General features: G+C 34.8%; 51 protein-coding genes, 1 tRNA gene, 1 riboswitch and 1 other annotated feature. Of the genes, 17 read left to right on the top strand and 35 right to left on the bottom strand.

Annotated elements, in window-relative coordinates; genetic code table 11:
* The first annotated feature begins 139 nt into the window (after positions 1-139).
* Together cysK and NCCP28_RS20930 are read left to right on the top strand one after the other, a co-directional pair.
* Positions 140-1,066 (top strand): cysteine synthase A, encoded by a 927-nt coding sequence (cysK, locus tag NCCP28_RS20935; RefSeq protein WP_248563161.1) that lies wholly within the window; start codon positions 140-142, stop codon positions 1,064-1,066.
* Positions 1,067-1,222: 156 nt separating this feature from the next.
* Positions 1,223-1,894 (top strand): vWA domain-containing protein, encoded by a 672-nt coding sequence (locus tag NCCP28_RS20930; protein WP_248563160.1) that lies wholly within the window; start codon positions 1,223-1,225, stop codon positions 1,892-1,894.
* An 87-nt stretch (positions 1,895-1,981) separates the two neighbouring features.
* Here the strand turns inward: NCCP28_RS20930 and dat are convergent, their stop codons facing one another.
* Positions 1,982-2,839, bottom strand: coding sequence for a D-amino-acid transaminase (gene dat / locus NCCP28_RS20925; RefSeq protein ID WP_248563159.1), 858 nt, complete (start codon positions 2,837-2,839; stop codon positions 1,982-1,984).
* 104 nt (positions 2,840-2,943) lie between these two features.
* A complete protein-coding gene (gene pepV, locus NCCP28_RS20920) occupies positions 2,944-4,359 on the bottom strand; it encodes a dipeptidase PepV (RefSeq protein ID WP_248563177.1) in 1,416 nt (471 codons plus the stop codon).
* Between the two features lie 183 nt (positions 4,360-4,542).
* On the opposite strand from pepV, the gene NCCP28_RS20915 reads away from it, so the two are divergent.
* Together NCCP28_RS20915 and NCCP28_RS20910 are read left to right on the top strand one after the other, a co-directional pair.
* A complete protein-coding gene (locus tag NCCP28_RS20915; protein WP_248563158.1) occupies positions 4,543-4,998 on the top strand; it encodes an NUDIX hydrolase in 456 nt (151 codons plus the stop codon).
* Between the two features lie 555 nt (positions 4,999-5,553).
* Positions 5,554-5,775, top strand: coding sequence for a DeoR family transcriptional regulator (locus tag NCCP28_RS20910; protein WP_016202849.1), 222 nt, complete (start codon positions 5,554-5,556; stop codon positions 5,773-5,775).
* Between the two features lie 238 nt (positions 5,776-6,013).
* On the opposite strand, the gene NCCP28_RS20905 is transcribed toward NCCP28_RS20910, so the two are convergent.
* The 3 genes from NCCP28_RS20905 to NCCP28_RS20895 all read right to left on the bottom strand — a co-directional run bounded on the left by NCCP28_RS20905 (position 6,014) and on the right by NCCP28_RS20895 (position 9,438).
* Positions 6,014-6,760 (bottom strand): polysaccharide deacetylase family protein, encoded by a 747-nt coding sequence (locus NCCP28_RS20905; protein ID WP_248563157.1) that lies wholly within the window; start codon positions 6,758-6,760, stop codon positions 6,014-6,016.
* 296 nt (positions 6,761-7,056) lie between these two features.
* Positions 7,057-7,782 (bottom strand): pseudouridine synthase, encoded by a 726-nt coding sequence (locus NCCP28_RS20900; RefSeq protein ID WP_248563156.1) that lies wholly within the window; start codon positions 7,780-7,782, stop codon positions 7,057-7,059.
* A gap of 27 nt (positions 7,783-7,809) precedes the next feature.
* Positions 7,810-9,438 (bottom strand): putative polysaccharide biosynthesis protein, encoded by a 1,629-nt coding sequence (locus NCCP28_RS20895; RefSeq protein WP_248563155.1) that lies wholly within the window; start codon positions 9,436-9,438, stop codon positions 7,810-7,812.
* A gap of 402 nt (positions 9,439-9,840) precedes the next feature.
* Here NCCP28_RS20895 and NCCP28_RS20890 point away from each other — a divergent pair, with 402 nt between their 5' ends.
* A complete protein-coding gene (locus tag NCCP28_RS20890; protein WP_248563154.1) occupies positions 9,841-11,112 on the top strand; it encodes a BaiN/RdsA family NAD(P)/FAD-dependent oxidoreductase in 1,272 nt (423 codons plus the stop codon).
* A gap of 13 nt (positions 11,113-11,125) precedes the next feature.
* On the opposite strand, the gene NCCP28_RS20885 is transcribed toward NCCP28_RS20890, so the two are convergent.
* The 5 genes from NCCP28_RS20885 to NCCP28_RS20865 form a co-directional block, all read right to left on the bottom strand.
* Positions 11,126-11,308, bottom strand: coding sequence for a sporulation protein Cse60 (locus tag NCCP28_RS20885; protein WP_101178656.1), 183 nt, complete (start codon positions 11,306-11,308; stop codon positions 11,126-11,128).
* 160 nt (positions 11,309-11,468) lie between these two features.
* Positions 11,469-11,774 carry a rhodanese-like domain-containing protein gene (locus NCCP28_RS20880; RefSeq protein WP_248563153.1) on the bottom strand — a complete coding sequence of 102 codons (306 nt, stop codon included), beginning with the start codon at positions 11,772-11,774 and terminating at the stop codon, positions 11,469-11,471.
* A gap of 152 nt (positions 11,775-11,926) precedes the next feature.
* Positions 11,927-14,347 (bottom strand): leucine--tRNA ligase, encoded by a 2,421-nt coding sequence (leuS, locus tag NCCP28_RS20875; protein ID WP_248563152.1) that lies wholly within the window; start codon positions 14,345-14,347, stop codon positions 11,927-11,929.
* 70 nt (positions 14,348-14,417) lie between these two features.
* Positions 14,418-14,640 (bottom strand) — a binding site (T-box leader).
* A 229-nt stretch (positions 14,641-14,869) separates the two neighbouring features.
* Positions 14,870-16,036, bottom strand: coding sequence for an amidase (locus tag NCCP28_RS20870; RefSeq protein ID WP_248563151.1), 1,167 nt, complete (start codon positions 16,034-16,036; stop codon positions 14,870-14,872).
* 26 nt (positions 16,037-16,062) lie between these two features.
* Complete coding sequence (locus tag NCCP28_RS20865; RefSeq protein WP_248563150.1) at positions 16,063-16,635, bottom strand: histidine phosphatase family protein; 573 nt, start codon at positions 16,633-16,635, stop codon at positions 16,063-16,065.
* Positions 16,636-17,050: 415 nt separating this feature from the next.
* Here NCCP28_RS20865 and NCCP28_RS20860 point away from each other — a divergent pair, with 415 nt between their 5' ends.
* The gene (locus NCCP28_RS20860) at positions 17,051-18,247 is read left to right on the top strand and encodes an MDR family MFS transporter (protein WP_248563149.1); all 1,197 of its coding nucleotides are present in this window, start codon (positions 17,051-17,053) and stop codon (positions 18,245-18,247) included.
* A 248-nt stretch (positions 18,248-18,495) separates the two neighbouring features.
* Here the strand turns inward: NCCP28_RS20860 and NCCP28_RS20855 are convergent, their stop codons facing one another.
* A complete protein-coding gene (locus NCCP28_RS20855; RefSeq protein ID WP_248563148.1) occupies positions 18,496-18,663 on the bottom strand; it encodes a glycogen biosynthesis protein GlgD in 168 nt (55 codons plus the stop codon).
* Positions 18,664-18,674: 11 nt separating this feature from the next.
* Positions 18,675-18,938 carry a YtzC family protein gene (locus NCCP28_RS20850; RefSeq protein ID WP_248563147.1) on the bottom strand — a complete coding sequence of 88 codons (264 nt, stop codon included), beginning with the start codon at positions 18,936-18,938 and terminating at the stop codon, positions 18,675-18,677.
* A gap of 192 nt (positions 18,939-19,130) precedes the next feature.
* Here NCCP28_RS20850 and mnmL point away from each other — a divergent pair, with 192 nt between their 5' ends.
* Both mnmL and mnmM read left to right on the top strand, forming a co-directional pair.
* Complete coding sequence (gene mnmL, locus NCCP28_RS20845) at positions 19,131-20,096, top strand: tRNA modification radical SAM protein MnmL/YtqA (RefSeq protein WP_248563146.1); 966 nt, start codon at positions 19,131-19,133, stop codon at positions 20,094-20,096.
* Positions 20,093-20,665 (top strand): tRNA 5-(aminomethyl)-2-thiouridylate-methyltransferase MnmM, encoded by a 573-nt coding sequence (gene mnmM, locus NCCP28_RS20840; protein WP_248563145.1) that lies wholly within the window; start codon positions 20,093-20,095, stop codon positions 20,663-20,665. The genes mnmL and mnmM overlap by 4 nt, the downstream gene beginning before the upstream one ends.
* Positions 20,666-20,802: 137 nt before the next feature.
* Here the strand turns inward: mnmM and NCCP28_RS20835 are convergent, their stop codons facing one another.
* Both NCCP28_RS20835 and NCCP28_RS20830 read right to left on the bottom strand, forming a co-directional pair.
* Entirely contained in the window at positions 20,803-21,897 is a 1,095-nt protein-coding gene (locus NCCP28_RS20835) for a tetraprenyl-beta-curcumene synthase family protein (RefSeq protein WP_248563144.1), read from the bottom strand.
* 14 nt (positions 21,898-21,911) lie between these two features.
* Positions 21,912-22,715: an alpha/beta hydrolase gene (locus NCCP28_RS20830; RefSeq protein ID WP_248563143.1), complete on the bottom strand. Its 804-nt coding sequence runs from the start codon at positions 22,713-22,715 to the stop codon at positions 21,912-21,914.
* 440 nt (positions 22,716-23,155) lie between these two features.
* On the opposite strand from NCCP28_RS20830, the gene NCCP28_RS20825 reads away from it, so the two are divergent.
* A complete protein-coding gene (locus tag NCCP28_RS20825; protein ID WP_248563142.1) occupies positions 23,156-24,010 on the top strand; it encodes a C39 family peptidase in 855 nt (284 codons plus the stop codon).
* Here NCCP28_RS20825 and asnB read toward each other — a convergent pair.
* The 5 genes from asnB to ytkD form a co-directional block, all read right to left on the bottom strand.
* Positions 24,000-25,904 (bottom strand): asparagine synthase (glutamine-hydrolyzing), encoded by a 1,905-nt coding sequence (gene asnB / locus NCCP28_RS20820; RefSeq protein WP_248563141.1) that lies wholly within the window; start codon positions 25,902-25,904, stop codon positions 24,000-24,002. The two genes, NCCP28_RS20825 and asnB, sit on opposite strands and share 11 nt — an antisense overlap.
* Positions 25,905-26,414: 510 nt before the next feature.
* Complete coding sequence (metK, locus tag NCCP28_RS20815; protein WP_248563140.1) at positions 26,415-27,617, bottom strand: methionine adenosyltransferase; 1,203 nt, start codon at positions 27,615-27,617, stop codon at positions 26,415-26,417.
* A 279-nt stretch (positions 27,618-27,896) separates the two neighbouring features.
* Positions 27,897-28,063: riboswitch (SAM riboswitch) on the bottom strand.
* Positions 28,064-28,131: 68 nt separating this feature from the next.
* Entirely contained in the window at positions 28,132-28,374 is a 243-nt protein-coding gene (locus NCCP28_RS20810; protein WP_248563139.1) for a DUF2584 domain-containing protein, read from the bottom strand.
* A gap of 250 nt (positions 28,375-28,624) precedes the next feature.
* A complete protein-coding gene (locus NCCP28_RS20805) occupies positions 28,625-29,419 on the bottom strand; it encodes an alpha/beta hydrolase family protein (RefSeq protein ID WP_248563138.1) in 795 nt (264 codons plus the stop codon).
* Between the two features lie 82 nt (positions 29,420-29,501).
* Positions 29,502-29,984, bottom strand: coding sequence for an RNA deprotection pyrophosphohydrolase (gene ytkD / locus NCCP28_RS20800; protein ID WP_248563137.1), 483 nt, complete (start codon positions 29,982-29,984; stop codon positions 29,502-29,504).
* A gap of 313 nt (positions 29,985-30,297) precedes the next feature.
* Between ytkD and NCCP28_RS20795 the strand changes: the two genes are divergently transcribed.
* The gene (locus NCCP28_RS20795) at positions 30,298-30,555 is read left to right on the top strand and encodes a DUF6154 family protein (protein ID WP_248563136.1); all 258 of its coding nucleotides are present in this window, start codon (positions 30,298-30,300) and stop codon (positions 30,553-30,555) included.
* A gap of 128 nt (positions 30,556-30,683) precedes the next feature.
* On the opposite strand, the gene NCCP28_RS20790 is transcribed toward NCCP28_RS20795, so the two are convergent.
* Positions 30,684-31,454, bottom strand: coding sequence for a sulfite exporter TauE/SafE family protein (locus tag NCCP28_RS20790; RefSeq protein WP_248563135.1), 771 nt, complete (start codon positions 31,452-31,454; stop codon positions 30,684-30,686).
* A 272-nt stretch (positions 31,455-31,726) separates the two neighbouring features.
* Between NCCP28_RS20790 and cls the strand changes: the two genes are divergently transcribed.
* Positions 31,727-33,181, top strand: coding sequence for a cardiolipin synthase (cls, locus tag NCCP28_RS20785; protein ID WP_248563134.1), 1,455 nt, complete (start codon positions 31,727-31,729; stop codon positions 33,179-33,181).
* Positions 33,182-33,400: 219 nt separating this feature from the next.
* On the opposite strand, the gene NCCP28_RS20780 is transcribed toward cls, so the two are convergent.
* Complete coding sequence (locus NCCP28_RS20780; protein WP_248563133.1) at positions 33,401-33,874, bottom strand: S-ribosylhomocysteine lyase; 474 nt, start codon at positions 33,872-33,874, stop codon at positions 33,401-33,403.
* Positions 33,875-34,271: 397 nt separating this feature from the next.
* Here NCCP28_RS20780 and yidD point away from each other — a divergent pair, with 397 nt between their 5' ends.
* Complete coding sequence (gene yidD, locus NCCP28_RS20775) at positions 34,272-34,514, top strand: membrane protein insertion efficiency factor YidD (protein WP_248563132.1); 243 nt, start codon at positions 34,272-34,274, stop codon at positions 34,512-34,514.
* Between the two features lie 2 nt (positions 34,515-34,516).
* On the opposite strand, the gene NCCP28_RS20770 is transcribed toward yidD, so the two are convergent.
* Positions 34,517-35,086, bottom strand: coding sequence for a beta-class carbonic anhydrase (locus NCCP28_RS20770; protein WP_248563131.1), 570 nt, complete (start codon positions 35,084-35,086; stop codon positions 34,517-34,519).
* A 282-nt stretch (positions 35,087-35,368) separates the two neighbouring features.
* Here NCCP28_RS20770 and NCCP28_RS20765 point away from each other — a divergent pair, with 282 nt between their 5' ends.
* The 3 genes from NCCP28_RS20765 to NCCP28_RS20755 all read left to right on the top strand — a co-directional run bounded on the left by NCCP28_RS20765 (position 35,369) and on the right by NCCP28_RS20755 (position 38,152).
* Positions 35,369-36,730, top strand: a complete 1,362-nt coding sequence (locus NCCP28_RS20765) for a cytochrome ubiquinol oxidase subunit I (RefSeq protein WP_248563130.1) — start codon at positions 35,369-35,371, stop codon at positions 36,728-36,730.
* A 12-nt stretch (positions 36,731-36,742) separates the two neighbouring features.
* Positions 36,743-37,786: a cytochrome d ubiquinol oxidase subunit II gene (locus tag NCCP28_RS20760; RefSeq protein ID WP_248563129.1), complete on the top strand. Its 1,044-nt coding sequence runs from the start codon at positions 36,743-36,745 to the stop codon at positions 37,784-37,786.
* A 207-nt stretch (positions 37,787-37,993) separates the two neighbouring features.
* Entirely contained in the window at positions 37,994-38,152 is a 159-nt protein-coding gene (locus NCCP28_RS20755) for a DUF1540 domain-containing protein (RefSeq protein WP_248563128.1), read from the top strand.
* A 93-nt stretch (positions 38,153-38,245) separates the two neighbouring features.
* Here the strand turns inward: NCCP28_RS20755 and NCCP28_RS20750 are convergent, their stop codons facing one another.
* The 6 genes from NCCP28_RS20750 to NCCP28_RS20725 form a co-directional block, all read right to left on the bottom strand.
* The gene (locus NCCP28_RS20750) at positions 38,246-39,451 is read right to left on the bottom strand and encodes an NAD(P)/FAD-dependent oxidoreductase (protein ID WP_248563127.1); all 1,206 of its coding nucleotides are present in this window, start codon (positions 39,449-39,451) and stop codon (positions 38,246-38,248) included.
* A gap of 49 nt (positions 39,452-39,500) precedes the next feature.
* On the bottom strand, positions 39,501-40,952 hold the full coding sequence (locus NCCP28_RS20745) for an o-succinylbenzoate--CoA ligase (protein ID WP_248563126.1): 1,452 nt from the start codon (positions 40,950-40,952) through the stop codon (positions 39,501-39,503).
* 133 nt (positions 40,953-41,085) lie between these two features.
* Positions 41,086-41,904 (bottom strand): 1,4-dihydroxy-2-naphthoyl-CoA synthase, encoded by an 819-nt coding sequence (menB, locus tag NCCP28_RS20740; protein ID WP_248563125.1) that lies wholly within the window; start codon positions 41,902-41,904, stop codon positions 41,086-41,088.
* 48 nt (positions 41,905-41,952) lie between these two features.
* Positions 41,953-42,759: a 2-succinyl-6-hydroxy-2,4-cyclohexadiene-1-carboxylate synthase gene (gene menH, locus NCCP28_RS20735; protein ID WP_248563124.1), complete on the bottom strand. Its 807-nt coding sequence runs from the start codon at positions 42,757-42,759 to the stop codon at positions 41,953-41,955.
* A complete protein-coding gene (menD, locus tag NCCP28_RS20730; RefSeq protein ID WP_248563123.1) occupies positions 42,759-44,516 on the bottom strand; it encodes a 2-succinyl-5-enolpyruvyl-6-hydroxy-3-cyclohexene-1-carboxylic-acid synthase in 1,758 nt (585 codons plus the stop codon). The genes menH and menD overlap by 1 nt, the downstream gene beginning before the upstream one ends.
* Positions 44,513-45,892, bottom strand: coding sequence for an isochorismate synthase (locus NCCP28_RS20725; protein WP_248563122.1), 1,380 nt, complete (start codon positions 45,890-45,892; stop codon positions 44,513-44,515). Before NCCP28_RS20725 ends, menD begins: the two co-directional genes overlap by 4 nt.
* Positions 45,893-46,532: 640 nt before the next feature.
* On the opposite strand from NCCP28_RS20725, the gene NCCP28_RS20720 reads away from it, so the two are divergent.
* Positions 46,533-47,282 (top strand): TraR/DksA C4-type zinc finger protein, encoded by a 750-nt coding sequence (locus NCCP28_RS20720; RefSeq protein WP_309296644.1) that lies wholly within the window; start codon positions 46,533-46,535, stop codon positions 47,280-47,282.
* 132 nt (positions 47,283-47,414) lie between these two features.
* Here NCCP28_RS20720 and NCCP28_RS20715 read toward each other — a convergent pair whose 3' ends face one another.
* Genes NCCP28_RS20715 through glgB form a run of 5 tightly spaced genes read right to left on the bottom strand, consistent with a single transcriptional unit; the run spans position 47,415 to position 55,343 of the window.
* Positions 47,415-49,817, bottom strand: a complete 2,403-nt coding sequence (locus NCCP28_RS20715; RefSeq protein WP_248563120.1) for a glycogen/starch/alpha-glucan phosphorylase — start codon at positions 49,815-49,817, stop codon at positions 47,415-47,417.
* Positions 49,804-51,261, bottom strand: coding sequence for a glycogen synthase GlgA (gene glgA, locus NCCP28_RS20710; RefSeq protein WP_248563119.1), 1,458 nt, complete (start codon positions 51,259-51,261; stop codon positions 49,804-49,806). The genes NCCP28_RS20715 and glgA overlap by 14 nt, the downstream gene beginning before the upstream one ends.
* Positions 51,258-52,286, bottom strand: a complete 1,029-nt coding sequence (locus NCCP28_RS20705; protein ID WP_248563176.1) for a GlgC family sugar phosphate nucleotidyltransferase — start codon at positions 52,284-52,286, stop codon at positions 51,258-51,260. The genes glgA and NCCP28_RS20705 overlap by 4 nt, the downstream gene beginning before the upstream one ends.
* Positions 52,287-52,309: 23 nt before the next feature.
* The gene (locus NCCP28_RS20700) at positions 52,310-53,455 is read right to left on the bottom strand and encodes a glucose-1-phosphate adenylyltransferase (protein ID WP_248563118.1); all 1,146 of its coding nucleotides are present in this window, start codon (positions 53,453-53,455) and stop codon (positions 52,310-52,312) included.
* The gene (glgB, locus tag NCCP28_RS20695; protein WP_248563117.1) at positions 53,403-55,343 is read right to left on the bottom strand and encodes a 1,4-alpha-glucan branching protein GlgB; all 1,941 of its coding nucleotides are present in this window, start codon (positions 55,341-55,343) and stop codon (positions 53,403-53,405) included. Before glgB ends, NCCP28_RS20700 begins: the two co-directional genes overlap by 53 nt.
* 315 nt (positions 55,344-55,658) lie before the next feature.
* On the opposite strand from glgB, the gene NCCP28_RS20690 reads away from it, so the two are divergent.
* Positions 55,659-55,874 carry a hypothetical protein gene (locus tag NCCP28_RS20690; protein WP_248563116.1) on the top strand — a complete coding sequence of 72 codons (216 nt, stop codon included), beginning with the start codon at positions 55,659-55,661 and terminating at the stop codon, positions 55,872-55,874.
* Positions 55,875-56,298: 424 nt separating this feature from the next.
* Here NCCP28_RS20690 and NCCP28_RS20685 read toward each other — a convergent pair whose 3' ends face one another.
* Together NCCP28_RS20685 and NCCP28_RS20680 are read right to left on the bottom strand one after the other, a co-directional pair.
* Positions 56,299-56,460 carry an FbpB family small basic protein gene (locus tag NCCP28_RS20685; RefSeq protein ID WP_248563115.1) on the bottom strand — a complete coding sequence of 54 codons (162 nt, stop codon included), beginning with the start codon at positions 56,458-56,460 and terminating at the stop codon, positions 56,299-56,301.
* Positions 56,461-57,598: 1,138 nt separating this feature from the next.
* A tRNA-Glu gene (locus NCCP28_RS20680) sits at positions 57,599-57,670 on the bottom strand.
* Position 57,671 lies beyond the last annotated feature (1 nt).

Raw genomic sequence — 57,671 nt, 5'->3', positions numbered from 1 at the left:
CATCCTCTCATTTGCAATCATGCTATATAATAAAGACACGCCAGCAAAAAGGGCAAAATTTATTCTCTCCGTTTATTAGCTGAAATGAAATATACATCTTTTTAGCTTCATGACTGACCAAAAGAAAGGAAATCATTTTATGAAAATCTATAATAATGCAGCCGAATTAATCGGCAATACGCCATTAGTTAAACTCCATTCAATCAGCCCTAAAGATGGCGCAGCTGTTTATGCGAAACTTGAATATTTTAATCCATCAAGAAGTGTAAAAGATAGAGCTGCTTATCAAATGATTGCAGCAGCTGAAAAAGAAGGAAAATTAAAGGCGGGTTCTACAATTATTGAGCCGACAAGCGGAAATACAGGCATTGGCCTTGCAATGATTGCAGCAGCAAAAGGCTATCGAGCTATTCTTGTTATGCCAGATACAATGACAAAAGAAAGAATAAATATATTAAAAGCATATGGAGCAGAAGTTGTTTTAACAAAAGGAGAAGATAAAATGCCTGGCTCCATAAAAAAAGCGCTGGAACTAGCCTCTGAAATCCCTGATAGTTATGTTCCTATGCAATTTGATAATGCACATAACCCAGAAGCGCATCGTTTAACTACTGCTCCAGAAATTATCGAAGCAATGGATAAGTTAAACAAACCGCTAAAAGCATTTGTTGCAACCGCAGGAACTGGTGGCACAATTACAGGAACCGGAGAAAAACTAAAAGAAAAATATCCTGAATTAACCGTTCATGTTGCAGAACCTGCTGGCTCTCCTGTATTATCTGGAGGAACACCGGGAGCGCATAAACTTGTTGGCACAAGCCCTGGTTTTATACCGGAAATTCTCAACCAGCATGTTTACAATGAAATTCATTTAATTAAAGATGAAGAAGCATATGACTACACAAGAAGATTAGCAAAAGAAGAAGGCATCCTTGCTGGGCCTTCTTCAGGTGCAGCTTGTTTTGCAGCTGTCCAAGTAGCAAAAACACTATCTCCAGAGGATGTTGTCGTATTTATCGTTTGTGACACAGGAGAAAGATATTTATCCAGCGATGTTTTTAACTAAGGATCAAAACCTATCTTCCAAAGGCAAATAGGGGAGAGGGTTTGACTTTTTACCAAAACTTACTTTTCTTTAAAAATTAGTAAAAAACTAGTAAAATAATAGACAACAAACTAGACTGCTGCCTGCTAATATTATTTAAGGAAGAGGGTTTAAAAAATGAGCATTCAATTATTGAAAAAATCGGCAAATATTGTATTAGAAAAAAAGAAGCTGCAAAATGTAACAGCTAGAGTTGGCCTGGTGCTAGATATTTCTGGTTCGATGCGTTCCTTATATAAAAATGGCACAGTTCAAAAAGTAGTGGAAAGAGTATTAGCGGTTGCCAGTCAATTTGATGATGATGGCTCTCTTGATATTTGGGTATATGACAATGAATTTTCGCGCCTTAAATCAGTAACAGAGTATGACTTTGAAAACTATGTAAACACTTATGTATTGGAAAATCCACTAATCCATAAATTTGGACGAAATGATGAACCGCCAGTAATGGAAGATATAATCCAAAAATATACAGAAGAAGATAAAAGCGAAGATCCTGCCTTTATTGTTTTTATTAATGATGGGGGATGCAAAAGAACAATAAAAAAACCAATTATCTCTTCTTCTGACAAACCAATTTTTTGGCAATTCATCGGCATTGGAAACAGTAATTTTGAAGTATTAGAAAAGCTCGATACAATGGAAGGTCGTTTTATAGACAACGCCAACTTCTTTCATATTGAAGATGCAGAAAAAATTACGGACAATGAATTGTATGATCAATTATTAAATGAATTTCCCCAGTGGCTTAAAGAAGCCAAAGCAAAAAATATACTAACTAATCAATAAAATGAAGCTTCCATCAGCGGGAGTCAAAAGCCCGTTAACTAAGGATTAAAAAGACAAGCTGTGTTTATTTGCAGCTTGCCTTTTTTATTATTCTATTTTTCCACATTCAACAAAAATTTCTTCTTTAAAGTAATTTTGCAGTTTTTGTGTGATGATTCCCACTTCTCCAGAACCGACTGGAACATTATTAATAGCAACAATTGGCATTACTTCGGCTGTTGTACTTGAAAGAAAAACTTCATCTGCGTCGATTAGCTCTTCAATAGAAAAAGCTTTTTCCTTCACAGCAATTTCCCGTCTTTGGCATACATCCACAATTTTTTGTCTCGTAATTCCATTTAAAATAAATGAATTTGCTTCATGTGTCTGTACCACTTCATCTTTTACAATCCAAATATTTGAAGAGCTTCCTTCTGTCACTGTTAATTCACGATATTGAATACTTTCATAGCAACCTGCTTCTACTGCTTTTTGTTTGGCCATCACATTTCCAAGCAGGTTTAAACTTTTAATATCGCACCGGGACCAGCGAATATCTTCTACTGTTATAGCAGAAACTCCAGTTGCCAACGATGCAACAGGACGCTCTAGTTCCTTCGTATATGCAACAAATGTTGGATTTACTGTTTCAGTTGGGTATGCATGATTTCTAGGACTTGCACCTCTTGTAAATTGCATATAAATAATTCCTGTATGCATAGAATTGCGATGAATTAATTCTTCTAATAATACAGTTAAATCCTGGATAGTATAGGTTATGTTTATGTTAATTTTTTCACTGCTTGTTTGCAAACGTTCTAGATGCTGAAAAGCCGTAAACATTTTCCCGTTATACACACGAATTACTTCGTATATTCCATCACCAAACTGATATCCTCTATCCTCAATATCCACTTTTGCTTCTTCTCTTGGGATAAACTCTCCATTCATTAACACGATGCTCATTCTCTTTCCCCCTACACAAGCTTTTTCTCTCTATTTATTTCATTAATTTTAGATTACAAACATGCTATTCCCTATTTTACATCATAATAATTGCTGTATATAGCTTATTTCGCTAGTTCATAAATTGCCTGTGCGTAAATGGCTGTTGCCTTTACTAAATCATCGATTATCATATACTCATCTTTTTGATGGGCAATATCTTCTCTTCCAGGAAAAAGCGGGCCAAAAGCAACACCTTTTTCTAATGAGCGTGCATATGTGCCGCCGCCAATCGATATTAATTCTGCCTTTTCTCCTGTTTGTTCTTCATATACTTTTCGTAATGTTTGAATAAGCTCAGAATCTTTTTCTACATAATGTGGTTTGGAATTTGAGAAATTCTCCATAGAAAAACCGAAACTTTCTAATAATTCATCCAGCTTACTTTTCGTTTTTTCCATATCTGTTGTCACAGGATGACGCATAGTCAAACCTAATCTTCCGCCATCATCTTTTGTATAATGCAATTTCCCAACATTGATCGTTAAGTCTCCCGTAATTTCGTCCTGATAGGCTACTCCCAATTTTCCCCCTCTTGATTCCTCGGTAAAATAATCGGATAAAAGGGTGAAAAAAGGTGCTGCTTTCTCATCTAATTTCAGCTCTGCAAGAAACGCAGCAAGCTTCAGTCCAGCATTTACTCCATTATCTGGTTCTAAACCGTGTGCTGAGACCCCGTCTAGTTCTAAAATCAACTCTCCCTTATCCATTATGTAGCGACCTGTTAAACTGCCTTTATTTAAATACTCATTAAAGCGCTGCATAACTTCTTGCTCATTTTGTGCATAAAGACGTGCTGTTGCAAAGTCGGGAACCATATTATATCTTCTGCCAGATGAAAAGGAGATTACAGACAGCATAGCCTCATTCTCTGGCTTTAGCTTGTCGCGAATTTGCACAATATCAAAATCAGCTATTCCTTTTTCTGCATAAATAATGGGAAAGTCTGCATCCGGTGCAAATCCCATTGTCGGCATACTTTCGTTTTTAAAATATGTATCAACACAGCGCCACTGGCTTTCTTCATCTGTTCCAATAATCATTCTTATTTCTTTTGATAAAGGAAGCCTTAGTTCCTTCACTATTTTCATAGCATAATATGCAGCCATTGTAGGCCCCTTGTCATCAAGTGCACCTCTAGCGTATATTTTCCCATCCCTTATTTCTGCACTATAAGGATCGCTTGTCCACCCATCTCCTTCCGGCACAACATCAACATGACAGAGAATCCCGACACATTCCGCTCCTGTACCAAATTGAAGGTGCCCTGCGATATTTTCAATATTTTTTGCTTCAAATCCGTCTTTTTCACCTAAATCAAGCATATACATTAACGCTTCTTTGACCCCTTTGCCTAAAGGAGCATCTTTTGTTGCATTCTCTTCATCTAAAACACTTTTTATTTGTAATAATCCTTTTAAATCAGCAATAAACTCCTCTTTTCGCTGATTTACTTCTTTTAGCCAATCTATCGTTCCCATCATTGCCTCCTTACTTGTACGAATACAAATACAAATACTATAGAAAACATACCACAAAACACCTTCAATGAAAAATAAAACCATCATTTTTTTACATAATTAGCCAATTGTTTTTTTATTTTATCCTACATAAATTTTTATGTAGAATAATAATAGAAAGAAAAGAAAGAAGGGAATATAACAATGGATTATATAAAAGAATTACGAAAATTAGTAGGAAAAATGCCTGTTATTCTTGTCGGCTCTGTTGTCATTATATTAGATAAAAACAAACAAATTTTACTGCAGCAAAGAACTCATCCTTATGGTGTATGGGGCCTTCCTGGTGGCTTAATGGAACTCGGAGAATCGTCAGAAGAAACAGCAATCAGAGAAGTAAAAGAAGAAACTGGTTTAACCGTTTCAGAATTGAAGCTTCATCATCTATACTCTGGTGATCGCTTTTTTACAGTTGCTGCAAATGGAGATCCTTTTTATTCTGTTACTGCCGTGTTTTATTCCTCAACATATCAAGGCTCCTTAGTTTTAAATAAAGAAGAAGCGATCCAGTTAGCATTTTTTCCTTATCATGAAATGCCAGATGCTATGGTCGGCAGCCATAGGGAATTTATTGATGATTATTTCAAAATGATAAAATGAAATTTACATATATGGGGCCAAAAGCCTGTTATATAAAAAGACAGCCTAGGCTAAATGGCTAAGCCATTCGTTATAGCCTATGTTCTATCGGTTGCATTCACACCAAACTAAATGCTTCGTTCTTCTGCAAAAGCATTTAATCGGAATATGTCTTTCCGAATAGCTAATACCAAATTCCTTTCTAATTCTGCAAAATTATCGTAAAGATTAAATTTACCTAAAAAATTTAAAAATTTTTCCGACTATTTGCATAAATATTGCTTACACCCCATAGTATTTATCATACTAATGTTAGAATTTCAAACAGGAGGTGATAGAAAGAGACATTATAAAGCAAATATTTTGTAAATTTAAGCAAATGTTGTAGAATTAATCATAAAATAGGGGTACAATAAGGGTAAGAGGTTTGACATCTTTATTGTTCACTATTAGTCAGTTGAAAAGGAGTTGTCTGTAAAAAAGAAAATTACATACGCTTGGAGAATTAAGTCTTCAAATAAGCTGTCGGTCGCTGGAATTTGCCAAAGGTTTGAAAAATGGATAGGGAGTGGTTTATTGAAACCTTCAACTAACCGGATGTTAAACCGTATCAAATCCGTCTACATGTTTATTAGTAAGCGTGGAACTGTAACAACACAAGAGCTAGTGGAGGAATTTGGTATTACTCCGCGAACGATTCAAAGAGATTTGAATGTTTTGGCTTATAACGATTTAGTGCAAAGCCCTAGTCGTGGTAAATGGACAACAACAAGGAAAAAAGTCAAAATGACATCCTAAATAGTGATGAATATGTTATTACTGCAAATGATTGCTTACACAGCAAAAAAATGGATTGACAATAATTGATAAATAAAGAAGCTGTCCTATAAATATTGAAATATTTATAGGACAGCTTCTTTTTGCCTAAATGAATAAACGGGCATTTATTCGTCTATTATCTTTTTTCTCTCTCCCCAAATGCCCTTGATATGAGATGATGCTATTAAATGGTTTCTGATCGATTATCCATTTCTTTTTAAAAATGTACCGGCTCCATATATTCATTAATTGCTTTAAACTCATACCCTTGTTTATCTAAATAGTCCAATAACTGGCTTAATTGTTTTGCTGTCGCCTGACGTTCATGCATAAGAATAACAGGTGTTCTATCTTTTAAACTATTTAATTGCTTAATCGTGTCTTTTACATATCGTTTATCTTGATAATACCAATCTCGGCTGTCTATATCCCAATCCCATATAATATAGCCTGCTTTTTCCACATTTTTTATCGACTTTTCATTCATATATGGTTTGCTTCCATAAGGAGTTCTAATTAACATGCTTTTTTGATCAATAATTTTTTCTAACTCTTCATTTGTTCGATCCATTTCTTCAACAACAGAGGTAGTAGTAGCATATACTTTCTTTACATTGTGCGTTACGCCATGAAGTCCAATAGAATGCCCTTCTTTATGTGCTTGAATCACCATATTTGAATATGTCTCCATATTAGGCTCTAAATAAAAAAAAGTTGCTTTTGCATTGTATTTTTTCAATTGTGCTAGTATGGAAGATGATGCAGCAGATGGACCATCATCAAATGTTAAGTAAACTACTTTTTTATGCTTTTCTTCTGCTTGCAGCTTTTTTGCTGCTGTTTTTTTCTGTTCATTAATCAATGCATTATCTTGCGGCAATGGCTTATGGTATAATTTTTTTTCTTGCAGTGTACCTACTTGCTTCCTCATGCTTCCTTCTGTTTTTTCAGCCAGAATATTCAATATGAATATTCCTGTTAAAAAAACACAAAAAATACTAGTTCCATAGATTAAAACTCTTGACTTTGTTGATTTTTTCTCTTGCTTTTCTTCCATCTTGCTTCCACACTTTCTTTTTACTATTCTCTCTTTAGTATAAAGGAAAATAAGGAAAAAAGGTTACAAAATCATTACAATTATTAAATAAATATTTCGCAAAAGTATTACTAACTAGTTACAAGATAATTTTCCGCTGATATAATAAAAAAGAAGCCTTCAAAATAATTTTGAAAGACTTCTTTAAAACTAAGTACTCCCACTTAGCCTTCTTTTGCTTCATAATTTTGCAAAAGTAATATTTCTTCTTCTGTCAGTTCCCGGTATTCCCCAAGCTCCAATGTTTCATCAAGCGCTAGCGGCCCCATTGAAATGCGTTTTAAATAAAGCACCTTTTTCCCAACACTTTCAAACATTCTTTTTACTTGATGAAACTTCCCTTCAGAAATAGTTAATTCAATATCAGATGTTTCCCCAGCTTTTAAAATCTTTAATTCTCCTGGTTTTGTTTCATATCCATCATCTAATATAACCCCATTTCGAAATGCTTCTATATCCTCTTCTGTCACTTTTCCGCTAATAACAGCAAAATAAGTTTTTGGCACATGCTTTTTTGGAGATAAAAGGCGATGAGAAAGTTTTCCATCGTTTGTTATAATTAGCAGCCCTTCTGTATCTTTATCTAGTCTGCCGACAGGAAAAGGATTAAACACAGCATCTTCTATTTGCAATATATCAATCACTGTTTCCTCTCTTGTATCTTCTGTGGCTGAAATGACACCTGGAGGTTTATTCATCATTAAATAGATAAATTCTTTGTATTCTACAATATCTCCATATAGGGTTACAACATCACGTTTTGGATCCACTTGCTCTTTAGCATCTTTAATAATCTCATTATTCACTTTAACAGCCTTGCTTTTTAACAACATTTTTACTTCTTTTCTACTTCCATAGCCAAGATTAGCTAACATTTTATCAATTCTCATGTTTTCACACACCCTAAATAATTAAGATTAAAAAGGCAGGTGCAGCTTTCGTTTAATACGCTCCGCTCTATCGCCAAATAAAATATAAATCAGTTTTGTTCGATATGCTAAAAAAGCATAAATAACGGTCCCGATTAGCGCTGTTACAATCAGTAATAAAAAGGAAGAAACAACAGAATTTGTCGATAAAAATAACCTTAGCAATTTATAGACAAGCTCTGTTCCAATCATCATCACAACTGTAAATCCCGCAATAAGCACCCCTCGCCTAAAGATAAGCTTAAATGAATAATTAGCATATATTTTAATTACTACTAAATTAATAAGAATAGCCACCGCATACCCTAAAGCAGTTGCCATAATTGCTCCTGTCGCTTCCCATCTTTCAATAAAGGGAATATTCAGTGTTAGCTTTACTAATATTCCTACTAATAAACTTAATATAGTAAAACGTTGTTCATTAATTCCTTGCAAGATTGCAGCTGTAACCGAATAAAGGGAAAATAGAATAGCCACAGGGGAATACATTTTTAATACTTCTGTTCCTAGCATCAGCTCTTCTGTTCCATAAAACAAACGGTATACAGGCTCCGCTAATACAGATAAACCAACGCTTGCAGGAAGTGTTATAAAAAGCAAAATCTGAAATGTCTGGTCCAAGTTATGATTAACGCTATTTTGATCATTACTTACAAATGCTCGTGTAATTAGCGGCACAAGAGCAAGTGAAAAGGCAGTCGCCAATGAAACTGGAATAATCACAATTTTATGTGTTTGATAGTTAAAAATCGTTAAAGCAGTTTCTGATACAGCCCCTAGCCCAATCTTCACCATCGCTAGATTAAATGTCACTGTATCTACAAGCTGAAAAAGGGGATTGGCTATACCAACAAACACAAAAGGTGCTGCCGATATTAAAATTTCTTTATACATCGTCGGCAGTGAAATATCGGCCAGCTGGCCTTTATCATCCAACAAAAGATTGTCCAAATTTGCTTTTCTTTTTCGGAAATACCATAAAAGGACGGCAAGCCCCCCAATAGCACCAATAAATGCCGCAAATGTCGCAATGCTGACAGCTGTTAAAATGGAGCCTTTTAACATATAAATAACAATCGCTGCCCCACCAAGCAAAAAGACAATACGTACAATTTGCTCTACTACCTGAGAAATTGCGGAAGGTCCCATCGATTCATGCCCTTGAAAGAACCCACGAATTAAACTCATAAGCGGCACAATAATTAAGGCAAAGCTGACAGCTCGGACAACCGTTGTGACCTCTGCAACAGTTGAATGCAAATCATCATCTGTTATAATAATTTCTGCTAGATAGGGAGCTGTTAAATACACCGCAAGAAACGCAATAAATCCAGTACATGTCATAACAAGCAGCCCTGATTTAAACAAACGCCTTCCTAGTGCATATTCTCCCATCGCATTATATTTGGAGATGAATTTACTGATGGCAAGGGGAATACCTGCTGTTGCAATACTAATTACAATCGAATAAACTACATAAGAATACTGGTAAAGTACAGTACCTTGTGTTCCAACAATCATATTAAATGGGATTACATAGAATAATCCTAATGCTTTTGATATAATCGTTCCTAATGTTAGAATAAATGTTCCTCGCAAAAGTTTTGATGATGACATAAAATCCCTTCCTTAAATGGATCTCTATAAAGCGAAACTTCAATCAGTGGTTTTTTCCTCCCCGCTGATTGCCAGTTACACCAAGCGGGCTTTTATAGGCAAGTTTGTTTCTACCCGCTTAAATCCCCCTGCCCTCTAATCATTTCTCAGGAGGGGAAAAACCCTTTAATGCCGGATAAACTGAAGCTTTCTCTCCGCCTCTTGCGGAGTTGATTTTTTCCTAAAATAAAGGTGAATGATGAACAGGACAAAGTATTTTAACATGAAAATATCCAGATACAAACACTATTTTAAGAAGATTTTATGAATACTTTAAAACACACTATTAGTAGTGTACCCTTTCTTGATTAGAAACGCTACTTTGTATCAAAGAAATTGATGAAAAAGAGAGTTGAGTGCCAAATGAATTATGATGTAATTGTTGTTGGCGGAGGGCCATCTGGCTTAATGGCCGCAATTGGAGCAGCAGAAAACAACGCAAAAGTTTTGCTGGTAGATAAAGGAGATAAACTTGGCAGAAAACTAGCCATATCAGGGGGAGGAAGATGCAATGTCACAAACCGCCTGCCTGTTGAGGAAATCATCAAACATATTCCTGGCAATGGAAGATTTCTTTATAGCGCTTTTTCCATTTTTAATAATGAAGATATTATTGCTTTTTTTGAAAATCTAGGAATTACTTTAAAGGAAGAAGATCATGGAAGAATGTTCCCTGTTTCTGATAAAGCTCAATCCGTTGTTGATGCTCTTTTGCAGGAGCTGAATCGTTTAGGTGTTAAAAGATTGACAAATAGCCCTGTAAAAACCATTCAATATAATGAAGATTTTAGCAAAACAGTCATCCTTGCAAATGGAGCTACAGAAACAGCCAACTCATTGGTTATCGCAGTTGGCGGAAAATCGGTTCCTCATACCGGCTCTACTGGGGATGGATATGCTTGGGCAAAAAAAGCGGGACATACCATTACCGAACTATTTCCAACTGAAGTGCCAGTTACGTCAAAAGAAGCATTTATTAAAGAAAAAGTATTACAAGGAGTATCACTCAGAGATGTTGCTGTAAGTGTATTAAATCCAAAAGGAAAACCAATTATTACCCATCAAATGGACATGCTTTTCACTCATTTTGGCATTAGTGGACCAGCAGTATTGCGCTGCAGCCAATTTGTTGTCAAAGCGATGAAAAAATGGAATCTACCAGAGGTAACTATTGCAATCGACTCTTTTCCAAACATAAAAGAAGACAAATTATTGGCAGATATTAAAGAAATGGTGAAAACCGATTCAAAAAAGGCGATTAAAAATACTTTAAAAGGTTTGCTTGTAGAAAGATATTTATTATTTTTATTAGAACAATCGCAAATCGATCCTGCTAGTCAAGGTGCAACTATTTCTCAGGAAAAATTAAAATTATTTGTGCAGTTATGCAAGGGATTTTCTTTTCATGTCAATGGCACACTTGCAATTGAAAAGGCCTTTGTTACAGGCGGCGGGGTATCCATTAAAGAAATATCTCCGAAAACAATGGAATCAAAATTACTGAATGGTTTGTTTTTCTGTGGAGAAATATTGGACATTCATGGCTATACAGGTGGATATAATATTACGTCTGCATTTGTTACAGGCAGACTCGCTGGTGTAAATGCCGCACTGTCTGCTGCAAAAAAAAGCTGAACGCACATTGCGTTCAGCTTTTATAAATAATCATGGAAGAAAAACAATAAATTTGTTCATCCTCCTCCTCTGTTATTGCGGCAACATTATACTTAATATCAATTAATTTTTTCTCTTCGATTTTTGCTAAAAATTTATTCATTTCCAGCTCTAAATCTTTTTCATGTTCCTGATCAAATAGCTTTACTTTTATCATCCTATCCTTCTCCCCTAAAAAAGAATAAATTTCCCTTAATAGGATAGACAAAAAAATGCTACTTAATCAATTTCAAAGAGGTTTGCTGCAGTTTTTGCGTATATAGCTATTTTTCTACAAAAATCGACAAATCCTGCCTATCTCCCCTCTTATAAAAAACTTAAACCGTTTGACCTTTCCAATCAAGCATGCCGCCAACCATATTGACTACTTTAAAACCTTGGTCCTGCAAATAATGGCATACATTCTCGCTTCTCATTCCAGAACGGCAAATAAAGATATACTCCTTGTCTTTTGAAAAATAATTTAAATTTTCTGGAATATCATTCATACGAATATGTTTTGCACCTGGAATCATGCCTTGTACTACTTCTTCATTTTCACGAACATCTACTAATTCAATATTTTCCCCTTTACTTAACCTTTCTTCTAATTCTGCTGTTGTTATTTCTTTAATTTCTTCCATTTTTATTCCTCCATCTATTCATTCATTTGATTTTCACTGTGAAAATAGAGATTGCTCCTTGTACTATAAAATAAACAAAATAAAGATGCAAATGGTATGTTTTTAATAAAAAAGGTTCAACAAAGTGTGTACAATGTTGAACCTTTTTTCTATTAATTTGCAACGATATTCACTAATTTACCTGGTACTGCTATTACTTTGCGGACTGTTTTCCCATCAATTTGCTCTTTTACTTGGCTATCTTCCATAGCAATTTGCTCTAATGCATCTTTATTTGCATCCGCTGGCACCATTAATTTTGTTTTCACTTTTCCATTGATCTGTACAACAATCTCTACTTCATCATCCACAAGTTTTGCTTCATCATATGCAGGCCAAGCTTCATATGCAATGCTTGTATTTTCAGCTGTTAATTTTGTCCATAGCTCTTCTGCGATATGTGGACAAATCGGAGACAATAGCTTTACAAATCCTTCCACATACGTTTTTGGAAGTTTATCTGCTTTATAGCATTCATTAATAAATACCATTAATTGTGAAATAGCGGTATTAAAGCGTAGTCCTTCAATATCATCTGTCACTTTTTTCACTGTTTGATGGTATAGTTTATCTAGCCCATTTGCTTCTTCTGCTGGAACGATCTTCGCAGAAAGATCACCACTATCCTCTACAATTAAACGCCATATGCGGTCAAGGAAACGTCTTGCCCCATCAAGGCCTTTTGTTGACCAAGCAATGGAAGCGTCAAGAGGTCCCATAAACATTTCATAAAGTCGCAACGTATCAGCACCATGTGTTTCTACAATTTCATCAGGATTTACTACATTTCCTTTTGATTTGCTCATTTTTTCATTATTTTCCCCTAGAATCATTCCTTGGTTAAATAATTTTTGGAACGGCTCTTTTGTTGGCACAATTCCTAAATCATAAAGAACTTTGTGCCAGAAGCGAGCATAAAGCAAATGTAATACAGCATGTTCTGCTCCACCAATATAAATATCAACCGGAAGCCATTCTTTAATTTTTTCTGGATCTGCTAACTGTTCACTATTTTTCGGATCAATATAGCGCAAGTAATACCAACAGCTTCCAGCCCATTGGGGCATCGTATTTGTTTCTCTTCTTCCTTTTTTACCAGTTTTAGGATCAACTACATTTACCCAGTCCGCAATATTTGCAAGAGGAGACTCCCCAGTGCCAGATGGTCTAATTTCCGTCGTTTTTGGCAATGTTAATGGTAATTCTTCCACTGGAATGCCTTCTATTGTACCATCTTCCCAATGAATAATTGGAATCGGCTCACCCCAATAACGTTGGCGGCTAAATAACCAATCACGAAGTCTGTACGTAACCTTTTTCGTTCCAATTTCTTTTTCTTCAAGCCATGCAATCATTTTCACAATAGCTTCAGCTTTTTTTAGACCATCTAAAAATTCTGAATTAACATGCGCTCCATCACCTGTATAGGCTTCTTTTTCCAGATTGCCGCCTGCCACTACTTCTTTAATTGGCAGATCAAATGTTTTGGCAAACTCATAATCTCTTTCGTCATGTCCTGGAACAGCCATAATGCTTCCTGTGCCATAGCTTACAAGCACATAGTCTGCAATCCAAATTGGCATTTTTTCTCCATTTGCCGGGTTAATTGCATAAGCACCTGTGAATACACCTGTTTTTTCTTTGGCAAGATCTGTTCTTTCTAAATCGCTTTTGCTTTTAATTTTATCTAAATAATCGCTGACTGCCTGTTTTTGTGCTGCTGTTGTAATTTTGTCAACAAGTGCATGCTCTGGCGCTAATACTGCGTATGTTGCACCAAATAATGTATCTGGTCTTGTTGTAAATACAGTAAAAGTCTCTTCTCTTCCGTCTATAGAAAAGGTTACTTCCGCACCTTCTGAACGCCCAATCCAGTTTCTTTGCATTTCTTTAATACTTTCTGGCCAGTCAACTTCTTGTAAATCTTCAATCAAACGATCTGCATATGCTGTAATTTTCAGCATCCATTGTTTCATTGGACGTCTTTCAACAGGATGTCCTCCTCGTTCACTTTTGCCATCAATAATCTCTTCATTGGCAAGAACCGTGCCAAGTGCAGGACACCAGTTAACCGCTACTTCATCTACATATGCCAAACCTTTGTCAAACAATTGCAAGAAAATCCATTGTGTCCATTTATAATATTCTGGATCTGTTGTATTAATTTCTCGATCCCAATCATAAGAAAATCCTAATGACTTAATTTGGCGTTTGAATGTATTAATATTTTTTTGAGTAAAAACTGCAGGATCATTTCCAGTATCTAGAGCATATTGCTCTGCAGGCAAACCAAATGCATCCCATCCCATTGGATGCAGAACATTAAAGTCTTGCATTCTTTTCATACGAGAAAGAATATCTGTTGCTGTATATCCTTCAGGATGGCCAACATGAAGACCCGCACCTGATGGATATGGAAACATATCCAGTGCATAAAATTTCTTTTTCCCTTTTTCTTCACCTGTTTTAAATGTTTTATTTTCTTCCCAATGTTTTTGCCATTTTTTCTCTATCTCTTGATGATTAAAACTCATCTTATTTCCTCCTATAATAAACTGATTCTAAATTTTGCTATTTAAGCAAATAAAAAACCTCTCATCCCAAAATAGGGACGAGAGGTTCTATGTATATCTCCCGCGGCACCACCCACATTAGTGAATAATTCACTCGCTTCATTAGCCCTTAACGCGGAGTACGGCAAGCATTACTATTCCTTCACACTTGCAGCTCAAAGGTGAGTTCAAAATGTTTTTTGGCGTGACTTGCACCAAACGTCAGCTCTCTATTTCAAAAAATCATCTTTACTATTCCTTATCTATGCTGATCCCTATATCTTTTATTTATTGTATTGTATTTCTTTCTAGGATGCAAGTAGGCTTTCAAAGCATTTAACTCCCTGTATCAGGCTCATTTGCCTCATCTATATAGATTGCTTATTTAGAAAAGGGATTTCCAATGACAGCACTTGCCCCAAAAAGTACATTTCATTCGAAAACGGTCATTACTTTTTTGTACTGGCAACTATATTATATGGTGATAACTTCTAATCGTGAACGTTATTTATTGGCACCAAACATATCAGCAACCCACTGCAATAGTCGAATATCCTGATTTTCCCCAGCAATAAAAGATAATCCAATTGGTGCTCCGCCTATGTTAGCAACAGGAACATTAACCTGCGGCAAACCAGATAAACCTGCGATACAGCATAATTGTAAAGTTTGGCTTCTTTTCTCCTCTAAATCCGCTGTCGGCAAATTCAATAATGGAGCAACATCTGGGGATGTAGGAATGATAAGGATTGTATCTTCTTTTAATAGTTCCTTCATTTTTCTCACAATTTCTTTTCTTTTTTTTGTTGCGGACTCTACTTCTTCTTCTGTAATTTTGCTTGCCATTTCAAATCTTTCTTTAATGCCAGGTCCAAATGTTGGGTTTTCTTTTTTAATCCAATCCCCATGCTCCTGCCATATTTCTTTGCCTTGAAGAACACGGAATACTTCTTTCCATTCTTCTAATCCTTCTTCAGCAAGTATAGTGGAGGAATTTATTGACACCTTTGTTTCTAAAATACGTTTTAATACCGGAATCACTTTTTCATCTGCTAATTTCCATGCATCTTCTGCAAGGACAAATTGAGTAAATGGAGCTGCCACTGTTTTTTTATTTATTAGCACATTGCCAACTTTTAATAATATATCTGCATTTTTTGCCATCCAACCTACTGTATCAAAACTTTTAGCAAGTGGAATAACTCCATCAATTGCAATAAGCCCATGTGTCGGGCGCATTCCAAAGATGCCGCAATAAGATGAAGGTATTCGCACAGAACCTCCTGTATCTGTTCCGATTGAAAAATCAGTTAATCCTGCTGCAACTGTAACTGCTGAACCGCATGATGATCCCCCTGGAATTCTTTTTTCATCTGCCGGGTTAACTGGCGTTCCATAATGAAAGTTTTCTCCATTTAAACTGTACATTAACTCATCTGTAATAGTCGTCCCTTTTAAAACCGCTCCGCTATTTAACAATTTTTGTAAAGATGAAGCTGTTGTTTTTGCTGGTCCATGTGTCTGAAGCCAGTCTGGATTTCCTGCAGAAGAATTATGGCCTTTTATGTCAAAAACATCCTTTACTGCAAAGCTCATGCCTCTTAATTCTCCATTATTTGTTGGATTTACCGTTAATTTTTTGTCCATATATGCGCCGTATTTATTTTCCATTTCTCTCAGCTCCCTATTATGTATCTCTATATAGATAAATGATCAATTATATTATAGTTTTTTACACTCCATCTATTTTCTTGATAAAAAATATTGCTAATGCAAGCATTCTTTAAATAAGTGCTCTTTAATTCACTTTGATCTTCTAACAATGTATGCAAAAGGGTATGTATGACAGCGCCGTGTGCAACTAATAAAACCTTTTGATTAGGAAACTCGGAAAGTATTTTCTCCAAACCGGCCATAATTCGATCAATTAAATCACTTCTAGATTCCTGATTTGGATACTCTAAATTTGGATATAGTTTCTCTCTTTCCTCCCTTGTTTTCCCTTCGGCATCCCCAAAGCTTTTTTCCTTAAATTCTTCCATCTCAATTATTTTTAGCTGCAGTGATTCATTTATAATCTCAGCCGTTTTTTTTGCCCTAATTAAAGGACTTGTTACAACTACATCCCAATCAAATGCTTTTAAGTACTCTCTGCACATACTTGCTTGCTGCATTCCATTTGCATTTAAAGGAATATCTGTTTTTCCTTGTATTTTGCCAAGTACATTCCAATCTGTTTCTCCATGTCTTATTAAGCATATATTAGTCATACATTCTTTCCTTCCTAAAAAAGATATCCCGCATCCCAAACCAGGCTACTGAAAAACTTAATTTTTTTATATTTGCATATGATGGAAAGGGCAATTAAAAGAAACCATCTATTGTTCAAAAGCCGATTTCAAAATAATTCCATCCACCAATTCAACTTTTTTAGTGGACTCATCTCAAACGGTAGTCTCTTTTTATAATGTAGTCTAAAAAGTCTTATTTTTCAATTAAATCAGCATATTTGCTTTAAAAAGATAAAATTTTATTCACAAAAAAATATATACATTTTTCATAGGCTATTTGTATTCTGAAAACATTAAATCTTTTGCGTTTAATTGATTGTATTGCAGGAAGGGAAAAAAGCACTTACACTTATCCTGCATGTTTAAAAAACAAAATAGTGTAAAGGGGATTTTTATGCCACGGGCTCTTTGGCTTTTAATTATCGGTATGGCAGTAAATGTCACGGGATCTTCCCTCTTATGGCCGCTAAATACTATATATATTCATGATCACTTAGGAAAAACATTAACAATTGCTGGGTTTATCTTAATGCTCAATTCTGCAGCAAGTGTAGTCGGCAATTTAGTTGGCGGAAGTTTATATGATAAAATAGGCGGCTATTTTTCTATTCTCCTCGGAATCTTTATCACCGCTTTGGCTTTGCTAGGATTAACGATATGGAATAACTGGATGCCATATTGTTTATTTTTTATTATATCAGGTTTTGGTTCGGGAATTATTTATCCAAGCATGTATGCAATGGCAGGCAATGTGTGGCCAGAAGGTGGAAGAAAAGCCTTTAACAGCATTTATGTTGCACAAAATGCAGGTGTTGCCATTGGTTCAGCCATTGGCGGCATTCTTGCAAGCGTATCTTTTCAGCTTATTTTTGCAGTTAATATGTTTATGTATGTCCTATTCTTTTTTATTGCCTTTTTTATGTATAAAAATATTCAGATACATACAGACAATAAACAAACATCTGTTCTTAATGACCACGGAATGGCGAGCAAAAAAAATACAAAACTTGCTGCACTTATGATTTTATGTTTTGGCTATTTTTTATGTTGGATTTGCTATGTGCAATGGCAAGCGACTATATCTACACATACACAGGAATTGAATATTCCTTTATCCAAGTATAGCTTGCTTTGGGCAGTTAATGGCGGTCTTATTGTATTTGGGCAGCCCTTGATTACTTTTTTCACCAAAAGATTTTGCCCACAATTAAAACGCCAGATGGTGATTGGTGTTATTATCTTTATCATTTCCTTTGCCTTTGTCGGACAGGCAACTGCTTTTGCAGGATTTTTAACTGCCATGATTATTTTAACAATTGGAGAAATGCTGGTATGGCCGGCCGTTCCAACTCTTGCAGACCAGCTTGCAATAAAAGGAAAAGAAGGTTTTTATCAAGGAATTATCAATAGTACCGCCACCGCCGGGAGAATGATTGGCCCCCTTTTAGGCGGATTTATCGTGGATCATTTTGGAATGGCAAGCCTTATTCCTATTTTGCTCTTTTTATTAGTTTTAAGCATTTTAACAAGTTTATTTTTTGATCATCAATTGAAACATGCTCATCAGCATATTTCTAACATTAATCATTAACTAGAAAAAGCGCATCCAGCAGCCAGAAATCCAACCTCTTTCTTAATACAAGAAAGGGGTTGTTTGTCATTATTACTGCTCCCCCCATCGCTCTAGTTCCCATTAATTATAGAGATAATTAAGCATTTAGCAAAAAAGCTAGCTTATAAAATTTTAAATTGCAAATATAGATAAAATAGCATTATCCAACCAAAAAAGATCTATCCAATAGAAGAAAATTGACTGATTGGATAGACCTTTGGATGCTTTTATTGCTCTACACGTGTTTTTGATTTCTGTGGCTGTCCGCCTGAGTTTTCATATTTCTTTTTGGATAATTTTACAACATCATAATCTGCTCCAAGTTCTAGATCTTGGTTATTTATCCCGTTGCGGTTTTTTTGCTCTGGATTATTTTGTTTGGACCGTTTTTTCATCCTTCTCCCCCTTAGTGCGACTGAAGCGTCATTTTATTTTGCATTTGCTCTATTTGCAGTCTCATTCGATGAAGCTGTTCTCTTTGCTGCTGATTGGCGCTATGGTCCATTGTATGCAAATCATTGTATGCTTGCTCTAAATTCGTTTGCGCCTCTATATATTGTTCATTATTATAATGTTCCTGGAGACTTGCTTCCTTGCATTGCTCTTGAGCATAGTTAAGGGCATCTGTACATTGTTCTATTAGCTCATTAACTGATTGTCTAGTTGCCATTTCTAACAAACCTCCTCCTAAATGCTGCCTAAGAAGCAAATTGCTTCTACCTTATTATTTGTTAATTCATAAAAGTTATTACTTCCTTTTCTTGACTCTTATCATTTGTCAAAAAAAATCTATTTGGAGAAGCAAGCAGCTCATGTTAAAATTTTGTTTATGGAAAAAATCAAAACAAGGAGGTTCATGCTTGTGAATCAGCATAACCCATTCCCATATGCAACAGACAATAAAAGGTACCACACATGGAATTATCATTTAAGAAATGAATTTGGCCATAAAGTTTTCAAAATTGCTTTAGATGGAGGTTTTGATTGCCCTAATCGAGACGGCACGGTTGCTCACGGCGGATGTACATTTTGCAGCGCTGCCGGTTCTGGAGATTTCGCCGGAAATAAAACAGATAGCTTAGAAAAACAATTTCACGATATAAAAAATAAAATGCATACGAAATGGAAAGATGGGAAATATATGGCTTATTTCCAAGCTTTCACCAATACCCATGCACCTGTTGATGTACTGAGGAAGAAATACGAAACAGTGTTAAAACAAGAAAATGTCGTCGGCCTCTCTATCGCTACTAGACCAGACTGTCTGCCAGATGATGTTGTTGAATATTTAGCAGAACTAAATAAACGCACTTATTTATGGGTAGAATTAGGATTGCAAACAGTCCATGATAAAACAGGTGAACTGATTAATAGAGCCCATGATTTCGCCTGCTATGTAGAAGGAGTCAATAAACTGAGAAAACATAATATTCGTGTATGTTCCCACATTATTAATGGTTTGCCTCAAGAGACAAATGAAATGGTGATGGAGTCTGCCCGCGCTGTCAGCCAATTAGATGTACAGGGAATTAAAATACATTTACTGCACTTATTAAAAGGAACCCCAATGGTGAAACAATATGAAAAAGGACTGCTTGAATTTTTATCAATGGATGATTATGTCTCCTTAGTATGTGATCAATTGGAGATTTTACCGCCAGAAATGATTATTCATCGCATTACAGGGGATGGACCAATTGAATTAATGGTTGGACCTATGTGGAGTGTAAACAAATGGGAAGTTCTAAACAGCATCGATAGGGAATTAAAAAGAAGAAACAGCTGGCAAGGAAAATATTATCAAACACAAAAGCAGGTAATGGCATGAAATTAGAGCGCATTCTTCCCTTTGCAAGAAGTTTACTCGCCAATTGCATCCAAAGCGGGGATATCGCTGTGGATGCAACAATGGGAAATGGCCATGATACCTTATTTTTGGCAAAGCTTGTTGGCGATTCAGGAAAAGTATTTAGTTTTGACATTCAACAAGATGCTCTTATTGCTACAGAGAAAAAAGTCGCAGAAAACAATCTTAAAGATAGTGTTTTCCTTTCTTTATGTGGACATGAACAAATCAAGTCTGTTATTCCTCCTAGTTTCCATGGCAAAGTTACAGGTGCAGTATTTAATTTAGGATACTTGCCTGGCGGCGATAAATCGATTGTTACTACATCAGCAACCACGATTGAAGCCATCAAGCAATTACTAGAAATATTAGCACCTGAAGGTATAATTGTACTCGTGATTTATCATGGGCATCCTGAAGGGCAACAAGAACGAGATGCATTATTACAGTATGTAGAATCTATTGACCAGCAAACAGCTCATGTACTCGAATATCGATTTATTAATCAAATGAATAATCCACCATTTATTATTGCTATTGAAAAAAGATAAAATGAAACTTTAATAAGCAGGGCCAATCAGGCTTTTATGGGGAATAAAATAAAAGAACACTCAATGGGATATCAGGTATCCTATTTCCATTGAGTGTTCTTTTACATGCATAAGCAAACATAGGAAAATCAGTCAGCTTATTTTATCATCGCTCTCATAATGCTTGCGGGCACCATTTTTTGAAATCGGCGATATGCCCGTCCATTCAAATAAAAGAAATAACCAATTGGTCCCGATGTTTTAATCATATTTTTAGCTAGTTTGCGGATATTTTGCTGTTTATTGACCTTTTCATCCGATAAATACACACCTAATAACCCTCGATTGATTAATTTATGAAATCTTTGATGGGGAAGTTTATTTGTATGCTTATCTGCCTCTTGAACAAAATGTTTTAAACGATTAAAAAGCTGCTTTTCGTCCTTATAGTAAAAACAAAAGTTCAGGTCTCCGCCTATACGATCTTCTTCTTGATCGATAAAATAATCCAATAAAATATGCAGCCCTTGAATATATGGAAAATACCCGTCTCGAATAGTTAACGCATAAGAGGGATCAAAATCTTTTCTTAACCCATAAGAAACTAGACAAAAAATTCCTAATGTAGAACCAGAACATGCGGAAAATTCATACCATTCCATTTCTGGTATTAAATGTTTATTTTCATCAAACCAGTTTTGCAATCGGGGAATTCTTTCTTCCACTATCACATGCTTATGAATTTGCAAATCGCAATAATACCGGCATAGCTCCAATAAATAATCTTTAATATGTATATAATTATCCATCTTCTGAAGCATCTCACGGCAAGTTTTTGCCAAATCCTGCAAGTAGCCGCCATCATTTTGATCTTCGCGGAAACGATAATAATTAGACGGCTCGGCATCAACCGTTAATGCATGTTCCATTGATTCATGCAGTGCTGCAAAATCATTTGGATCAAGGGAAGTGCTTCGATCACATAAATTATCCAAATAATCGCTGATGGTTTGATATGCCACAATAAACTTAATTGCATCTTGATAATTTTCTTGGGCAATTAAAGCCATTATCGAACCGCCTTCACAATGAAAAGTCTTTTGCTCTATGCTTGCTAGGGCTTGTTTTCTTAATTCTGGATTTGGAATAGCCCTTGCTCTATCTGTCCAATAGTGCAATTCCTTATGCACTGCAGGAAAAACTTTTATATATACTTTTGACATTAACGATAGTGGCATAACTGGTACTGACATATTTAAAACCTCACTTATACAATATAGCCAACAGATTTTAACTGACTTATAATAAAATCCTTTGCGTATTCAAAAATCTCTTCTCTTTCCGGTTCATTAAAAATCTCATGATAGCATTCTGGCCATTCTTTATATCTCTTTTCGGATAATGGTACCATATTAAACCAAGTTTTCACCATTTTTTTATCCACCACCAGATCTCCACCACCTTGCATTAACAATAATGGAATATCTTGTGTTTTTGCTACATCAGTGAATGCTTGTTTTATTGCAATAATTAACTCCCTGTACCATCTAACAGAAACCTTTGTTACATATAATGTATCATTGCAATCCATTTCTCGTATTGCTTCATTTCTTGTAGCTAGATCTATTGTTAATCCTGAATTCATTCGTAATTTTGGTGCAATTTTATTTAATAAAATTGATAATGCCCCTAAAAATTTAGAAGGATAGTTGATCAAACCTAAACATGGAGAAGATAAAATCAACCCAGCAATTTTTAATTTTTCTTGCTGCAAGAGTCGTATAGATGCTAAACCGCCTAGACTATGTCCAAGCAAAAAAACTGGCAACTCAAATTGATAGGCTGCTTGAATCCAATCCTTAATTTCTATTGTATACTCATCAAAAGAATCAACATGTCCTCTTTTTGATCTTGTTGTCATTCCTTGACCTGGAAGATCTCCCATTACCACATGAAAACCGGATAAACGAAACGTTTCAATCAGCCAACCATATCTTCGATGATGCTCCATAGCACCATGAACTATTACAATGACTGCCTTCGCTTCACCTTCTGCTTCCCATTTCCACATCAAAGTCCCCCCTAATCCACAACCTATGCTTTTATTATGTAGCAGGTTTATTACTTTATCAAATATTTATGTATAATCAATTAATCCTTGTATAATCTAATTTGCATTGCTGCTTCTAAATATCTCATTATAATTCATTCACTATAACGCCTTTATTCTCCCTGCTCACCTTAATTTTTAAGGAAAATTAAAGGATAGTCCTTTATATTTATAGAAAATTCTTAAGTAGTGTGTCCATCAAGCTTATAAATTATAGCAAAATTAATAAGAAGATATCATCCTGCTTACGGTTTAATTTTAGTGCACTTAAAAGAATTTTTGTTAAAAGGGAGACTACATGTTTAAATAAACGAGATATGGAAATAGAAAACTATCTATTGACTCTTAAATTTTAAAAAAATGTACCGATATAAAACTATACTTACTAATTAGGTGAAATTATGGAGACAAACGGAATTATCTTATATTCAATTATAGGCATATTATTCCTGCTATTTTTAATGATTCGCAAAAAAATATCATTGCTAATAAAAACCTTTTTGTTTACTTCTCTTATTGTAATGACAGCACTGGGAGTTTATCTTCTTCATTTTAAAAATAAGGAAGGAATAGCCTTTGCCAAAGAAATTACAGAACAGGCGACAAAAACTATCTCATCATTAGCCAAAGAAAAAATAGAAACAGTAAAAACAAGTGTAAAGCTAGATGCTCCTATTGTCAGCCAATTGCCTGAGCTTCCACGAGGCTGTGAAGTAACAAGTCTTGCCATGCTGCTTCAGTATGCAGGAATTGATGCAGATAAAATGACGCTTGCCAAAGAAGTCACAAAAGATACAACTCCTTATCAGAAAAAAAACGGCAAAATATATTATGGAAATCCGAATGATGGCTTTATCGGGGATATGTATTCATTAAAAGGACCTGGTCTTGGAGTTTATCACAAGCCAATAGCAAAATTAGCAAACAAATATCTGCCAGATAGGGTGGTAGATTTAACTGGATCTGATTTTGAAGATCTAAAAACAGTGCTTTCGGATGACCGTCCTGTTTGGATAATTACCACTTCTACATTCCGAAAGTTATCCGATGATAATTTTAGAACATGGGTTACACCAAGCGGTACTATTAAAATCACTTATTCCGAACATTCTGTTTTAGTAACAGGTTATGATAAAGACTATGTTTATTTTAATGACCCGCTGACTAATGAAAAAAATAAAAAAGCACCCATACAAGATTTTATAGATGCATGGGTGCAAATGGGAAGTCAAGCCATTACGTATACTAATTCCTAACAGCTTGTACTTTTCTTCCTCTTAAATATTCCTCTTCAAAGGAATATTTTTTTTCTATATAAATGCTATGCCATACCATAAACATAAGAACAGTCCAGATTTTACGGCTGTTATCCGCTTTTCCTTGACAATGATCCTCTAATAGCTGCAAAATAACCTGTTTATTAAATAAATGACCTGTATTACTTTCTTTAATGATGTTTTTCGCCCATTCATTCATCTCATCTTTTAGCCAATGGCGAATCGGCACTGGGAATCCTAATTTCTTGCGGTTTAGAACATGCTCCGGAACAAATGATTCTGCTGCTTTGCGAAGAATATATTTAGTTGTGCCATTTGCTGTTTTTAAGCTTGTCGGAATTTTTGAAGCCACATCAAAAACAGCCTTATCCAAAAACGGTACACGCAATTCCAATGAATGCGCCATTGTCATTTTATCTGCTTTTAATAATATATCGCCTCTCATCCATGTATGAATATCAATAAATTGCATTCTATCTACTGGATCATACCCTTTGCTTTCTTCATAAAGAGGTTTTGTAATATTTGTATAATGCAGACCGTTATTATAGCTTGCCAATAAATGGCGCTTTTCTTCTTCTGTAAACATTTTCGCATTTCCAATATAGCGTTCTTCCATCGGAGTTACACCACGCTCGATAAAGCTTTTTCCTTTGACTCCATCAGGAAGCATTCTAGCAATGGACCGCAATAATGATTGTCCCGCTTTTGGTATTTTGTTGAATACTTCTAATGATTGAGGCTCACGATAAATATTATATCCGCCGAATAATTCATCTGCCCCTTCACCAGAAAGAACAACCGTTACATGTTTCCGTGCTTCTCTTGCCACAAAATAAAGCGGCACACAAGCAGGATCTGCTAATGGATCATCCATATGCCACATGATTTTTGGTATTTCTTTCATATATTCTTCTGGAGAAATAACATAGCTGATATTTTCTAATCCTAATTTTTCCGCTGTTTCTTTTGCCACATCTATTTCGCTGAAGCCATTATGCTCAAAGCCAACAGAGAATGTTTTGATGCTTGGATGAAATTCTTTTGCGATACTCGCAATAACAGAAGAGTCTATTCCTCCTGACAGGAACGAACCTACAGGAACATCGCTTCGCATATGCATCTTTACACTATCAAATAAAACATCTTTGATTTCTTTGACAAATTCATCTTCAGATTTATTGACAGGCTGAAATGATGCTCTCCAATAGCGTTTAATTTCCATGGCAGAACCAAGTTTTTTGGTAAAATAATGCCCAGGCTCTAACTTTTTAATGCCTTTTGACATCGTTTCCGGTTCAGGCACAAATTGATAAGTTAAATAGTGTTGGAGAGATTCATAGTTTAATACATCATTTTCAAGTGCCATTAAGATACTTTTCTTTTCTGAAGCAAATAAAGTTTTTTCTTCATCCTCTAAATAAAAGAATGGTTTGATTCCAAATGGATCACGCGCTCCATATAAAGTTTGTTCCTGTTTATCCCAAATGACAAAACCGAACATTCCTCTTAATTTTTCCACTGCCTTTTCCTTTTTATGGCTGTATAATGCAATAATTACTTCTGTATCTGAATTTGTTTGAAAAGTTAACCCTTCTTTTTCCAATTCTGCTCTTAGCTCTAAATAATTGTAAACTTCTCCATTAAAAATAATCCAATAACGCTCATTCTCGTATGTTAAAGGCTGATGCCCGCTCTCAATATCAATAATGCTTAATCTTCTAAATCCAAACTGTATATGATCATCAAAATAATACCCTTCATCATCAGGACCTCGATGGGTAATAATTCGATTCATTTTCGCAAATTGTTCTTTTTGTGCTTCTTGAAAGTTTTGTGCCTTATCATGAACGCAGCCTACAAAACCACACATACTGCTCACCTTCTCCATTCTTTTCTTATAACTTTTAAATTAAGGATTTCTCCTGTTTTTTTGCTCTGTCGATTAAATCATTCTGTTGATCTTTTTGTTCATTCATGCAAAAAAACACCATTTTCTTATCAACAAAATCACTAACAGCCTAAAAAACTGTTTAGTTATTTCCATATGCTGTGGCAGCGCTAGTATATGTTTGTCTTATGCTGCCCTAGTTTACTATTGTATCATAAATTAATCAGCATACCTATTAGACGAAAAAGAAAATAAGGCGTTACATGATTTTTTTATTGTTTTACATTTTTTATTTCCATCCAATTTTTTTGGAAAGTCCGCTAAAATAGTTCTATTTTCCCAAGGCAAATCCAACTTATAAATCTTGTTCAACAAATTATATTAGGATAAATAGATCAAAAGAAAAAAGAGCATCTAAAAAATCAAAATTAGATTCTTCAGAATAGCTCTTTTCTATTAGTGCAAAGTTTTTTTCAAGAACCTTTGCACTTTTTATTTGCCTGCTACAGCATTTCTAATTGTTTCTGCTTTATCTGTGCGTTCCCAAGGCAAATCAAGATCACTGCGCCCAAAATGGCCATATGCAGCCGTTTGCTTATAGATTGGACGGCGCAAATCTAACATATTAATAATCCCTGCTGGACGAAGATCAAAGTTTTCACGAACAGCTTCCACTAATACCTCTTCTGAAACAGTTCCTGTGCCAAACGTATCAATAGCAATGGATACAGGCTGCGCTACACCGATCGCATATGCAAGCTGAACCTCCACTTTATCTGCTAATTTTGCAGCAACAATATTTTTTGCTACATAACGAGCAGCATATGCAGCAGAACGGTCTACCTTTGTAGGATCTTTCCCGGAAAAAGCTCCTCCTCCATGACGAGCATAACCACCGTATGTATCAACAATGATTTTGCGTCCTGTTAAACCAGCATCTCCTTGTGGTCCGCCAATAACAAAACGTCCTGTCGGATTAATAAAATATTTTGTATTTTCATCTATTAATTCTTTTGGAACAACTTTATTAATAACGTATTCTTTTATATTACGCTGAATTTGCTCTAATGTAACTTCCGGATGGTGCTGTGTACTGATAACAATTGTATCGATGCGAATAGGCTTATCATTCTCATCATATTCTACTGTTACTTGTGTTTTTCCATCTGGGCGAAGGTATGGAAGAATTTCTTCTTTTCGCACTTCTGCTAACCTTCTAGACAATTTATGCGCCAAAGATATAGGCAATGGCATAAGTTCTTTCGTTTCATTACAAGCAAAGCCGAACATCAAGCCTTGATCCCCAGCACCAATTGCTTCAATTTCTTCATCTGTCATTTTTCCTTCACGTGCTTCTAGAGCCTGATCTACCCCTAATGCAATATCTGCAGACTGCTCATCAATTGATGTTAATACCGCACTAGTTTCTGCATCAAAACCATACTTTGCACGAGTATATCCTATTTCTCTGACTGTTTCTCGTACAATTTTTGGGATATCCACATATGTAGATGTTGTAATTTCTCCTGCAACCAATACTAAGCCAGTTGTAACAGATGTTTCTGCCGCTACACGAGCATTTGCATCTTTTGCCAGAATAGCGTCTAAAATAGCATCTGAAATTTGGTCACATATTTTATCTGGATGACCTTCCGTTACCGATTCAGAAGTGAACAAGCGACGTTTTGTTGACATCTGATTTCCTCCTTATTTATTGAAAAATAAAAGCGAGGTCATTAAGTTTGGAGAATCCTTCCCTGCAAACCTCTGGTTGATACGGTACTCATTCCCTAGATAGTATGAAGTAAATATAGCGTTTTTATCCGAAAAGCTTTTGACTTGCCATTAGAGGCAAAGCTTTAAAAAACACATATAGAAATTATACATTTATAAAGAAAAGTTTAGTAGAAAATAATACAAAAAACCTTTTCAGCAAGTGAAAAGGTTCAAAGTAATTGATTCTAAAACCTTTCACTCTTATCGTTCAAGAACCTATACGTCCTTGCTTCAGGTTAGCACCTTTCCTAAGAGAATGTCCGCTGCTTTCCGAATAAACACTCGAAAAGTTTCAGGCTAATTTCTTCACATAGTAGGTTGCTGGGTTTCATCGGGCCAGTCCCTCCACCAGCTCAGGATAAGAGAGTATCCGTTCAAATTAACATGATAGCTTAATTATTTAAGTCGTGTCAATGTTTTTATCTTGAATATTTTAATTTGTTGAATTTAATGCAATCAATCGATAAAGAATTGTCGTTTTTCCTTCTTCCCATTCTAATTTTTCTATTGTCGCAGTACCGATCAATTCTCCCGCTATTGTTTTTTTCACCTCAAGAGGAATATGCATGGGATAAAGACGATACTCGCTTTTTTGCAGCCGGAAAAAATTTTCCTCCACTCTTTGTTCTTTCCCCTTTGTCACAATCATTGTATTTAATTCTAACGGCATTCCCATTCTTGACTACTCCCTTTCATCCTTTTTCCAATAGTTATAATGAAAAAAGCACCTTTTATTAAACAGCATTCCCATAATAATAATCCAAACTATCTGCTAATTATTCTTATTCTATTTATTTAAAGAGTAACACACCTATTAGGGGAAAGTGAAACTTCAATCAGCAGGAGTTAAGCGCCTATTTAATAGGGATAATCACCTTCCTGTTTTTCCCATAAATAAGCTTTTTTCATCTATTAAGTTATTTCTTTCATTTTACCAGTTTTTCTGCTTGTTTTTTCATCCATTGTGTTAAATTCTCCACAACTTTCCGATTGATTTTCGGGGGGAAATAATGAGTATATTCTGGAAAATACCATGTTTCCACTTCTTTTCCTGTTTCTTTAAGCCGATTTTCTAATTGATAGCTATGCTCTATCGATACATTTTTATCTTGCATTCCATGAATGATCAAGGTTGGACTGCTCATCTGTTCAAGAAAAAAAAGAGGAGTTCTTTTCTGGTATTCCTCTGGGTATTTATTTGGTGTTCCTCCAATGACTCTTTTCATCATTCTGCGCAAATCTTTCCGCTCTTGATAAGTCAGGAACATATTGCTTACTCCACCCCATGTTACAATCGAGGCGGCTGGACAATTTACCCCAACCATCAACGCCATGACGCCACCTCTTGAAAATCCAAATACATGCACTTGATTCACTTTTGGGTGTTTTTTTAATAGAAAAAATGCAGTTATTGCATCTTGCCTATCCTCCCCAGCAAAGTCTTCATTCCCTTCTCCCCCTTGATTGCCACGATAAAATGGGGCAAATACAATAAACCCTTCTGAAGCGAATTGTACAATTCTACCTGGTCTAACTTTTCCTACATTTTTAATGCCTCCTCTTAAATAAAGAAAACCATCGTATGTTTTAGAATCATCCTTTGGCTCTGCCAAAAGTCCTTTTACCTTTAATCCAGACACATAATAAGTAACAATAGATAATTCTATTGCAGGATTAGGGGAGGGAAATCGCGTCTTTTCTAAGATCTCTCCATTTGTCAAAATTCACACCTCATTCCTTTCCACTAATAACTTCATTATTAATGATATAGATTTCAATCTCTTCCCCATTATTTCTTATAAACTAAACATTCTGCGGCAAAAATTTTTCTTTTACACGTTTCAAACATAAATCCATTACAAAATCCTTCATAATATAGCTAAACATTTCTTGTCTTCGTTCCTTTATCTGCGATTCCGTTACAAAAAAAGGGCCATCTGTTTCTAAATAATCTATTTTTTTTATGAGTTGGTCTATATGGGCAAAGTATACCGCTTTACAAAAAGATTTGTCCTTTCCAAAAACCTCATATTGAGCAACCCAATGCAATTTTTTGATTAAAGCACCTGTTTCTTCATACACTTCCCTTTTGGCGGCTGCTTCTATACACTCCCCTTCTTCCAACTTTCCACCTGGAAATTCTAACCCTCTTTTTTTATGTTTCGTTAAAAGCCATTGTCCCTCTTTATAGCAAATCACAATAACATGTTTTGCTTCTTGATTAAAATCATCGCTAGAAAATGAAAAATGCACTTTCGAACCCAAATAATCATAAAATAGTTCCATCTTTTAAACACCTTTTTCATTATATTGATATCTTTTCCACTGTGCAGTTCTTTCACTTCATTTCCTAAATTTTAAAATTGGTGTAGCCAATTTAGAAAAAACGGGTATAATACACCTGTTAGGGAATAGTCCTTATATATAACGTCGAGTTTCTCCAATAGATGCTATATAAAATTATGACAGCATGAATTGAAAAAACATTGCATCCTTTTATTTATTATTGTTAATATAACATGTTACAATGATTTAAAACGGTTACATTCGAAAAAACCTAAACTTTAGGAAGCAAACCTACGTGGAGGTAATAATTATAATGAAATTAGTAGACGAGCTTTACAACTTATATAAAAATAAATTGACTGGTGATGAAGAAGATATTGATATGCTTGCCTTTGCCTTTTTAGAAGAAATGTCTAAAGAAGATTTGCTACATATTATTCAAGAGTTAAATGAGCAAGAACTATATGACTTAATGGGGTTATATTTAATCGAAAGTTTAAAAGGCAAATTTGCTAAAGATGATTATAGAAGACAAGATAATCATGTATTTTCCCTACGTAATTTGCATTAATAAAAATAACTTCCTTATCTTTTCCATCAAATAAATCAGACTGTTTTCAACCTTTATTTCAGCCTGATTTATTTGCGTTTTGCCACTAGAGAATTGCCAAAAGCATAACAGATGATTTCAGATTGCTTTTAAGAGAAAAAATGATCATAAATATTTTTTCCAATTAAAATGATCGAAATAACTACAAATAGTAATTTTACATAAGAAGACCCTTTTTTTATTGCCACTTTCGACCCAATATAAGCTCCTAGCACCATAGCAATTCCCATTGGTATTCCATATTGGAAGTAAACAGAATCATAAAATAAAAATACAGCTAATGCGGTTAAATTGCTGCCAAAATTTAATATTTTGGCATTACCTGCAGATTCTACAAAATCAAAACCCATTAATAAAAAAGCAAATAGAAAAAAAGAGCCTGTACCACCGCCTAAAAATCCATCATAAAAACCGATAATCACCGTTATAGCAACTGCAAATATTGCTTTTTTAACGGTCATTCCATTAAAAGTAGATGTTAATCCCCATTCTTTTTTTATTAAGGTATAAATAGTTACAATAATTAAAATCACTAAAATAAGGGGCTTTAGCTTTTCTGAAGGAATTTTTTGTACAATATAAACACCCAATGCAGAACCAATAATAGATAAAGGGAGGAGCCTAAGCATTAGCGCTTTATTAATTTTCCCATGACGAAGAAAAGAAATAGAACTTGTTAAGGAGCCCATTGTTGACGCTAATTTATTCGTTCCTAGCGCTACTTGCGGAGGCAAACCTGTAAACAATAGAGCTGGCAATGAAATCAACCCGCCTCCTCCTACAACTGAATCAATAAATGCCGCAATAAATCCAGCAATAATCAAAAAAAACATCATTCCAATATGTATGTCTTCAAACATGCTGCTTCTCCAATCTTTTTATTCTACTCATACTTTACCATATTGAGAAATCGTTTAATATTCACTTTTTAAGGGAACTTTAGAAACAATACAAAATATTTCACGAATGATTTATTTTCACCTATAATGATACACAGAAATCAGCTTGTCTTATTACCAAATTGCTTCTCTTGGTATTTTTAGGCTATTTTCTTCCAAACGCAACTCATTTGCTCTATAAAGAGAATGATAACAAAGAAAGGAAAAACACTTGTTTTAAAGGACTAACATGCATGCATATTTATTCTATTTTATTTAGCACCATTTTTCTGCTTAACATTATCTTTGCATTTCTTGTCATCTTTTTAGAAAGAAGAGATGCAGGAGCTACTTGGGCTTGGATTATGGTATTAACCTTCATTCCTATCTTAGGTTTTATTCTTTATTTACTTTTTGGACAAAACTTAAGAAAGCGAAAAATGTTCCAATGGGAAGAACGAAAAAAATTAGGAATTGAACAAATACTCGCTTCCCAATTGCTGCAAATAAGCTCCAATCAACTGCGCACTACCAACGAAGTGATAAAAAAAAATCAAGATCTTATTTATATGAATTTATTTAATAATGATGCAGTATTAACGGAAAACAATAAGGTTGATATTTATACAGATGGAAATGAAAAATTCAGCCAATTGCTTGCTGATATTAATCAAGCAAAAAAATCCATTCACCTGCAATATTATATTTTTAAAAACGATGGAATTGGATCCAAGTTAATAAATGCATTAGAGAAAAAAGCAGCAGAAGGTGTAGAGGTCCGTCTTCTTTATGATGAGCTTGGTTCTAGAACATTACGGAAAAAAGCGTTTAAAAAGTTAAAAGCAGCAGGGGGGCAAGTAGCTGTTTTTTTCCCAAGCAAATTGCATTTAATTAATTTCCGCCTCAACTACCGCAATCATAGAAAACTGGCCATTATTGATGGTTGCATTGGCTATATTGGCGGATTTAACGTAGGCGATGAATACTTAGGTTTAAATGCAAAATTCGGCTATTGGAGAGACACCCATTTGCGCATTATCGGGACAGCTGTTTACGCAATCCAAACTAGATTTATTCTAGACTGGAATCAAGCAGCCCCTCATCATGAAATAAGCTATTCTCCAGATTATTTTCCTGGGAAAATCGAGGAAATAATAGGAAATGTAGGATTGCAGATTGTATCAAGCGGGCCTGACTCGGAATGGGAGCAAATAAAAAACGGCTATATAAAAATGATTACATCGGCAAAAGAATCTGTTTTTATTCAGACACCTTATTTCATCCCAGATGCCAGTTTGCTTGATACATTAAGAATTGCCGCATTATCAGGAATTGATGTGAAAATTATGATCCCAAATAAACCGGATCATATGTTTGTATATTGGGCTACCTATTCCTATATTGGAGAAATGCTAAAAGCAGGAGCAAAGGTATATATTTATGAAAATGGCTTTATTCATGCTAAAACATTAATGGTGGATCGGCAAATCACTTCTGTAGGAACTGCTAATATTGATATGCGCAGTTTCCGCTTAAACTTTGAAGTAAATGCCTTTATTTACAGCAAACAGATTGCAGATGCCCTAACAGATGGATTTTTGGAAGATATGAGGTTATCTACACAGCTCACTTTAGAAAAATATTCCAAAAGATCATTGTATATTCGATTCAAAGAGTCCTTTTCCCGTTTATTAGCACCTATTTTATAAAAAAAAACAGACAAATTAATGTCCATTTCAGGCTGTTGACAAACGCCTGCTTTCTTTGTTGCCCGCCATGTTCGGATCGCTCATTACCTATCTTGGTAACTCCAATCCCCTCAAGGCTTTGCGCCTCGAAACGCAGACGTTTTCATCAGCCTAAAAGTTTATTTTTTTGATTTTGTTTACACTCTCAAATGGACAAATTAATGTCCAATTTTTTCGTCATTAAGCAAAAACTTGTCTTAAATCTTCTTTTGACTGTGTTAGCCAAAATTTCATTAATTTTTTTGCTCCTTCAAGGTCATGCAGTTTCGCTTGCCCGCACTGCTTCTCATTTGCTGCTGGAATTTCTGTAATTTCTATTGCCGTTTTCATTGTATCTTCTAACAATTCAATAATTTCATCCACAGTAGGTTCACCGCTTACAACTAAATAATAGCCTGTTTGACAACCCATTGGAGAAATATCAATAATATCAAAATGATTATATTTTTCGGCATGTTCGCGAATATTAAATGCTAATAGATGCTCCAGCGTATGAATAACATCAGGCTTCATTGCCTGCTTATTTGGTTGACAAAAACGAATATCGAATTTATTGACAACCCCATCACTGCCTACTTTATGAACACCGCAATGTCTAACATAGGGTGCTTTTACCGCATTATGGTCTAAATCAAAACTTTCAACTGAAGGCATTTATAACACTCCCTTTTTCTTCAAAAATTTATTTCCGTTTAACAAATAGCCATATTGTGAGCAGTTAACCAAATTGCGAAATCCGTTCAAATTTATGCAAATAAGATCGGCTTTCTAAAGAATTCTAACTAATTCATTCTTCAGCCACTTCTGTGAATAGATTTTCTAATAGTCTGCGGCCGCAACCAACGGGAAATACATCACTTATTGGACTTTCACTTTATTATAACTAAAATTCCGAGTAAATACATCAATTTAATAATATTATATACACTCTTTTTCCGCTGGTGCTATATACAAAGAAGATTCCTTTTTAAAAGAATTTATCTTATGCTATACTAATTAATCCATAGACTAATATCAAAAACTTTTATAAACAGAGTGAAAGGAATAAACCATGCAAAAACTATTTATTTTTATCATTCGTTTTTATCAAAAAATTATTTCTCCCCTTACGCCACCATCTTGTCGATTCTATCCAACTTGTTCTTCCTATGGATTAGAGGCAATAAAAAGATACGGCGCTTTTAAAGGTGGCTACTTAACGATAAAAAGAATTCTAAAATGCCACCCCTTTCATCCAGGAGGCATTGATCCTGTTCCTGAGGAGTGGCCATGCAAAAAACATCATCATTCTTAAACTTATTTTTCTGTTTCGTATCCATCTACTACTAAATCGAGTTTTCCTGTTTTTGGATCGATGACTAGACCGTGCACAGGCACTCCTGCAGGCAATAGAGGATGCTTTTTAATCATCCCTACACTATGTTCTACACTTTCTGATACAGAACTAAATCCAGTCAGCCAGGATTTCAAATCAACACCTGTGTTTTCAATAGTACTTAGTGTTGCTTCCGTAATTCCTCTGTCTTTCATTTTCGCCATCATATCCGCTGCATTTAATGCGCTCATGCCACAATCATGATGGCCGATAACCATTACCTCATCGGCTTTTAATTCATATACCGCAACAAGGATGCTCCGCATAATACTTCCTAATGGGTGAACCACAATAGCCCCTGCATTTTTTATAATCTTCACATCACCGTTTGCTAAATTTAATGCTTGTGGTAAAAGTTCCAGCAAACGAGTATCCATACATGTTAAAATGACCATTTTTTTATTTGGAAATTTTGTTGTAATATAACGCTCATACTTCTTTTCAGTTACAAATTCCTCATTAAATGCTAAAATATCTTGCAATGTACTCATAAACAACCCAATCCCTTCTTGAAACGTGCTTATTTTCTAGTCCCCTTATATGAAAAAAAAAAAGACCCTTCTTTATAGTAAAAAAAAAATTGATAATACACAAATTTGGAACAGCTTACAAAAAATTTTTCTTAATGCAATAAATAATGGAAAATTTTACCTTGTCTTCATCATTTACAGTATTACCATCTATTTTTTCTAGTTTAGGAAAAGTCTACATATTTACTTCACGTCCTGATAATACTAGTTTTTAGGCATATTACTAGGGAAGGGACGATAGAAATGGATCATCTTGTTATTGCACGGAGCATGTTTGGCACAACCATGGGATTTCATATTATTTTTGCCACCATTGGTGTTGGGCTTCCACTTATGATGCTGACAGCAGAAATATTGTACCAAAAAACAAAGGATTTAGATTATGTGATTATGGCCAAAAGATGGACAAAAACATTTGGCATTCTGCTTGGAGTCGGCATACCCACTGGAACAATTGCCGGTTTGCAGCTTTCCTTATTATGGCCTGGATTTATGGAAGTCATCGGGAAAGTAATGGCACTGCCTTTTCAAATTGAGATTTATGCTTTTTTTATCGAGGCATTATTTATGTCTATTTATGTTTATGCCTCTGAAAGAATTCCTCCATGGGCAAGAATTTCCAGTTTAATATTAGTTGCGATTGGGGCACTTGCATCTGCTGTGCTAATTACCAATGTCCATGCATTTGAAGGCACGCCACAAGGTTTTCGCATGAATGGCAATGAAATTACCGATATTGATCCATGGAAAGCTTTTTTTAATCCAACTTTTTTTGTATCCGCCGGACATGTAGCAATGAGCGCCTATACAACAGGAGCTTTTGTAGTAGCAAGTGTATCCGCATTCAAAATGATGAAAAATCCATTTGGCTCCCGAGTTTTTCAATTTCATCAAAAAGCGTTAATTCTTAGTTTAATTGTTGGAGGAATTTTCTCTTTTTTAACTGCTCTAAATGGACATGAATCAGCCCAAAAACTTTATGAATACCAGCCAGAAAAATTGGCCGCAGCTGAAGGGCTATTTGAAACACAATCCCATGCTCCACTTGCAATTGGGGGTTTTACAGATAAAGAGAATAGAGAATTAAAAGGAGCCATTGAAATTCCGTGGGCACTAAGCTTTTTAGCTGGAAACAGTTTTGATACAGTTGTCACAGGACTTAATGATTTTCCTGAAGAATACTGGCCGCCGCTATATGTACATACTCTTTTTAATGCAATGGTTGGCATCGGCTCTCTTTTAATTTTATTAGCTTTTGGAACGCTTGCTTGGCGTTTCCTTTTAAAAAAGAAACATTTCCCTAAATTTTTAATGTGGATTTTTGTTTTTTCTGGTCCTTTAGCGCTAGTGAGCATCGAATGCGGCTGGATTTTTGCTTGTACCGGCAGACAGCCTTGGACCATTTATAGAACTTTATCTACTGCAGATTCTGTCACCACTTCGGAGAATTTAGGTTTGCTTTTTGTATTATTTCTGATTGTATATGCCATACTGGCTATTTCCGTTTCCTTTGTATTGATTTATTATTTCCGAAAAAACACTGTACTGAAAGACTTAAATGCTGCAAAAGAAAAGGAAATCCCTCTTTTTGGATCAAACAGTTAAGGAGTGTTATGTATGACAGATTCATTATTAGCAATTACGGTTCTGTGGGGGTTTGTATTCATCTATGCCATTATGGCAACAATGGACTTTGGAGCAGGATTTTGGTCTATGGTATATATCAATAGAGAGAAAACAAAAGCCACTAATATTGCTAATCGCTATTTATCTCCAACATGGGAAGTAACGAATACATTTATCGTGGCCATTGTTGTTGCTGTATACAGCATGTTTCCAACCGCTGCTTATACACTCGGCACTGTTTTATTAATACCTGGCAGCGCTATTCTTCTGCTTTTGGCTATTCGAAGCGCCTTTTTAGTTTTTTCTAATATTGCTCATGAATATCGTAAGCCATTAACTTATATTTCTGGGATAACAGGAATGCTGATACCCGGGATATTATTGAGCGTGCTGCCAATTACACATGGAGGATATGTCAATTTTCACGAAGGGAAACAATCCCTCGACTTAGTGGGATTATTTACAAGTGGAAATGAATATGCATTTTTCACCTTCGCTTTAAGCAGCACTTTATTTTTATCCTCTCTCTTATTAGCAGACTATTCGAATGTCTCTGCTGAAAAAGAAGCATATCGTGTTTATAGAAGAGATGCTATTTTTCTTGGGCCGATTTCTCTTTTAACAGCCATTTTTATTATGATTACACTAAAACAGGATGCTAATTGGATTTACAGTAAAATGATGGATGATCTTTTTTTGCTTCTAGCCTCTTTGTTCTTTTTTTTACTCGGAGGAGCAGCCTTGTTCCTGCCTTCTCGAAAAAACCCGGGAGTTAAAGGAATTCCAAGGCTGGCAATTGTCTCTATCACCATTCAATATCTATTAGCAAGTTATGTATATGGAAAAGCACATCTTCCTTATATCGTTTATCCAGAAGTAACTATTACTTCTGCCTTTACGGATCCCAAATCGTTCCATGCTTTATTTGCAACTTATATAGTCGGATTTGTTATTTTGTTTCCTGGTTTTTATTTTTTCTGGAAGTTATTTATGCATGATAAAAAATACTTACAGTCGCAGCAAACCAAAAAGTGATGTTATTTCTTTTGAAGCCAGCAAAAACAACAAAATCTATGTAAAGCACTCCTTGTCTGCATCTGCATTTTATCTGTATTATTTTTGGAGTTATTATCCATACTAATAAAGAATTATTCTTCATTAGATAATTTTATTGTTAGAATAATTCTTTATTAGCAAATGGATGTTGTGTAGAAGTCATTAAATGAAAGAGGAGATGTTTTTATGGCAAAAGATGTTCTTTGTGAAGTGAAAAATTGTTCTTTTTGGGAACAGGGAAATCAATGTGGAGCAGAACAAATTTATGTGGTAAGTCATGTCGGCAAACATGCGGATACCAGCAAAGAAACAGACTGTAAAACATTTGAACCAAGCTTATCTTAATGAAAAAAAATCCGCTTTAAACTACCGAAAAGAGGACTGTTCTTGGAGAAGATTAGTCAATAAAAGACTGTCTCCTTAAAGGAGCAGTCCCTTTTATCTATTCAATCGAACTAAATCCCAATCTGGATGACTTCCATGAATAATCAGATCTTTTAAAATCTCAGCCCCAAACATGCTATATACAGTGCCATTTCCCCCATAACCTAAACAATAAAAAACATTCTTTTTTTCTGGATGCTCCCCAATATAAGGCATGCCATCATCTGATTCTCCAAATGTAGCCCCATATATATAGTCTGCTTCTACTTGATAATCTGGAAAATGCTCTTTTATTCTTTTTAACAAGTTATCTCCATATCGTGCTAATATTTCAGGGTCTGATGGGGCCTCTACTTGATCCTCATCTAAACCACCTGCAACAATCCGGCCATCAAATGTTGTTCTCATATAGAAATAAGGTCGTTTCGTTTCCCAAATAAGACATTGATCTTTCCACATGGGGAATTCAGAAAGAGGAGAAGTGGCTATTGCATATGTACGATTCAATTCTCCCCCTTCTTTTTCCGCAAAGTTTATGCCTTCATAACCAGTAGAATAGATTACCTTCTTCGCATAGATTACACCATTGTCACTTGTAAATTTCCAATATCCATTATGGAAACCCTCTTCTGTCACTTTTGTATGCTCAAATACTTTAACCTTTTTTTGAAGCGCTTCTTTAATCAATTCCATCACAAACAGTTGGGGATTAATTTCGGCATCTCCAGTTGTCAGTATAGCTGCCGGCTTTTTAAAGCCGTATATTTTTTCTATCTCTTCTTCTGTTAAATATTCTGCATCAAATCCATGTTTTTTTAACAGACTATACTCTTTCTGCAATTTCTCTACATCATTCTTATCTGTTGCATAGTATAGGCTTTTTCTTGGCTGAAATTGTACATCCGATTCAAGTGATTCTGCAATAGCCTGCAGCTTTTTCATTGCTTCATAGCATAATTTGTAAAAACGCACGGCTTTTTCTTCTCCAATGCTTTCTGCAAACTCATGAAGCATTTTATCATTTGCATACTGAAGCAAACCTGTATTTGCTGAAGAACTGCCAGTTGATATCTTCCTTTTATCAACCAGAATGATATCCAAAGATTCATCTGCCAACAAGTAAGAGCAAAGAGCCCCTGACATCCCGCCGCCAATAATTAAACAATCGCAGGTTACTTCTTTATGTAAAATAGGATACTCTGGTATTTCCAGATTTGCTAATGTAGTCGGCCAATATAAGGAACCTTTATATAACTCCATAATCTAAACTTCCCCCACTTAAGCAATTTATTCTAATTTAAGAAAATGCCTAGTTTCTCAACTTCCTGCGCAATATTTTTTTAGATGCATTTCTTGGAATTTCAGAAATAAAATAGACTTTTTTAGGCACTTTATATTTTGCCAGCTTTTGTTTGCAGATATTCAAAATAGTTTCCTCTGTTAACACAACGTTATGTTCCTTTACCACAAAAGCAATCGGCACCTCGCCCCACTCTTCATTTTTTTCTCCCACTACTCCTGCATCTATTATTCCATTTATGGCTGTAAGCACACCCTCTATTTCAGCAGGATAAATATTCTCTCCTCCTGAAATAATGAGATCTGTTCGTCTATCTAGTACAAAAAGAAATCCCTCTGAGTCTATATACCCGATATCCCCTGTATAAAACCAGCCATCTATTGATATTTTTCCCTTATTTAAATATCCTTGAGATACATTTGGCCCATATACAGCAATTTCGCCAGGAATATTGGGAGCAGTTTCATTTCCTTTATCATCCATGATTTTTATTTGAGCAGGGAATAATGCCTTGCCGGCAGATCCAATTTTTTTTGTGCTATACTCTGAAGCTAAGGTTACTATTTGTGACGAAGTTTCTGTCATGCCATAGGAATAGTAAACAGGGATTCCTTTTTTCATGCAGCTATTTAATAAATCTAAAGAGGCAGGTCCTCCTCCAAGGAGCATACAGCGAAAAGTCAAAGGTAAGCTTTTTTCCACGGCAAATTCAATTTTTTGCAGCATTGTAGTGACAACGGACATGATACTTATTTTTTCTTTTTCTATATCTCTTAATATCTTATCTACTTCAAAATGATCATGGAGCACTAACTTTATCCCATATACCATGCTTCTAATTAAGATGGAGTATCCGCTAATATGAAATAGTGGTACTGCACATAACCATGCATCTTTTTCATGCAAACCAAGATTTAAGACACTGCCCATTGCACTCCACCAGTGGTTTCCATATGTTTGAATAACACCTTTCGGAAATCCTGTTGTTCCAGATGTATACATAATGGTACAAGTATCCGCTAAATGGATTATCTTTTTTTCACTGGGCTCAGCATAAGAAGCGGCAGCTTGTTTATCCATTATATTTAATGCTGGCATTTGCTCCTTTATCTGTTTACAAACTGAATTAAATACCGGTTCTGTTACAAGAAACTCAACACGAGCATCATTCAATTGATAGACTAATTCATCTGCTGTTAATCGGTTATTTAATAACACAGCCTTTGCACCAATAATCTGTAAGGCCAGCAAAGAAATGACTGTATCTAAATCGCTTTTTACCAAAAAGCCAACATATGCTTTCTCCGTTACACCGCTTGCTGTCAATACGCCTGCTCTATAATAAGCCTCTTGATATAACTCTTTGAAAGTTAAACGTTTATCCTTAAAAACAATCGCTTCTCTATTTGGAGTTAATGCTGCTCTATTTTTCAAAAAATTAGGAAGTATATCTGGATTCAATTTTCTCACCTTTTTAATAAATAAAGGTGGCATAGCAGCCGACGCTTTTAGAAACAGCAAAACCTGCTTCCTTTTTTGCATCTGAACATACTAAAACCACCTATTATTATTTGTTTTTTAATAATCTTGCTTATTAAGGAAAACGAGGGAATTGCCCAAAATCTGGTTTGCGTTTTTCTTTAAATGAATCTCTGCCTTCTTTTGCTTCATCTGTTGTATAATACAACAATGTTGCATCTCCTGCAAATTGCTGAATTCCTGCTAAGCCATCTGTATCTGCATTAAATGCAGCTTTTAAGAAACGTAATGCAGTCGGACTTTTTTCAAGAATTTCCTCACACCATTTAATTGTTTCTTCTTCTACTTGATCCAATGGGACTACCGTATTGACTAATCCCATATCTAATGCTTCTTCGGCATTATATTGTCTGCATAAAAACCAAATTTCGCGAGCCTTTTTATGACCGACAATACGTGCTAAATAGCCAGAGCCATATCCGGCATCAAAGCTTCCTACATTTGGTCCTGTCTGTCCAAATACAGCATTATCAGCAGCAATCGTTAAGTCGCAGACAATATGCAGTACATGTCCTCCACCAATTGCATAGCCTTTAACCATCGCAATTACTGGCTTTGGAATGACACGAATCAGACGCTGCAAATCTAATACATTCAAACGAGGGATTTGGTCATCACCAACATATCCGCCATGTCCTCTCACCTTTTGGTCGCCGCCGGAACAAAATGCTTTATCTCCTGCACCTGTTAATACGATAACCCCAACATTGCTGTCATCCCTTGCTCTTGCAAATGCATCGATTAATTCACTTACCGTTTTCGGCGTAAAAGCATTATGTACATGAGGTCTATTTATCGTAATTTTTGCAATGCCATTATATGTTTCATATATAATTTCATCATATTGGCGTACTGCTACCCATTCTACAGTCATCTTTATTTCCTCCTTTTTTCCTTTGAATCATCTATCAAATCTTTTTGTTTAATTTGATAAAAACTCCTTTACTATTGTACCAAATATTTCACTTTTCTCCACATGAATTGCATGGCCTGCTTCTTTAATCTTCCGCCATTGAATTTGATGGTTATATTCTTTTATCTGTTTCGCTATACCACAAAATTTTGTATCTGATTCTCCTGTAATTAACAGCGTTTCCCTTGTTAGCTTATGCAAATCATCCCACCAAGATGGCTGCTGTCCTGTCCCCATTCCCAATAAGCTAAGCTGCAGACCTAATGCATTATTCTGCAAACGCTGCTTTTTTATATTATCTTTTATAAAGCTGGGCAAATGTTGTTGACTTTCAAACAAAGGGATATTCTCCCATTTGTCTATAAACTTTTCTACTCCTTCTTCTACAATAGATTTTCCTAGTTTTTCATCCTGTATTCTTCTTTCTTTTCTCTCTGCTTCTGCTGCCAAACCAGGAGAAGCACTTTCTAAAACTAATTTTCGAACAAAATCAGGATATTTGATTGCGAAGGTAAGAGCAAGTCTTCCTCCCATAGAGTAGCCTAATACATGCGCAGCATTCACATTAAGCTCCATTAAAATTTCTTTTATATGGCTGGCTACAGTTAATATATTATATTTACAGATATCCATGGAAGAATCGGTTTTGCCATGCCCAATAATATCAATTAGAATTAATCGACAAGTTTTTTTCCAAACTGGGATAAAAGGATACCAGGTGCTGCAATCTCCTGTAAAACCATGCAATAAAACAAAAGGTTCTCCTTGGCCATATATTTCGACATGATAGGCAACATCATCCACAACAATATTCATCAAATTCCATCCTTAAAGTACAAGTCTATTTCCTGGGAAACATTATTTAGCAAATTTCGATGTTCAGCTAAATTTTCATCTCGATTTGTTTTTATTTCAATAATCCGCAGTGAATTAACCTCTTTTTTCTGAGTTAGTTCTTGTTCCAATTGAAGCCAATTTTCTATCGATAGATATTGTCCATTATACATAGAAGCTACATGTTTAAAGTCTAAATCTAGAGGGGTTCCAAATAATAATTCAAAATGTTTTTTATGATTTGCTTGCGGCAAAAAGGAGAAAATCCCCCCACCATTATTATTAATCAGCAAAACAGTAATTGAGATATGAAATTGCTTTGCCGCAATTAAACCATTTAAATCATGGAAAAAGGTTAAATCCCCAACAACTAAATATAATGGCTGAGGTTTAGTTGCTGCTCCAACACCTAAAGCAGTGGATACCGTTCCGTCTATTCCATTTGCTCCTCTATTGGCAAAAACCGTTATTTTTTTCTGCTGCAAATGAAAAAAAGTATCTAAATCTCGAATTGGCATACTATTGCCAACAAAAAGAACAGCATCCTCAGGCAATAAATTTCCCAGCATAGAAAATAACTTTCCTTCACTCATATCAGCTGCATCTTCTATTTGTCTTAATGCTTTTTTTGTTAGACGATTGATATTTTGCCAAGAAATTAATTCGTGATTTATTGAGCAACTTGGAAAATACGAGACTAGCCTTTCGCAAAATAATACTTCCTCACAATAGATCATTTCGGAAGTCAGCTGATTCGGATCTCTAAATCCTCCTCCTCCATCGACAACAAGCTGTTCTACATCTTTATGTTCTTTTAAAAACAAAGTAAGAGCTTTGGAAATAGGCATACTGCCAAAACGAATAATGATATTTGGCTTCAGCTTTTGCTTAGCTGTTTCATTTCGCAAAAAAGTATCATATGCATCGATAATAAACTCTTCTCCATCTATATTAGTTCTTAATTGTGAAAGAGGATCTGCCAATATTGGAAAGTTTAATTTCTTGGCTAACTTAAATAAACTTTCAGGAAAATTTTCCTTATATAATTCTCCGCAAATAATGATTCCATTTGTTTGTGATTGCAACTTTTTTGCTAACGACTGGAAATATTCTTCCGCAATAGCTAATGAGCCTTGTTCTATATGAATAGATGAATTGTTTTTTTCTTTTTTTTGGTATGCTTCTATATGTTCTAAATCTGGTATAAGCGGCTCACGGATAGGCAAATTCACATGCACTGGACCTTTAGGATCCAAAAGAGTTGTAGCTACCGCTCTTGCGCCAACTGTTTTAGCATAGCGAATCATTCCTTCTGTGCCGTCTGGCGGGGACATTTCCACAAACCACTTCACCTGGTTTCCATATAATTCGATTTGATTGATTGCCTGGGGAGCCCCAACATCACGCAATTCATGAGGGCGATCTGCCGTCAATACAATCAAAGGAATCCGTGAGATCTTTGCTTCAATAATGGCTGGAAAATAATTAGCAGCAGCTGTGCCGGATGTACATAATAAAACAGTTGGTTTTTTTGATGCTTTTGCCATCCCCAATGCATAAAAAGCTGCAGATCTTTCATCAACATGAACAAATAGATTTAGCTTTGCTTGTTCTGCCATTAGCATGGCAATAGGTGTAGAACGAGATCCAGGACTAATGACGACGTTTTCAATACCACTCTGCACTAATTCGTTAATAAAGGCATACAAATAAGCAGTTAAGTTTTGTTGGTGATTCATTGTTTTCCTCCTAAAGCTCTCTGCATTGGTCTAAACTTCATTGCAGTTTCTTTATATTCTAATTCCACATCCGAATTTGCTACAATGCCACAGCCAGCAAATATAGATGCCTCATTTTTTTGAATAAGGCCTGAGCGGATGCTAACAGCAAATTCTCCATTTCCCTGGTAATCTATCCATCCTAAAGGAGCTCCATATAATCCCCTATCCAACTGTTCTTCTTCTCTAATTTTTTCTATCGCTAACATTTTAGGAAATCCTCCTAATGCTGGAGTTGGATGTAATAGCCTAATTAATTCAATTAGCGATTCTTTTTCTTTTAAAATACCTTTAACTGGTGTATATAAATGCTGAATATCCCTCATCTTCATTAAAATTGGTGCAGTTGGTATCTCGACTTGTCGACAAACCATTTCCATGGCAGACTGTATCATATTCACTACATATTGATGTTCTGTTCGATTCTTTTCATCTGCCAAAAGCTTTGCTCCAAGCTCCTGATCCTTCGCTTCATCTTCTCCTCGGGGAATAGAACCAGCTAGACAAGTAGACAATACTTCATTGCCAGTCTTTTTTACTAGCCTCTCCGGCGTGGCGCCAATAAAACAATTATCCCCTTCCTCTAATGCAAAAATATAGCTATTATTTTGTTCCCTAAGCAATTGATCAAGTACAGATTCTGTTTGAATCTCTTCTTTAAATACTAGTCTGCATTCTCTTGCTAATACTACTTTCTTTAATGTACTGTTTAAACTTTTCACTACTTTCCCAACAACGTCTTTCCAATATTCCCCATCAACTTCCAGTGATTTGATTAATGGATTTCTTTCTATATACGGTTTCACGGTTTCTTTATGATGGAAAAACAGCGATAACTTATCCTCTATTTTTTGTTCATAGATTGCATCTGTTTCATCCATTACCATATTAACGGTTAAAAATTGTTCCCCATTTATTTCACTTAACATAAATTCAGGCACAAAAAAATGAGCATCCGCAAATGATTCCCACAGCTCAGTTTTTTGTTTTTCTGGATCGAAAGAGAATCCCCCAAATAATGTAGGTCCTACTCCAATCCTATTAAAATCATTCATTAACCTGCTATTTTCCAGAAATTTTCTCCATCTTTGTTCCACTGCTGTGTAAAGATCTTTGTGGTTATTGATATAGATTTCTTTACATTTTCCTATTCCTATTAGAATATTTTCTGATGCTGGGTCTTTCCAAAAAAATCGTTTTCCTTTATATGATGAATAGTTAGCGAAAAAAGCAAGACAGTCTTCTGGTTCTACTTTTATTACTTTACTTACTAAAAAAGAAGAGTCTTTTCCTTGCTGAACTTTATCATCCACTAATAATCCTTTGCTATATTTCATTCTATGTAAATCCCCCTAAAAAACGAGTCAAAAATTCACGTCGCTTTCCAATCTTATCCCTTTAAATACCTGTTTGTTCAACAAATTGACTTATTTTAAGATACACCTGTGATCAATACTATGTCAATGTTCCAAGTTTAATATCCCCTATTATTTAGCACATTAATAACAGATTTGATAAATAGTTGCTTTAAGTCTTTTATATATTAACTGTTAAAACCATTTTATTCAGCCGAGTCATGCTTGGCTACTGACATCTCCAAGGAAGTGAACCTTCAATCAGTTAGCTTTTCTGATTGCTCCTTGAGACAAAATAGAATATAGATTACACAGACATTGGTACAGGACCGTGGTAATGTCTGTGGTTTTTTCCATCGGGCTTTTACCCAGCAAGATATTTCCTCTTTTTATTCCTTAGGAAAGGCTAGAATTCCCTTAAATAGGGATAATTTTTTTATCCAAAAATGTGAGTTTTCGATTGCTTTCTTTTTAGTGAAAAATATTTATGAGAGATGGAAGATATCATTTATCTATGTTTTATCTGCAGCTATATGGGGAAAGTTAAGTAAAAAGTGATGCTTGGTTTATTTTTTCCATAATCGCTTATACTACAATTACTATTTAAGTTTTGGATAAGGATGTGATAGCTTTGTTAACGAAAGAACAAATAAATACGCTAAAAAAAGAATTAGAAGATAGAAAAGCTGAAATTTCCAATAGACAAACTCATTACGTAGATGAGGATAATCAGCGGGAGTCAGTAGGAGAACTTTCGAGTTATGATAATCATCCTGCAGATATGGCCACAGAACTTTATGAGCGGGAAAAAGATTATGCACTAGAAGAACATGATCAATCCGAGTTAAATAAGATTAATAATGCTCTTCAGGCAATTGAAAAAGGAACATATGGGGTTTGCCGCGTTTCGGGGCAGGATATACCTTATGAGCGTTTAGAAGCTGTTCCTACTGCTTTAACGCTTAAAGAATACAGTCCAGAACAATCCGTAGCACAGGATAGACCTGTAGAAGAAGAATTATTAGAACCGGCACATGGCAATGTTTATCGCCATTATGATACAGATGGAGTAAGAGATTATGACGATAGTTTTCAAGAAGTGGCTAGATATGGTACATCGGAAACCCCTTCTGATTTAAGAGGCGATTTTGAAGATTATGGAAGTCTCTATGATCGTGATGGAGATGATGAAGGTTTTACTGAAGACTATGAATCCTTTGTAGCTACAGATATTGAAGGGAAAAATCAAACTGTTTATCCTAGCAAACAACATGAACAGTACGAAGAAGCACTTGATGACGAAGGCGTTGAAGCGCCATTTGGCGATGTGCCATATCATAAGACAGATGGTTATGTTGATGAGGAAAAATAAAAAACATAGGCAAGCAGACTGTATACTGGAATAAGTTGTTTTCTCGTTTTATGCAGCATAAACCAAAAGGGACTTATTGCTTGTAATGCCAAAAAACCTAGCAAAGATGAACACTAGGTTTTTTGGATGCCTTTAGAAAGTAGCTTTTATTTTCCAAATGTCATCTGCATATTCTTTAATGGTTCTATCACTGGAAAAATGTCCAGATTTTGCAATATTAATGGCACACATTTGCAGCCACTTTTGTTGATTTTGATAGGTTTCATCAACCACTTGATGAATATTTTCATATGAATGAAAATCTTTTAATACAAAATATTGGTCATTTTCAATTAGCAATGAATCGAATATAGGGTCAAACTCATTATTTGTATCATGGAAAAATCCATTTTTTAATTGGTCGACAACTTCTTTTATACGCTTATCATGATGATAGTATTCTGTAGATCTATATCCACCATTTTGATAAAGACCTAAAACTTCATCTGCATTCATGCCAAAGATGAAAATATTGTCATCTCCAACCAAATCTTTCATTTCAATATTAGCTCCATCCAACGTTCCTACAGTTAACGCACCATTCATCATAAACTTCATATTCCCTGTTCCTGATGCTTCTTTAGATGCTGTAGAGATTTGTTCACTGACATCCGCTGCTGGAAATATATGCTCTGCCAAGGAAACCCGATAATTTTCAAGAAATACAACTTTTATTTTATCTTGAATCGTTTTATCTTTGTTCACTTTATCTGCAACCGAATTTATTAACTTAATGATTTTTTTCGCGTAATAATATCCTGGCGAAGCTTTTGCCCCAAAAATAAATGTTCTTGGTGTAATATCAAGATTAGGATTTTCCTTTAATCTATTATACAAATGCATAATATGCAGCACATTTAAAAGCTGTCGTTTATATGCATGCAATCTTTTTACTTGCACATCAAAAATAGACTCTGGATTGACTGTAATTCCATTGCTTTCTTTTATAATTTTGGCCAACTGGATTTTATTTTCTTGTTTGATGGATGCCAGTTGCTGCAAAAATCCATTGTCTTGTTGAAAATGAAGCAATTCATTTAACTGTCCAGGTTGATGTATCCATTCACTGCCGATTGTATCTGTTACCAATTGAGTTAATTTAGGATTAGCTTTAATTAACCAACGCCTATGTGTTATCCCATTTGTTTTATTATTAAATTTTTGAGGGAAAAATTGATAAAAATCATTCATTTCTCTTGTTTTCAATATTTCTGTATGAATTTCTGCTACTCCATTAACACTATAGCTTCCTACTAATGCTAAATGTGCCATCTTGACCATGCTATGAGCAATGATAGCCATATTCTCTATTTTGTGGAAATCGCCTGGATATTTATCCCACAATTCATTGCAAAATCGTTCGTTTATCTCCTGAATAATCATATAGATGCGAGGTAATAGTGGCTGAAAAATATAAATTGGCCATTTCTCTAAAGCCTCTGACAAAGTAGTATGATTCGTATAGGAAATTGTATTTTTTGTAATTTCCCATGCCTCTTCCCAAGGCAATCCTTCATTATCTAATAAAATTCTCATTAATTCTGGGATAGCTAAAACTGGGTGGGTATCGTTTATATGAATGCTTATATGTTGGTGAAAGTTCCTTATATCTTTATACTGCTGTTTATAATTTTTTATAATGGATTGCAAGCTGGAAGATACAAGGAAGTATTGTTGTTTTAACCGAAGTATTTTTCCTTCATCATTTGCATCATCTGGATATAAAAATTCAGATATTTTTTCTGTTTCTCTTTTATATCGCATAATATCATTCACATCTTTTGCTAAAAGAGAGGCTGGTTCGGCGTTCCATAATCTTAGTGTATTAACCGTAGTTGTATCATATCCAATAACAGGCACGTCATGAGGAACGGCAGTTACAGTTTCGGCATTTAAATGCCGAAACTGTAACTTTCCATCTTTTTCATACATATCTATATTGCCCCAAAATTGAATATCAACAGCCAAATCTTCTTTTCTTACTTCCCATACTTGACCATGCTTCAGCCATTGTTCAGGAAGTTCGATCTGGTAGCCATCTACAATTCGCTGTTCAAATAAGCCATGCTTATAGCGAATTCCAAATCCATGACCTGGAAGATTTAATGTAGCTAAAGAATCCAAGAAACAAGCTGCCAGTCTTCCTAATCCGCCATTTCCTAACCCTGCATCATGTTCGATTTCCTCTATATCCCGCAAATTTATGCCTAATTCATTTAATCCTTCTGTTACGACTTTTTCTATTCCTAAATTGATTAAATTATGATAAAGCAGTCTTCCCAGTAAAAATTCAATGGATAAATAGTAAACTTGCTTTCCTTGATTTTTACGATATGCTTCGTTTGTATTAATCCAATTCGTACTAACATATTCTCTAATCATATGCCCTAATATTTGAAAATGGTCACTGCTCGTGCTGTCTTCAAATGTTTTTCCATATGTCATCTCAAGCTTTTGAAGAAAATATGTTTTAAAAGCTTCTTTATTCGTAAACATGCGTTTCACTCCTTGAGATTAGCTCTGCGTACAACTGATTATATTTAAAAGCAGACTGAGCCCAACTATTGTCCATAATCATGGCGCTTTTAATAATATGCAGCCAAATATCTTTTTCTTTTGAATAAAAATATAAAGCTCTGCGAATGGTATACAACATGTCATGTGCATTAAAATTGGTAAAGCTGAATCCATTTCCTAATCCCGTTCTTTCGTCATAGGAGAAAACAGTATCATTTAGTCCTCCAGTTTCTCGAACAACTGGTATGTTTCCATATTTCAAAGCAATTAGTTGACCTAATCCACACGGTTCAAATCTAGATGGCATTAAAAATAAATCAGCCCCTGCATATAGCTGATGTGCCAGCTTTTCATCGAACCCGATATACGCTCTACATTTTTCTGGATATTGATGCTCCATATCGCGGAAGAATTGTTCAAATTCAGGATCTCCTGTTCCCAGAACAATAAACTGGACATCTTCTTTCATTAATTCATGAAATACATGCCTTACTAGCTCTAAGCCTTTTTGTTTTGTCAATCTAGTAATCATGCAGATGATTGGAACTGATTTATCTTCTTTTAATGCAAATTTCTTTTGAATAAATTGTTTGTTCTTATACTTTTTTTCTATCGCAGTATGAGAATATTTTTGTACAATTTCATCATCTGTTTCTGGATTATAGGTTAATTCATCGATGCCATTGATGATTCCATATAGATCCTCATTCCTGCCTACTAATAAGTTATTAAGCTTTTCTCCATAATATTCTGTTTGAATTTCATTTTTATATGTTGGGCTGACAGTTGTAATCTTATCACTAGACATAATAGCAGATTTCATAAAGTTTACATTGCCGTCAAATTCCATATTTTGCACAGTTAGATAGTCATAGTCTAGTGACAATAAATCGCCAATTACCCCTCTTGGCATAATGCCTTGAAATTGTAGATTATGTATTGTAAACACCGTTTTAATAGAACTATATTCTTGTTTCCACTGATAATCCGCTTTTAATAGTAATGGAATCATAGCTGTATGCCAGTCATGACAATGGATGATATCTGGGTATTCATTAAGATGCGATAAACTTTCCAAAACAGCGCGATTAAAGAAAGCAAAACGCTCTCCATCATCTATGTAGCCATATAAACCTGACCTTTTAAAATAGTACTCATTATCCACAAAATAAAAAGTAATGCCATCCATTTCTAATGCTTCAATGCCACAATATTGTTTTCTCCAACCAATTTGAACAGTAAAATCCAGCTTCTTTTTTAATTTGCCTAAAAATATTTCTGGGATATCTTTATACTTAGGCATAATTACAGAGACTTCTGTTCCCTGCTTTTTTAATTCTTTAGGAAGGGAACCAGCAACATCTGCTAGCCCCCCAGATTTTATAAAAGGTACACATTCTGATACAGCAAATAATATTTTCACGAATTCATCAGCGCTCCTTGCACAGTTCCTTTTCTAACAACAAACGGAGAATTAAGAGTACCGTTCATTCTAGTTCCGTTTTCAACCATCACATCTTTATCTAAAATCACTGAATCTAACTCACAATTGTCACCAATTGTACACTTTTGCATAATAATGCAATTTTTTATGATAGAGCCTTTGCCAATTTTTACTGCCCGGGCAATAATGCTATTTTCTACTTGGCCTTCAATAATGCTTCCATTTGCAATCATGGAATTTTTGACTTCACTTGTATTAGTGTAATGAGTAGGCGGTTCATCCTTTACTTTTGTAAAAATAGGACGATCCTTTAAAAACAGCTGGCTCCAGATATTCATTTTTAATATCTCATTGCTTACCCGGAAATAAGTGGAGATAGAATCTATTTTTTCGGCATAGCCGGTATATTCATAGTCACATATTTTATAATTATGATGGAGATCTAACCTAATATCTTTCATGCATGTATAGCCGGTTATATCACGTGTTTGAATCAAATCAATCAATAATGATTTTTTCACCAGATATATTTCTAATGATTCTCCGCCACTTCTTATCTCTGTAATATCGCAGCCAGACTGGAGGTGCCGTTCTAAGACAGGATTAAAATTCATATTAAACACTGTATAACAATTTGCCACTAAAGCATACTCTTGTTTGCTTCTTAAAAAATAATCAATATTTGCTGCAAACTGATTAAATGAACCAATGCCTTCACTTGTTCCATCTGTTATAGAAGCCGGAAAGAAGAATAAACCATCTCTTTTTCGATCCAAATCCCAATTTTTCCCTGAACCTAAATGGTCCATTAATGACCGATATTGATATTTAGGAAAAATCGCTACACTTCCTATACCTGAATTCACCATATTGGATAACACAAAATCAATTAGTCGATATCTGCCTGCTATGGGTAACCCTGCCAGTGAACGGTGTGCAATTAATTCTTCCAAATCATCCTTATAAGTAGTTGCATCAATAACTCCAAGCATTGATTTCATCATCATGGTACCCTCCCTCTAGTTTGTTAGGAAATTAATTCATTAACCATCTCTTCTGTTACTAAAACTACTTCATCTGTTTTATTATTTGGTTTAATGACCATTCCATCTGGTATACGGATGTTAGAAGGGACTATCGCTTTTTCAATATAAGCATTTTCACCAATCTCAGCATCTGGCATAATCACAGAACTACGTATTACAGTCCCAGCACCAACATTTACACCTTGGAACACTATCGATTTTTCAATATTTCCGCTGATTATGCAGCCTTCATTAATCATCGACTCTTTTACCTTTGCTTCGTCTGAGATATATTGCGGAGGCTGATTAGGATTTACTGTATAAATTCTCCAATCATAATCAGAAATATTTAATTCGCTTTTTTCATCTAATAAATCCATATTCGCTTCCCATAAGCTTTGCACAGTACCGACATCTTTCCAGTATCCTTTAAATGGATAGGCTACCACTTTTTTATTTTGTTCAATTAACAGTGGAATAATGTCTTTGCCGAAATCATGGGACGAATTTTTATTCAAATTATCTTCTTCCAATAATTTTTTTAACACTTTCCATTTAAAAATATAGATGCCCATTGATGCTAAATTATTTTTCGGATTTGCCGGCTTTTCCTCAAATTCAACAATATCCATATTCTTATTTGTATTCATAATGCCAAATCTACTTGCTTCATTCCATGGAACTTCAATTACTGAAATAGATGCGTCTGCTTTTTTATCAATATGATACTCTAGCATTGACTCATAATTCATCTTGTAAATATGATCACCTGAAAGAATTAATACATATTCAGGATCATATTGAGACAAATAATTTATATTTTGATAGATAGCACTTGCAGTTCCTGTATACCATTTTACTTCCGATGATTCACTATATGGAGGGAGCACCGTTACGCCTCCATTTACACGATCAAGATCCCAGGCGCTTCCTATCCCAATATATGAATTTAAAACAAGCGGCTGATATTGAGTTAGTACACCAACTGTTTCAATTCCTGAGTTAGTGCAGTTGCTAAGAGTAAAATCAATAATTCGGTATTTCCCTCCAAAAGGAATAGCCGGTTTCGCTAAACTTTTGGTTAAAGAGTATAATCTACTCCCCTTTCCTCCTGCTAATAGCATTGCCACGCATCTTTTCTTTCCCATTTCCTTTTCTCTCCTTCCGATGTTGTACTGGCCTTAAAATAGTGATACTAAAAGCTGGTATCGTTAACTGAACGGAAAATGGTCTTCCATGGAATGAAACTTCTTGGGCTTTTATTACTTTTTTATTTATATAATTGGCTCCCCCAAATTCCTCAGCATCGCTATTTAATATTTCCCGATAACTGCCATCCTTTGGTACACCAATTAAATAATCTTCGTAAGTGTGATAAGTAAAATTACATACCACAATAAGAAAATCTTCTGGGTTTTTTCCTTTACGGATGAAAGAGAAAATAGATTGGTCTCTATTATTTACATCTATCCATTCAAATCCTTCATAAACATGATCCAATTCATAAAGAGGTTTTGAACGTTTATATATTTTTAATATCGCTTTTATAAAATCATTAGCTTTTTTATGCATGTCATAATCGTAAAGAAGCCAATCGAGCTGCTCTTTGTCTTTCCACTCTGAAAATTGAGCAAATTCCGCTCCCATAAACAATAACTTTTTGCCTGGATGGGCCATCATAAAACCAATCAAAAGTCTAAATTGGGCGAATTTTTGCCAATAGTCTCCTGGCATTTTATTAAGGAGAGATTTTTTTCCATGAACAACCTCATCATGGGAAAATGGCAATACAAAGTTTTCAGAGAATGCATAATGCAGTGAAAATGACACTTTATCATGCATATCTTTTCTATATTGGGACTCTGTTTCCATGTACTTAAGAAAATCGTTCATCCAGCCCATATTCCATTTATAATGAAAGCCAATTCCTCCATAATGTACCGGTGCTGTAACTTGTGGCCAATCAGTGGAGTCCTCTGCAAACATCAATATAGTTGGATCATACTGCGCAACCGTTTTATTGAGTTTTTGCAAAAATTCTATTCCATATGGGTTCATACTGCTTTCATTGGAATTTGGCCAATAGATGATATTAGATACTGCATCTACCCTGAAACCATCTACGTGAAAATATTCCATCCAAAAAAGAGCATTTGAAATTAAAAAACTATGAACTTCCATTTTCCCCAAATCAAAATTGGCAGTTCCCCAAACCAAATTTTCTCTATCCTTTGGATTGGCGTAGTCAAATTGGCTAGACCCATCAAATTGATATAAACCATGGGCATCTTTACAAAAATGACCTGGCACCCAATCTAAAATTACTCCCAGTCCATTTTGATGGCATTGATCAATAAAATACATGAGATCTTTTGGTTCACCAAAGCGACTCGTAGCTGAATAATAGCCTGTACCTTGATATCCCCATGAAATATCTAGTGGATGTTCCACTAAAGGCAATATCTCAATATGAGTAAACCCTTGATCTAAGCAATAAGGAATCAGTTCATCTGCCAACTCACGGTAGGTATAAAGACTTTCATCCTCATGCAATTTCCACGAGCCAAGGTGCACTTCATAGATTGCAAGAGGCTCATTCAAGCTATTCTTTTTTGTCTTTTTTTGTCTCCATCTTGCATCATTCCACTTATACCCATCTAAAGAATAGACAATTGATGCCGTATTGGGTCTTAATTCTGAATAAAATGCATATGGATCCGACTTTAAAAACGTATTTCCTTCAGAAGATGTAATCTGATACTTATACAATGCCCCGGTTAAGTCCTTGTTAATTTTAATAAACCATATTCCTTCTTCGTTAATACGTTCTAAGGGATACTTATCTGCTTCCCAGTTATTAAAATCTCCTACTAGTCCAATACTTTGCGCATTTGGCGCCCACACACAAAATATTGTGTAAACCTCTTCTTTATCTCTATAAACGTGCGATCCTAGCAATTTATAGCTTTCAAACAAGTTCCCTTCATGAAATAAATGTAGCTGAAATTGTGATGGATATACTGTTTCCACTTGCATCCTACTTTCTAATTCAATTATTCCGGTAAATACTGTCCTACAAAGTTGTACAAGAATTAATTTCCCTGTATTTCTACAAATAAAACTAATTCTACTAATTAAAATGAAAACGGATTACTTTGGGGTTTTGTAATAAGTATCTTACTATTTCTAATATTCTATCCGTTAGCGCCGATTTCCTTTTTGTTTTTTTAATTTTATGATATTATAAATTTTTTATGTTTAAACAACTAAAATACTTTGTTGATTTTTTAACATACTTTTTTCTACTTTAGAAAAACTAATAAAGATAAACTAGAAAAGGTGGGAAATAATTTGAGCAAAAGTGAAGAAGAATACCTATTAGAGCAGCATCCATCAGACGTTAAACCTTTTTTTGAAGCTCCAGATAGAAAAATATTGGCTACTGGCGACATGTTTAGGGGACCATATACAGGTATTTCGTCCGACATGGATTTAAATAATCCAGGAAAAAAGCTAATGACCAGTGAAGATAAACTCGAAGAAGATATAAGACGAGGCCGGATATAAAAGAAAAAGAAGCGAAGATTTTTATCTTCCCTCTTTTTTAGCCACTATAATATTTTTATAAATTAGATAGTGCTGGCAAAACACTTAGTTATGGAATTCCCCACTTCTAGCTTTTTAAAAGTGGGGAATTCCTAATTTACAAACTTAAGAAGATGATTTATTTAACAAATAGGTTAACTTTCCAAAAGACTAGAACCATTTACTCCAACAGAACAATTGTTATTCCAGTGCAGAAATAACAACAAACTTTGCTTCTTCAAATTTTTTTTATTTGTTCTGAGAGAATCTTAGATAAGTTTCTCTTTAATACTACCCAGAGAAGGAATAATTAAGTGTAACAATCTCTTTCTGAAGAGAACCTGCGTATGCCTAAAAAAATAGATATTTTTTCAACTAATAATCAGTAAAATAAATTAACTGCTTTCTATTTAGTTTCTTTTACTGCTTGTGTATTACTAAACTTGATATCATTCATCTGTTTGTCATCAATACGTTGTTCAATTTGTTCAATTTTTATCCTATCATTTAAAATTTCATTTTTATTTTCTGCCATTAACTCGGAAAAAGATTTTTTAAGTTTTCTCATTACTTGACTCCCCTATTTTTAATATTTTACAATTTAATTTTTCTAGTATTTTTCTTAAATATAAATATGTCTATATTTCAAAGTGAAAATGAAATTCATTTTGCTGAATTTTCGGGCCGATAGAAAACATTTGGCTTTTGAGCTTTTGAGGTCCAAATCCTCGAGAGAAGCGGAGCTACCAAGGGAATTTAATCAAAAAAACAATCAAAAAAATGAGCGTTTGTGAACAGTCTGAAATATTTTTTATCAAGCATTAACAGGCTTTTGATTCTCACCTAAGAGATGATAAGGGAATACAAGAAATCTAGATGGGAGATGCAAAAGCCAACACTGATTATTAGTTAAACTTTATTTGTGGAGCAGCACAAAACAAAAAGGCACGGGATCAAAATAATTTCTATTATTTTGATCCCGTGCCTTTAGTTTTCTAATCGGCAATATTTCCATTTCTCTTAATATCCAGTATACTAATCAAATTAAACCTATATGTCAAGTGGGTTTATTTTAGAATCAAAAACAATTTTTATAAATAGAGGAAAATTACCGTAATACTAAAAAAGTCTATTACTTTTCTCTTATTTAAAAGGCTTTATCCATTGGATAAATTAAATTACTAAATTTTCATTTTAATTATTAAGCAACTATACTTTCTATGCATTTTTTAATATAAAAATTGTTCTTCTTAAATAGTAAATGTAATGTTTATCATTTGGCTATTTAAAATCGTCTAAAACATAAATCAATCAAATATATAACCTTTATAAAGTACAATTACAATCAGGCTTTTACAGGCAGTTATCTACTACCTGAATTTTTCATTTTTTTCTTAGCTTCGCGGTGAGATCAACAGCCTGTTAATGCAAAATACATTTTACTACTATAACTGTATAAACCAAGCTGGATAATTGAATTATGCTCAATACCTTTTGATTCTAGACAAAAAGAAAATATAAATAGAGAACTTTTTCTGTTTTATACATCTTCAATCAATCTCCCTACAATTATTATTAAAGCTTAAAAACAGAATAACTTATAGTGCTTAATTACTAAAGGTGAATATTATGAGTTATCCACAGACAGAATTATTTTTCTCAAACTAAAAAAGCTGTTAGCGTCTGCTAACAGCTTTTTATTCGTATGACCCATACGGGATTCGAACCCGTGTTACCGCCGTGAAAGGGCGGTGTCTTAACCGCTTGACCAATGGGCCA

The sequence above is a fragment of the Niallia sp. NCCP-28 genome, from assembly GCF_023168165.1.
In the GTDB taxonomy this organism is placed as follows: Bacteria; Bacillota; Bacilli; order Bacillales; family Cytobacillaceae; genus Niallia.
Note: the sequence above shows the minus strand (reverse complement) of the source record. Positions and strands in the feature narration are given on the sequence as shown.

Excerpts from the sequence above, each read along its gene's own strand:
- NCCP28_RS20715 (WP_248563120.1), bottom strand. The coding sequence starts at position 49,817 with ATGTTTACGAATAAAGAAGCTTTTAAAACATATTTTCTTCAAAAGCTT.
- NCCP28_RS20755 (WP_248563128.1), top strand. The coding sequence starts at position 37,994 with ATGGCAAAAGATGTTCTTTGTGAAGTGAAAAATTGTTCTTTTTGGGAA.
- menB (WP_248563125.1), bottom strand. The coding sequence starts at position 41,904 with ATGACTGTAGAATGGGTAGCAGTACGCCAATATGATGAAATTATATAT.
- cysK (WP_248563161.1), top strand. The coding sequence starts at position 140 with ATGAAAATCTATAATAATGCAGCCGAATTAATCGGCAATACGCCATTA.
- NCCP28_RS20825 (WP_248563142.1), top strand. The coding sequence starts at position 23,156 with ATGGAGACAAACGGAATTATCTTATATTCAATTATAGGCATATTATTC.
- NCCP28_RS20760 (WP_248563129.1), top strand. The coding sequence starts at position 36,743 with ATGACAGATTCATTATTAGCAATTACGGTTCTGTGGGGGTTTGTATTC.
- ytkD (WP_248563137.1), bottom strand. The coding sequence starts at position 29,984 with ATGGAACTATTTTATGATTATTTGGGTTCGAAAGTGCATTTTTCATTT.
- NCCP28_RS20790 (WP_248563135.1), bottom strand. The coding sequence starts at position 31,454 with ATGTTTGAAGACATACATATTGGAATGATGTTTTTTTTGATTATTGCT.
- NCCP28_RS20765 (WP_248563130.1), top strand. The coding sequence starts at position 35,369 with ATGGATCATCTTGTTATTGCACGGAGCATGTTTGGCACAACCATGGGA.
- NCCP28_RS20830 (WP_248563143.1), bottom strand. The coding sequence starts at position 22,715 with ATGTGGAAATGGGAAGCAGAAGGTGAAGCGAAGGCAGTCATTGTAATA.
- cls (WP_248563134.1), top strand. The coding sequence starts at position 31,727 with ATGCATATTTATTCTATTTTATTTAGCACCATTTTTCTGCTTAACATT.
- NCCP28_RS20685 (WP_248563115.1), bottom strand. The coding sequence starts at position 56,460 with ATGAGAAAACTTAAAAAATCTTTTTCCGAGTTAATGGCAGAAAATAAA.
- NCCP28_RS20770 (WP_248563131.1), bottom strand. The coding sequence starts at position 35,086 with ATGAGTACATTGCAAGATATTTTAGCATTTAATGAGGAATTTGTAACT.
- NCCP28_RS20915 (WP_248563158.1), top strand. The coding sequence starts at position 4,543 with ATGGATTATATAAAAGAATTACGAAAATTAGTAGGAAAAATGCCTGTT.
- NCCP28_RS20705 (WP_248563176.1), bottom strand. The coding sequence starts at position 52,286 with ATGATGAAATCAATGCTTGGAGTTATTGATGCAACTACTTATAAGGAT.
- dat (WP_248563159.1), bottom strand. The coding sequence starts at position 2,839 with ATGAGCATCGTGTTAATGAATGGAGAGTTTATCCCAAGAGAAGAAGCA.
- NCCP28_RS20900 (WP_248563156.1), bottom strand. The coding sequence starts at position 7,782 with ATGAGAATTGATAAAATGTTAGCTAATCTTGGCTATGGAAGTAGAAAA.
- pepV (WP_248563177.1), bottom strand. The coding sequence starts at position 4,359 with ATGGGAACGATAGATTGGCTAAAAGAAGTAAATCAGCGAAAAGAGGAG.
- NCCP28_RS20855 (WP_248563148.1), bottom strand. The coding sequence starts at position 18,663 with ATGAAAAAACGGTCCAAACAAAATAATCCAGAGCAAAAAAACCGCAAC.
- NCCP28_RS20890 (WP_248563154.1), top strand. The coding sequence starts at position 9,841 with ATGAATTATGATGTAATTGTTGTTGGCGGAGGGCCATCTGGCTTAATG.
- NCCP28_RS20795 (WP_248563136.1), top strand. The coding sequence starts at position 30,298 with ATGAAATTAGTAGACGAGCTTTACAACTTATATAAAAATAAATTGACT.
- NCCP28_RS20860 (WP_248563149.1), top strand. The coding sequence starts at position 17,051 with ATGCCACGGGCTCTTTGGCTTTTAATTATCGGTATGGCAGTAAATGTC.
- menD (WP_248563123.1), bottom strand. The coding sequence starts at position 44,516 with ATGAATCACCAACAAAACTTAACTGCTTATTTGTATGCCTTTATTAAC.
- NCCP28_RS20850 (WP_248563147.1), bottom strand. The coding sequence starts at position 18,938 with ATGGCAACTAGACAATCAGTTAATGAGCTAATAGAACAATGTACAGAT.
- yidD (WP_248563132.1), top strand. The coding sequence starts at position 34,272 with ATGCAAAAACTATTTATTTTTATCATTCGTTTTTATCAAAAAATTATT.
- NCCP28_RS20725 (WP_248563122.1), bottom strand. The coding sequence starts at position 45,892 with ATGAAATATAGCAAAGGATTATTAGTGGATGATAAAGTTCAGCAAGGA.
- NCCP28_RS20880 (WP_248563153.1), bottom strand. The coding sequence starts at position 11,774 with ATGGAAGAAATTAAAGAAATAACAACAGCAGAATTAGAAGAAAGGTTA.
- NCCP28_RS20895 (WP_248563155.1), bottom strand. The coding sequence starts at position 9,438 with ATGTCATCATCAAAACTTTTGCGAGGAACATTTATTCTAACATTAGGA.
- menH (WP_248563124.1), bottom strand. The coding sequence starts at position 42,759 with ATGAATATTGTTGTGGATGATGTTGCCTATCATGTCGAAATATATGGC.
- asnB (WP_248563141.1), bottom strand. The coding sequence starts at position 25,904 with ATGTGTGGTTTTGTAGGCTGCGTTCATGATAAGGCACAAAACTTTCAA.
- NCCP28_RS20930 (WP_248563160.1), top strand. The coding sequence starts at position 1,223 with ATGAGCATTCAATTATTGAAAAAATCGGCAAATATTGTATTAGAAAAA.
- NCCP28_RS20780 (WP_248563133.1), bottom strand. The coding sequence starts at position 33,874 with ATGCCTTCAGTTGAAAGTTTTGATTTAGACCATAATGCGGTAAAAGCA.
- metK (WP_248563140.1), bottom strand. The coding sequence starts at position 27,617 with ATGTCAACAAAACGTCGCTTGTTCACTTCTGAATCGGTAACGGAAGGT.
- mnmM (WP_248563145.1), top strand. The coding sequence starts at position 20,093 with ATGAAATTAGAGCGCATTCTTCCCTTTGCAAGAAGTTTACTCGCCAAT.
- NCCP28_RS20885 (WP_101178656.1), bottom strand. The coding sequence starts at position 11,308 with ATGATAAAAGTAAAGCTATTTGATCAGGAACATGAAAAAGATTTAGAG.
- NCCP28_RS20810 (WP_248563139.1), bottom strand. The coding sequence starts at position 28,374 with ATGGGAATGCCGTTAGAATTAAATACAATGATTGTGACAAAGGGGAAA.
- NCCP28_RS20870 (WP_248563151.1), bottom strand. The coding sequence starts at position 16,036 with ATGGAAAATAAATACGGCGCATATATGGACAAAAAATTAACGGTAAAT.
- NCCP28_RS20835 (WP_248563144.1), bottom strand. The coding sequence starts at position 21,897 with ATGTCAGTACCAGTTATGCCACTATCGTTAATGTCAAAAGTATATATA.
- NCCP28_RS20865 (WP_248563150.1), bottom strand. The coding sequence starts at position 16,635 with ATGACTAATATATGCTTAATAAGACATGGAGAAACAGATTGGAATGTA.
- NCCP28_RS20700 (WP_248563118.1), bottom strand. The coding sequence starts at position 53,455 with ATGGGAAAGAAAAGATGCGTGGCAATGCTATTAGCAGGAGGAAAGGGG.
- glgB (WP_248563117.1), bottom strand. The coding sequence starts at position 55,343 with ATGCAAGTGGAAACAGTATATCCATCACAATTTCAGCTACATTTATTT.
- NCCP28_RS20750 (WP_248563127.1), bottom strand. The coding sequence starts at position 39,451 with ATGGAGTTATATAAAGGTTCCTTATATTGGCCGACTACATTAGCAAAT.
- leuS (WP_248563152.1), bottom strand. The coding sequence starts at position 14,347 with ATGAGTTTTAATCATCAAGAGATAGAGAAAAAATGGCAAAAACATTGG.